The sequence below is a fragment of the Bradyrhizobium glycinis genome (assembly GCF_016031655.1).
GTDB classification, from domain to species: Bacteria; Pseudomonadota; Alphaproteobacteria; order Rhizobiales; family Xanthobacteraceae; genus Bradyrhizobium; species Bradyrhizobium glycinis.
In genome coordinates this window covers 1-57,671 of the sequence record NZ_JACCHQ010000027.1, presented here as the reverse complement: position 1 = coordinate 57,671, position 57,671 = coordinate 1, and the positions used below count along the sequence as shown (strand labels likewise).

The 57,671-nt window shown below is 58.0% G+C and carries 43 protein-coding genes and 2 pseudogenes (1 of these 45 running past the window's edge); 25 read left to right on the top strand and 20 right to left on the bottom strand.

Going from position 1 to position 57,671, the window contains the following annotated elements:
• On the bottom strand, positions 1-84 hold the 5' end (the start) of the coding sequence (locus tag HZZ16_RS29840) for a GNAT family N-acetyltransferase (RefSeq protein WP_197953474.1). It extends 480 nt beyond the left edge of the window; the window shows 84 of its 564 coding nt (coding positions 1-84); its start codon is at positions 82-84; its stop codon lies beyond the left edge, outside the window.
• Between the two features lie 1,994 nt (positions 85-2,078).
• Here HZZ16_RS29840 and HZZ16_RS29835 point away from each other — a divergent pair.
• Complete coding sequence (locus HZZ16_RS29835; protein WP_197953473.1) at positions 2,079-2,366, top strand: hypothetical protein; 288 nt, start codon at positions 2,079-2,081, stop codon at positions 2,364-2,366.
• Positions 2,350-3,072 carry a helix-turn-helix transcriptional regulator gene (locus HZZ16_RS29830; protein ID WP_197953472.1) on the top strand — a complete coding sequence of 241 codons (723 nt, stop codon included), beginning with the start codon at positions 2,350-2,352 and terminating at the stop codon, positions 3,070-3,072. Before HZZ16_RS29835 ends, HZZ16_RS29830 begins: the two co-directional genes overlap by 17 nt.
• 82 nt (positions 3,073-3,154) lie before the next feature.
• Here HZZ16_RS29830 and HZZ16_RS37635 read toward each other — a convergent pair whose 3' ends face one another.
• The 7 genes from HZZ16_RS37635 to nodD1 form a co-directional block, all read right to left on the bottom strand.
• Complete coding sequence (locus tag HZZ16_RS37635; RefSeq protein WP_246510528.1) at positions 3,155-3,757, bottom strand: outer membrane protein; 603 nt, start codon at positions 3,755-3,757, stop codon at positions 3,155-3,157.
• Positions 3,758-5,528: 1,771 nt separating this feature from the next.
• Positions 5,529-5,906, bottom strand: coding sequence for a NolY (locus tag HZZ16_RS29820; protein WP_197953470.1), 378 nt, complete (start codon positions 5,904-5,906; stop codon positions 5,529-5,531).
• Between the two features lie 2,245 nt (positions 5,907-8,151).
• Positions 8,152-9,033 (bottom strand): branched-chain amino acid ABC transporter substrate-binding protein, encoded by an 882-nt coding sequence (locus HZZ16_RS29815; RefSeq protein WP_246510526.1) that lies wholly within the window; start codon positions 9,031-9,033, stop codon positions 8,152-8,154.
• Positions 9,034-9,300: 267 nt separating this feature from the next.
• Positions 9,301-10,020: a MerR family transcriptional regulator gene (locus tag HZZ16_RS38630; protein WP_197953469.1), complete on the bottom strand. Its 720-nt coding sequence runs from the start codon at positions 10,018-10,020 to the stop codon at positions 9,301-9,303.
• Between the two features lie 121 nt (positions 10,021-10,141).
• Positions 10,142-10,351 carry a hypothetical protein gene (locus HZZ16_RS29805; RefSeq protein ID WP_197953468.1) on the bottom strand — a complete coding sequence of 70 codons (210 nt, stop codon included), beginning with the start codon at positions 10,349-10,351 and terminating at the stop codon, positions 10,142-10,144.
• Positions 10,352-10,908: 557 nt separating this feature from the next.
• A complete protein-coding gene (locus HZZ16_RS29800; protein WP_197953509.1) occupies positions 10,909-11,898 on the bottom strand; it encodes a LysR family transcriptional regulator in 990 nt (329 codons plus the stop codon).
• A gap of 620 nt (positions 11,899-12,518) precedes the next feature.
• Positions 12,519-13,463, bottom strand: coding sequence for a transcriptional regulator NodD1 (gene nodD1, locus HZZ16_RS29795; protein WP_197953466.1), 945 nt, complete (start codon positions 13,461-13,463; stop codon positions 12,519-12,521).
• A 439-nt stretch (positions 13,464-13,902) separates the two neighbouring features.
• Here nodD1 and HZZ16_RS29790 point away from each other — a divergent pair, with 439 nt between their 5' ends.
• The 15 genes from HZZ16_RS29790 (at position 13,903) to HZZ16_RS29720 (ending at position 32,774) form a co-directional block, all read left to right on the top strand.
• The gene (locus tag HZZ16_RS29790; RefSeq protein ID WP_197953465.1) at positions 13,903-14,229 is read left to right on the top strand and encodes a hypothetical protein; all 327 of its coding nucleotides are present in this window, start codon (positions 13,903-13,905) and stop codon (positions 14,227-14,229) included.
• Positions 14,230-14,283: 54 nt separating this feature from the next.
• On the top strand, positions 14,284-14,910 hold the full coding sequence (locus HZZ16_RS29785; RefSeq protein WP_197953464.1) for a NodA family N-acyltransferase: 627 nt from the start codon (positions 14,284-14,286) through the stop codon (positions 14,908-14,910).
• On the top strand, positions 14,907-15,566 hold the full coding sequence (gene nodB, locus HZZ16_RS29780; RefSeq protein WP_197953463.1) for a chitooligosaccharide deacetylase NodB: 660 nt from the start codon (positions 14,907-14,909) through the stop codon (positions 15,564-15,566). The genes HZZ16_RS29785 and nodB overlap by 4 nt, the downstream gene beginning before the upstream one ends.
• 18 nt (positions 15,567-15,584) lie before the next feature.
• Positions 15,585-16,952 (top strand): chitooligosaccharide synthase NodC, encoded by a 1,368-nt coding sequence (gene nodC / locus HZZ16_RS29775; protein ID WP_197953461.1) that lies wholly within the window; start codon positions 15,585-15,587, stop codon positions 16,950-16,952.
• Entirely contained in the window at positions 16,949-17,578 is a 630-nt protein-coding gene (gene nodS, locus HZZ16_RS29770) for a nodulation methyltransferase NodS (RefSeq protein ID WP_197953460.1), read from the top strand. The genes nodC and nodS overlap by 4 nt, the downstream gene beginning before the upstream one ends.
• 13 nt (positions 17,579-17,591) lie before the next feature.
• On the top strand, positions 17,592-19,301 hold the full coding sequence (gene nodU / locus HZZ16_RS29765; RefSeq protein ID WP_197953459.1) for a nodulation protein NodU: 1,710 nt from the start codon (positions 17,592-17,594) through the stop codon (positions 19,299-19,301).
• A gap of 7 nt (positions 19,302-19,308) precedes the next feature.
• Positions 19,309-20,223 carry a nodulation factor ABC transporter ATP-binding protein NodI gene (gene nodI / locus HZZ16_RS29760; protein WP_512699532.1) on the top strand — a complete coding sequence of 305 codons (915 nt, stop codon included), beginning with the start codon at positions 19,309-19,311 and terminating at the stop codon, positions 20,221-20,223.
• A gap of 3 nt (positions 20,224-20,226) precedes the next feature.
• A complete protein-coding gene (locus HZZ16_RS29755) occupies positions 20,227-21,015 on the top strand; it encodes a nodulation factor ABC transporter permease subunit NodJ (protein ID WP_197953457.1) in 789 nt (262 codons plus the stop codon).
• A 316-nt stretch (positions 21,016-21,331) separates the two neighbouring features.
• Positions 21,332-23,359 (top strand): carbamoyltransferase family protein, encoded by a 2,028-nt coding sequence (locus HZZ16_RS29750; protein WP_197953456.1) that lies wholly within the window; start codon positions 21,332-21,334, stop codon positions 23,357-23,359.
• Positions 23,360-23,522: 163 nt separating this feature from the next.
• Entirely contained in the window at positions 23,523-24,635 is a 1,113-nt protein-coding gene (locus HZZ16_RS29745; protein ID WP_197953455.1) for a nodulation protein NodZ, read from the top strand.
• Between the two features lie 816 nt (positions 24,636-25,451).
• Positions 25,452-26,288: an SDR family NAD(P)-dependent oxidoreductase gene (locus HZZ16_RS29740; protein WP_197953454.1), complete on the top strand. Its 837-nt coding sequence runs from the start codon at positions 25,452-25,454 to the stop codon at positions 26,286-26,288.
• 187 nt (positions 26,289-26,475) lie between these two features.
• Positions 26,476-28,296: a nif-specific transcriptional activator NifA gene (gene nifA, locus HZZ16_RS29735; protein ID WP_197953452.1), complete on the top strand. Its 1,821-nt coding sequence runs from the start codon at positions 26,476-26,478 to the stop codon at positions 28,294-28,296.
• A 578-nt stretch (positions 28,297-28,874) separates the two neighbouring features.
• Positions 28,875-29,717 (top strand): electron transfer flavoprotein subunit beta/FixA family protein, encoded by an 843-nt coding sequence (locus tag HZZ16_RS29730; protein ID WP_197953508.1) that lies wholly within the window; start codon positions 28,875-28,877, stop codon positions 29,715-29,717.
• Between the two features lie 1,229 nt (positions 29,718-30,946).
• Positions 30,947-32,119 (top strand): GFA family protein, encoded by a 1,173-nt coding sequence (locus tag HZZ16_RS29725; RefSeq protein ID WP_246510523.1) that lies wholly within the window; start codon positions 30,947-30,949, stop codon positions 32,117-32,119.
• Positions 32,100-32,774, top strand: coding sequence for a 2OG-Fe(II) oxygenase (locus HZZ16_RS29720; RefSeq protein ID WP_197953448.1), 675 nt, complete (start codon positions 32,100-32,102; stop codon positions 32,772-32,774). The genes HZZ16_RS29725 and HZZ16_RS29720 overlap by 20 nt, the downstream gene beginning before the upstream one ends.
• Before the next feature lie 796 nt (positions 32,775-33,570).
• Here the strand turns inward: HZZ16_RS29720 and HZZ16_RS29715 are convergent.
• From HZZ16_RS29715 to trpD, 5 genes are all read right to left on the bottom strand, one after another.
• Positions 33,571-34,869 (bottom strand): preATP grasp domain-containing protein, encoded by a 1,299-nt coding sequence (locus tag HZZ16_RS29715; protein ID WP_246510522.1) that lies wholly within the window; start codon positions 34,867-34,869, stop codon positions 33,571-33,573.
• A gap of 270 nt (positions 34,870-35,139) precedes the next feature.
• Positions 35,140-35,403, bottom strand: coding sequence for a hypothetical protein (locus HZZ16_RS29710; RefSeq protein ID WP_197953446.1), 264 nt, complete (start codon positions 35,401-35,403; stop codon positions 35,140-35,142).
• A gap of 956 nt (positions 35,404-36,359) precedes the next feature.
• Positions 36,360-37,484, bottom strand: coding sequence for a M20 family metallopeptidase (locus HZZ16_RS29705; protein ID WP_197953445.1), 1,125 nt, complete (start codon positions 37,482-37,484; stop codon positions 36,360-36,362).
• 740 nt (positions 37,485-38,224) lie between these two features.
• Positions 38,225-38,410 carry a hypothetical protein gene (locus HZZ16_RS29700; RefSeq protein ID WP_197953444.1) on the bottom strand — a complete coding sequence of 62 codons (186 nt, stop codon included), beginning with the start codon at positions 38,408-38,410 and terminating at the stop codon, positions 38,225-38,227.
• Between the two features lie 243 nt (positions 38,411-38,653).
• Positions 38,654-39,664 (bottom strand): anthranilate phosphoribosyltransferase, encoded by a 1,011-nt coding sequence (trpD, locus tag HZZ16_RS29695; RefSeq protein WP_197953443.1) that lies wholly within the window; start codon positions 39,662-39,664, stop codon positions 38,654-38,656.
• 3,233 nt (positions 39,665-42,897) lie between these two features.
• On the opposite strand from trpD, the gene HZZ16_RS29690 reads away from it, so the two are divergent.
• The 4 genes from HZZ16_RS29690 to HZZ16_RS29680 all read left to right on the top strand — a co-directional run bounded on the left by HZZ16_RS29690 (position 42,898) and on the right by HZZ16_RS29680 (position 46,361).
• Positions 42,898-43,059, top strand: coding sequence for a hypothetical protein (locus tag HZZ16_RS29690; RefSeq protein WP_197953442.1), 162 nt, complete (start codon positions 42,898-42,900; stop codon positions 43,057-43,059).
• Positions 43,041-43,460, top strand: a complete 420-nt coding sequence (locus HZZ16_RS38595) for a DUF7694 domain-containing protein (RefSeq protein ID WP_446479850.1) — start codon at positions 43,041-43,043, stop codon at positions 43,458-43,460. Before HZZ16_RS29690 ends, HZZ16_RS38595 begins: the two co-directional genes overlap by 19 nt.
• A 1,088-nt stretch (positions 43,461-44,548) precedes the next feature.
• Positions 44,549-44,935 (top strand): Arm DNA-binding domain-containing protein, encoded by a 387-nt coding sequence (locus HZZ16_RS38455; protein WP_197953507.1) that lies wholly within the window; start codon positions 44,549-44,551, stop codon positions 44,933-44,935.
• 859 nt (positions 44,936-45,794) lie between these two features.
• The gene (locus HZZ16_RS29680; protein WP_197953441.1) at positions 45,795-46,361 is read left to right on the top strand and encodes a hypothetical protein; all 567 of its coding nucleotides are present in this window, start codon (positions 45,795-45,797) and stop codon (positions 46,359-46,361) included.
• 559 nt (positions 46,362-46,920) lie between these two features.
• Here HZZ16_RS29680 and HZZ16_RS38000 read toward each other — a convergent pair.
• Positions 46,921-47,055: a hypothetical protein gene (locus tag HZZ16_RS38000; protein ID WP_283815878.1), complete on the bottom strand. Its 135-nt coding sequence runs from the start codon at positions 47,053-47,055 to the stop codon at positions 46,921-46,923.
• A gap of 61 nt (positions 47,056-47,116) precedes the next feature.
• On the opposite strand from HZZ16_RS38000, the gene HZZ16_RS29675 reads away from it, so the two are divergent.
• A complete protein-coding gene (locus HZZ16_RS29675) occupies positions 47,117-47,284 on the top strand; it encodes a hypothetical protein (RefSeq protein WP_197953440.1) in 168 nt (55 codons plus the stop codon).
• 2 nt (positions 47,285-47,286) lie between these two features.
• Here the strand turns inward: HZZ16_RS29675 and HZZ16_RS29670 are convergent, their stop codons facing one another.
• Positions 47,287-47,610 carry an ATP-dependent DNA ligase gene (locus HZZ16_RS29670; protein WP_197953438.1) on the bottom strand — a complete coding sequence of 108 codons (324 nt, stop codon included), beginning with the start codon at positions 47,608-47,610 and terminating at the stop codon, positions 47,287-47,289.
• Positions 47,611-47,731: 121 nt separating this feature from the next.
• Between HZZ16_RS29670 and HZZ16_RS29665 the strand changes: the two genes are divergently transcribed.
• Positions 47,732-47,959 (top strand): hypothetical protein, encoded by a 228-nt coding sequence (locus HZZ16_RS29665; RefSeq protein WP_197953437.1) that lies wholly within the window; start codon positions 47,732-47,734, stop codon positions 47,957-47,959.
• Positions 47,960-48,474: 515 nt separating this feature from the next.
• Here HZZ16_RS29665 and HZZ16_RS29660 read toward each other — a convergent pair.
• From HZZ16_RS29660 to HZZ16_RS29640, 5 genes and pseudogenes are all read right to left on the bottom strand, one after another.
• Complete coding sequence (locus tag HZZ16_RS29660) at positions 48,475-48,732, bottom strand: hypothetical protein (RefSeq protein WP_197953436.1); 258 nt, start codon at positions 48,730-48,732, stop codon at positions 48,475-48,477.
• A 270-nt stretch (positions 48,733-49,002) separates the two neighbouring features.
• Positions 49,003-49,302 (bottom strand): annotated as a pseudogene (locus HZZ16_RS29655) (transposase); the annotation flags it as partial.
• A gap of 1,620 nt (positions 49,303-50,922) precedes the next feature.
• Positions 50,923-52,467, bottom strand: coding sequence for an acyl-CoA dehydrogenase family protein (locus tag HZZ16_RS29650; RefSeq protein ID WP_197953435.1), 1,545 nt, complete (start codon positions 52,465-52,467; stop codon positions 50,923-50,925).
• A gap of 630 nt (positions 52,468-53,097) precedes the next feature.
• Positions 53,098-54,738 (bottom strand): chaperonin GroEL, encoded by a 1,641-nt coding sequence (gene groL, locus HZZ16_RS29645; RefSeq protein ID WP_197953434.1) that lies wholly within the window; start codon positions 54,736-54,738, stop codon positions 53,098-53,100.
• A 74-nt stretch (positions 54,739-54,812) separates the two neighbouring features.
• On the bottom strand, positions 54,813-55,127 hold the full coding sequence (locus tag HZZ16_RS29640; RefSeq protein ID WP_197953433.1) for a co-chaperone GroES: 315 nt from the start codon (positions 55,125-55,127) through the stop codon (positions 54,813-54,815).
• Positions 55,128-55,616: 489 nt separating this feature from the next.
• On the opposite strand from HZZ16_RS29640, the pseudogene tnpA reads away from it, so the two are divergent.
• Together tnpA and HZZ16_RS29630 are read left to right on the top strand one after the other, a co-directional pair.
• Positions 55,617-55,936 (top strand): annotated as a pseudogene (gene tnpA, locus HZZ16_RS29635) (IS200/IS605 family transposase).
• A gap of 954 nt (positions 55,937-56,890) precedes the next feature.
• On the top strand, positions 56,891-57,538 hold the full coding sequence (locus tag HZZ16_RS29630; protein WP_197953432.1) for an FkbM family methyltransferase: 648 nt from the start codon (positions 56,891-56,893) through the stop codon (positions 57,536-57,538).
• Positions 57,539-57,671: the final 133 nt, after the last annotated feature.

Below are 57,671 nucleotides of genomic sequence, written 5' to 3'. Positions count from 1 at the left end.
CGCGCGGGCGGCGCCGGCCAGCGCATCGCGCTGCTGGTCCAGACTTTGCTCGTCGGTAAGGTCGGCGTAGTAGTTGATTCTCATCGCAGCGGATTGCAGGTAGAAGCTGTCGGCAAGCTGACGTCGTGTAAGGTTTCCAATCAGGGCGCCAGCGCGCGGATTTTCGTCGTCCGCCCACCGCACAAACGGGCGACAGCATGTCTATGCTCCCCTTTTCGCGCTAACGGATCGGTTCGCCTCGATCTAGGCAGAGCCCATGGACAAAGTCACGCTGTCGTTCCCGCTGCGGGCGAGAGCTTCAAGAACAGCTGCCCATGGGGCGCTTGGCCCAGCGATTGATGCTCGTAGATCGTCGTGTGGGCGGGCACTCCGCCGCGCTGACGCACATGAAAACTACTGCTGATGATACGCCGATCGTCTTCGCGCGATGGGCCGGTCTGGTCCTTAGCAGATACGGTCAATCTTCACCCGGCGAATCATCCACCCGATGTGCGCCGCGACGACCTCGTGGCAACAGCGGCTCGATTCGCCTCCATTCCGCATCGCTCAGCCAATCGACCTGCTTCGCCATCCAAGCCTCCCTCCATCGGAAAGCTTGAATCACAATTCCCATTCGAGGGGAATCCTTATTGAGTACAGACCCTAGTGCGAGCCCGGCCACATACCTCGCATGTGACATTATCTGAGATGCGTTGCTATTCTGCTTCGGCATATCAAGGCAGCGAGATGTTTCCCGCCGAACAGTTTTACTAGGCTAGAAGCCGGGCACAGCACGCGATGTCATAATGGAACAGCTCGATTCGCCGGGCCAGCAGGTGACGACTACCCCGAAGACGGTTGGCGGCAACAATCAAGAAGCCACAGCGACGGCTACATACGTGGGGATCTGATCGATGGCCATCACGGCCTTCAGCTCGCTAATCAAACAATCAATGCTTACGCCTGCGAACCGCTTGAGTCTGTCCCCTGCTCGAGATCGTTAGCACGTTGAGCGATACCGCGTCAGATGGTCTCAGCGTGTTCTAGGCTCTAGACAAGGCCAAGGAATGGTAGGGTCGTCCCGCCATGCGCCAGCATACCCCTTCTGGAACGCAACGGAGGCGCCGAAGAACTCAAGAGACATGCGCGACATTTGGTGGCTTCGTGGCGGGGGGCGGTAATTACCGCGCGTCCGCGGACCATATTTCGCAAAAGGTCAGCCACATCATGATCCGAACGTAAGGTGCCGGCGCAATTGTCATTCCGCTAAGGCCGATTCCGCGCGCCTATTCGGGGATCCGGGCGATGCAAGGTATAGCCCGCTCAAGGTCTGGACTTCACGTGCCACGTCTTTCTCAGTTTCCAAGATGGTAGTTGAGTTGCGAGAGGGCTACGCTTGCGACGTCGACGGTTAGGAGCAAACACAGACTTGAGGCTGCCGCCGAGAGGAGCTCTACATTTCATACGCGCGGTCACTGGTGCCGCGACACCCGCGCAAATGGCCCTGTTGCATTTCCTCCCGATGTCATGATTGCTTCACGCATTTACCGGCGAACCACAAATCGGACTACAAACCGATATTCTGAGGGTTGATTTTCGCGAAATCACAGTTGGTACGACACTTGCTAGTCGTCCAGGACCCTCCTTCTGGAGATGCGCATGCAAAGTATCCTCTGCATCAAGCAAGCCTCGCGACTGTGCGTACCGCCCGTTGCGCCTTCGAGGTGGCCATTTTCTCCCCCTTCGATTCATTCGCGCCGGACCTGCCGGACGGCTTCGCTGAGACGCCGGGCGAGGATGCGAGGAGTACGGCTTCGGGTATTGCGCATTGCTCATCGATCGCATCCCCGACGCCGTCACAGGGAGGAAGTTCTGCCAACAATAGGCGATGGCAATTCGCAAGATGGGGAGGAAACATGACGCTCCTGTCGTCTTCATCGGCGAGCAAACAATGGATACCGAGCACGCGCGGGTCAAGTCCGTCACCGCGAGGGGCATCGGCGTCCTCTGCTTTCTCTGTATCGCTGAGTTCAGTGCCCAGGATCTCCTCGTGCGCGCCCTGCAGACAAAGAGAAGCGTTGTCCGGACAGAACCCCTCGATGGCACAGGCCATCAACACGGATGAGGGCGCGGTGATCCCCGATCTGGCCAGCCCGTCATCGACGAGCTGGACCGATTACTTTGCATTTGCAAGGGCGCTCCGATCACGGCGTGCCGCTCAGCTGGGACCAGGGATGGCCGCGGCATTTCGGCTGTTTGATGTGACGATCAAGCCGACGCATCCGGCGGCGGGGCAACGACTTGGCGAGCGGTCTGACGCACCGGGCGAGCGCTCAGAATTCACAAAGAACACACGCAAGAGTTCAGGCCATGGAACGGCTCTTTAGCTTCACGGAATGTGCGAACCAGACCCGTTCGCTCAAAGCGTTGTTCGAGCTCCTTGTAAGCTGTGCCACCGAAGAAGGATTTAGTGAGGTCGCTTACGGCGCTCTCAACTTCATCGAGCCCCTGGCGGAGTATCCACCTCCGACCGTGGCTGTGAAGTGGCCGGCAGACTGGTGCGATCGATACTTCAAACGCAAGTACCATACTATTGATCCAGTGGTGCGGCGGACGCCAATGCACAAGCGGCCGTTTTTGTGGGATCAACTTGCCGACCACTACCAACTACAACCAGACGAGAGACGCGTACTGGACGAAGCGAGAGAGGCGGGCCTGAAACATGGTATGAGCGTGCCATTGTTCGGCCCGTTGGGTCGGATATCTGTGGTATCGTTTGCATCTCCATCCGAAGACGCTGACCCTCAGGACCGCATCGGTCATCTTAACGCGCTGGCTTGCCTCTTTCATACCGCCTATGGCGAGATCGCTCCTCCCTCCAATAGTGAGTGCGACCGGAAAGTCGCACTATCGCAGCGGGAGCTCAGCTGCATGCGATGGGCGGCAGAGGGGAAATCGTCATGGGAAATTGGAAGGATACTCGGAGTCAGCGAGAATACTGTCAATTTTCACATGAAGAATGCGATGCGAAAGCTGGATGCGACCAGCCGGATTCAAGCGATCGTTACGGCTATTCGCCTCGATGTTCTTTGAATTCATCAGTCGAACGGAACGAGCACCAACGTCCCATTTTTGCAAGGACCCTCAACGACGTGGAATCGACTGATCTGGTCTGCTAACGTGGAGCGAGGCGTTTTCGCTCCATCCAGCTGGTGACCCGGCCTTTAGCGGAGCTCGCCTGCTGCTTCGGAAGTGCGACAGGAATGCGCGGCAGAGGAGCGTCTGAAGAAAGAGCCCCGACCCTGGTCGGGGCTCCAGATTGAAACAAGCGCGTGGAGATCACCATTTGGCAAACGCCGGACCAAACTTGTAATTGAGACGTGCCGTGATGAGATCGACGTCCTGGTGGACGCGATCGGTGCCAACAGGGGTTGGGGAGCTTGCGTTGCTGGGCTGCATGAACAGGTGGGCATCCTCGACGCCAGCTGACCGGTGCGGGTGTGATGCTGACTTCGGCACCGGCGCCCAGCGCACCGCCCCAACGCACGTCATTGCTTTTGGCAAGCTCAGTGCCAGTCGCCACCAAGTCGATGTGATAGGTTGCTGTCACCGCAGCACCACCCTTGGTGTAAAGCAGCACAGTATCGAACGCGTAGCCGATATGATCGGTGAGCAGACCGGATGCATGTGTCTTGGTGCCATTGGCGATTGCTGGGAAGGCGGTGCTGACGTTGGAGCCGCTGAAGTCAGCCCAGTTGCCCTCTATGCCATAGACCATTTTGAAGATGTACCAACGAAAGCCATCTGCTCGCCAATAGTGGCGCCAGCTGAATTATGGCAACCTCGGCAGTGACGCCATTGAAATCCCAGCAATTGTGGCTCGTGCCCCAGCCGCCATTGACAACGATATAGTAGCCGGACAGATCGAAATCGGGGCTGCGACCAAGAGCGGGGGTGCCTTGATCTTGACGTGCTGCTCGGAGAGGTCCGTGCCGAATGCGGGAGCTGCCGCACTGAGTGCGCCGATGCTTGCGGTCAGAACGAGAAAATTCTTCGTTCGGGTGTTGTTTCCCTACGCCCCGGCGGCGTACGTTCAACAATAAGGTCGCCAATTGCTGTAACCGGGGCACAACACGTCTTCGAAAGAAAGGGTGCAATCGCACGCCGCGTTAGATTGCGAAGCGCGCAACGTGCGATGCGCAGCCTCGAGGAATGGGTCGGCCTGAAGTGGCAACTTCGACGTTGCGCGAGCGCGTATCGAACCAAAGTCGGGCGGCATGCCTTTTCTCGGCGCCGGCGAATGGCGGCTGACCCGGCTCGTCGCTGATGCGCTTCGAGTTTCAGCTTAGTGGTGTGTGGGTTCGCCGAAGAGCCGCACTGACAACAGCGGTCGGGAATGTGCTCCTCTTCGGCGGGGCGGAACATGAGTGGAGGACGGTTAGCTCGAACACGCCTCTGACCCTGTTGTTTTCACCAGATCCCCAAGAGCCTTAACGAACCCAGCCATCTGCCAGTAGATGCAAGCTCCTTATCGCTGGGTCGGCGCCAGTTCAGCCCTCAAATTACGTATCGCCTCGTTTGCCAAATCTAGTGTATTCCGTTCGCCGTTCCTTATCGAACACTCAAGGACAGTTCGCAACCGGCTATGAAGGACCGTTTTGAGATTGTGCGCCAGCAACGGGTCTTTCTCGACAAATCGCCAAGCCTTATCAAATACGACGCTCACGGTAGCATCTGACACCCGCGTTTGCTCTGGTAAGAACTGACTCATCTCAACACTCCTCAACGCTCAGATACAAGAAAGCTCTTGCCGCTAACCGAGGGCTTGTGGCTTGTCCCCGCAAGGTAAGATGCGGGATCAGCAGCCCGCTTGCGTATCGATCTGCTCTCAGCGCTGCAATGACGTATATAGATGCTTGTTGAACTTCCGATGACCAAACTTGGTATTCCAAGGCAAGTTCGATAGATTATGAAACACCAGAAATGAGCGCGCGTAGTTCGCGCGCGTCGTTGCCACCGTGCTCTTTTTGCTTGGCATGGTCACATTTGCGGATCTTCTTCTTACGATCGGAAGAATTATTCGTTCTAGTCGTAAAAGTGCTTGAGTTGTCCTTTTTGGACCGATGTGGCGTATTCCGAACGCTGCTCGTTTGCTTGACATGATTCCGCGGCCCGTCATCCCGTTGGACCCTGCGCATCGCGTCCAGCTCTCCGTGAGGAGGTTTCTGCTCCAGGTGAGTCCGCGCGATGTCTGATGCGCATGGGCTGGGTTGCGCTTCCCAGCTGCTAGCTTTTGGAGTAGGCCGCAGGTCATTCAAGGCCTTGAGCAAACGTAGCGGTGTCATCTCCGGCGCGAGCCGGGTAATAAGGCGCACCTGCCACGAACTGTGGGGGGCGAGCAGTTGGGAAAAAACGGCGGAAAGGCGTCACTTACGGGGACGATGAGCCCTCGACCCCAAGCCGTCGATCGCAAGTGAGTACGGCTCGTCGCATGCATCTCGGCCAGCGATAATGCGCTCCGCCATCTGCCTGAAGAAGCCAGCGAAATGTCATTCCGCTGCTGCACGTGCCAGAATTAGCTTGGCGATTGTGATTTTGTTGGCGGGAGTTCGCAGCGCTATCGGTAATGCCGCCACTGCCTGGTCGAGAAGGCGTCCCAAAACTTGCAGGTCTTCTGGGTAGTAAACGCCAAGATCTTGCGACAGTCGCCCCACCCGCCGGCCGACGGCATGGCGACGGGTCCTGGTATCGCCGAGCTGACCAAGCTCTAGTTCCGCCGCAATCATCTGATCTGTGAGTGCGTTAAGGAGTCGGATAGCTTCGACCTCGTTGCCTTCCTCGCGTATGAGGGCGGCCACGATGTCGAGCTGCAGGTCGACGCGATCCTCGAGATCCTGTATGCGTGAATTGGAAGGGTCAAGTTCCACGGTATTGCTCCAAATTACTTAGGTTGATTAGCGGTTGTTCGTTCTTTCTGGTCGCGAGACGGCAGACGCGGCGAAAGGCTTCATCCCGTCTCTGCCGAGCCCTTTGGTTACAGCTGGTCCACCACGCTGCAAGCAATCCGGCCGCAGTTGCTGAAGATGGCTCGTTAGCGGCCCCAGAACCGGACTCCTCACCACACCGGAGAATGGTGCGCCAGCCCATGCGAGGCAACCCAACACCACCATGATCCGCTACATACGTTGCGCTTTCCCGTAGCGGTCCTTGGCTAGAGATGATGCCTGGCAAGCTGAACGCGCGGATCGACTTTTGGAAGCTGCGCGTGCTGAGATCGACAGGTAGATCGCGCGCGGCCGCCGCCCGTTCAAATGGTGATGTAGGAAGCGCTGACGAGGCATAACCGCGTAATACGATCGAGGAGAGTCGGCGCATAGCATGACATGGCGTGTGCGCACGGCACGCCGACGAAAACTGACCACGCGAGCGGGGTGAGAATCTGCGATCACAAGCTAGGGAGGTGGGTAAGATTGCGAGGCTGGTCTCATCACACGGATCGATATCAGTGCCTCGTCTTAGGCTGGAGGATATGTGTCTTGTACTCGGGCAGTCCCATAGCTGACTGCATTGCTTTGTCTGCAGGCCGGCGCAGCGGCGGATTGTCGACGCTGGCCGCTTGGTCAGGGCCACAAGTCCATCCCGCGCCGCTGCAGAGGGGAGTCTCCCTGCCCAAACCCTATGTCGCGCACGCATTTTCCCTGGCCGAGCAGTTTGCGTAAGAGCCGGCCTTCTTGCACAGCTTTAGCGTGATGGGAAAGAGGGAGGCGGCAGTGCGGTAGATTGGGCGGCCGCCGCTGCGATCGGCTATCCCACTGCATTTGCGCCACACCTGCGTCGACTTCAAAGATTGAGGAGTGTCGTTGCGGATGCAGCCACGAGAAGCGTCAAGTGGTCTGTGACTATGCTGAAAGCAAAGATGATACATTGTCACACAAGAGCCGTGAAATGTGCTTCCCGGAAACCGGCGATCGAGTTATGGGGTATTTGGCTGAAATTGGTAAAATCGAAAGTGTTGATAGCAATGCATTCAGTTCGTGGATAGCGCGCGCGACTAGTCTCATCCTCTAAACCGGTTAATTAGTGTTTGCCGCCGACTTGGTTTCAGTGACCTTAATGCTTTCAGCGAGCCTGCTGATTCGTTGATGGCCTGCTAAGATTTAAAATACAAGGTCGCGACGTTGACCGTGTGGCTGGCGCATTGAGCTTGCTCGGATGTAGGTGCTATCACAGCGGACGTTTGCACCGTCCATCCCGGCAATCTTGCCGTTGCCGACGTGGACGGCACCGCCGCCAATTCCGCCTGTGCCGACCAAACTCATTGCGTAAAAAACGCTCACTACGAGGAAATTCCCTTCGGAAGCAGAGTTTCATCCGCTGAAGTAAGAAGAAGTGCGGCCAAAAGATGAGGCGGACATCACTGCCGTTGAGGCTGACGATCGCCTTCGCCCAACGCTAACAAGCAGCCAAAATCGCAACCAGACTCGAAGAACCTCGTGCGCGGGGCTCCTTGCCAAGCATCACTGCCAAATGTAGACGGTCCGCCAAAGCGATCGAGGATTTCCGCTTTGATTGCGGTTGCCGTGTGCAGGGAAATCTCCAGCGGAAGGTTTCCAAATGCACTGAAAGAAAGTAGTTGGCACCTGCCCCTTCCATATGGCGAACGAAGAAGCAGAAACGTCCACGCCGACGCGACCTAGCTCAATCGTACAGGGACGCTTCAGAGATCCTGTGCCTGCGAGCTGGCTCAGCTCGGCACGGCGACTACTTGTCAATCATTGGATGCAGCGTCTCGTTCAGGTCGACATCGGGTAATTCTGCTAGAGCTGCAACGAACGCGACGAACGCTACGAAAGCAGCAAGTATAAGGGAGCTTGCGAGTATCGCTGCTCCAGCGTGCTGAGGGCATCTCATCATCTGTGTCACTTTGGGCTCGGGGAAGGGGCGTCGACGCCAATCAGTTCTATTCGAGAGTCTCAACACGGCCGTCGCGCCAGCGGCAAACCAGAAAACCAGGAACAGCATTGTGGTTCGTTGTGCCGATCCGAACTGGCCCAACCACGGTCTTGATCGCCAATGAACGAAGTGCGCTTGCGGCGCGCTCAGCATTGAGAGAGCCGGTCCGGTTCATCTCCCCTGGCCATGCTTTCACGGCGGCATAGGCGCGTCGTGCCTTCAGCGGACAGGCTGGACGCTTGAGTCCGGCCCTCGCCGGCGCATTGGCAGTCCTGGCGGGGCCGACATGAAGTCAAAGACTGTGCCATCTCCAGCGCTGCTTGTAATGTCGAAGAATTCAGAGGTCATCAAGGTATCGCTCACCGTGACGATGCGGCCGCCCTGCTTCGGATGGCCGGTGTATGAATAAGCGATTTCAGTATGACAGCCGGCGATATACACGGTGCGGACCCCATCCTTCTCCATTCTTGAGACCAGCGCTGTGAAGTCCGTTTCGCCGGCTACGTAGCTTTGCCGAATGACATGTTGCCCCAACATTTCAAGCTGTGACTCAACCAGGTCGGCGACAAACGTGCCCGTGGTGCCCCTGTCGCCGAGCACTGCGATCTTGTCGTTAGGGAAGTTTCTGTGAATGTACTCAGCGGCGGCGGCGCCATGTTGGCCGTGGCGGCTGCAGATCCGAAACACGATCTGAAGGCTGCGTTCTGTTAACCGAGGAATTGTCGAGTTAAATGACAGCTGAACGATGCCTGCTTCGACGTAGAGTCCGGAAACCGCGACCGACAAAGAGGAACAAGAATGGTCAATGACCATCCGTAGCCGCCCTGTTGCGAACCTATTCGCGATTGCGACAGCTTGGCTCGGGTCGCAGGCGGAGTAGGCGACGCTTGAGATCATCCTGAGATCGGGAAGTCGCCCCGAGGCGTTCAACACCTCGATCGCGGCAGCCGCAGAGTCGCGCGTTTGCAAGCCCAACACAGCGCTCTTTCCGTTCATTGGCCCAGTCATGGCAATATTGACCTCGGAGCCGCGCGCAGCCGAGGCAAGGGCCCAGAAGAGAAGCGCTGCACTCGCGGCAGAAGCATAATGCCTATTCAACATTGCTGAGCTCCCAATGCTCACATGAAGTGACACGCCAGCAGCTGTAACCAGGCGAGCCTATAGGTTGAAGTCACCGGTCACGCGAAGCGTGCGTTAGGGCGGCCAGATTGCGATCAGGGTAGAGTCTACAATGTGACGTTACGTGCGGTTCAAGGCCCGTTTGTAGGGAATCTCGATAAGGCGTCGTCGGGGAGACTCGGATTGTCGAGGTCCGTTAGATTTGTCCGGTCCAATCCGAGATCTGCCGGCCGGCATCAGAGCCGCCGATCAACCACAGTACGGCTGATCCTCCAACCCCCCAAGGGCACGATCGAGATATTGCATGAGGCGGGGATCCCAACCAGCCAGACTACGGGGGGCGCTCAATCGGGCAAGTACCTTCAAGATGATCGAAACGCGTGAATCAGCGCCGGAGATTTCGCTGATCAGCAGGCGCGCCGCAGTCGCGACAGCCTTTGCCCGCTCGCCGCAAGGGTGCTCGCCCCGATCCATGCAATCCCGCAAGTCGTCGCGGATCCGCCGCCACCGCTCCTCGCGATCTGCAGCAAGCTTGCAGGTGCATCGGGATGTCTGACTGCGCGTCTCGACCCGCGACATGGCATTCAGGGTGGCAGGCAGCTCGTCTACACTTACCTGGGTCTGACTGTCGATGGTCATGTTACGAAGACGATCTCGCAACAGAGTTGCTCGAGCGACTTGAAGTTCTATCCGCTCTAGATGTTTGCGCAGCAGGTCAGTGAGTGAGGTCGTTCCCTCCATAGCTTTGCGAATCTCGACAAGGGAGAAACCAAGCTCTCGTAGAGCCCGAATCTGGTGAACCCGTTGAACGCTTTCGCGATCGTACATCCGGTGGCCACCGTCAGTACGCTCTGAGGCGGCTAGGAGCCCCGTGTGTTCATAATGGTGCAGCGTGCGTACCGTTACTCCGGTCGCCTCTGCAAGTTCGCCAATGCGCCATCGACGCCTTCGTGGTGTAGCTTTGCTCATGGTGTTCAATTTCAAAGCCTACAACCTAACGTCACGTATGATTCAAGCGATTTCAAAGCTCTAGCCGCGTCGTCTTCCATTCCGGCGCGAGAGTGGTGACTATCCTCAGAATGGCGGGGGATCAACCCTGAGGGCGAATAGCGATCAACAAGTTCGTCAGGTATGCCAGTTGAGCGTCGCCAGAAGCTGTACGCTCCAGGATCAGCTTGGCGATAGCTGTGCGATTTTCCGGATTTCGCATCGATGGGGGTAGCGCGTTGACCGCGCCATCATAAAGGCGTCCCAGCGCGGAAAGCTCTTCCGGATCGTACACCCCAGTACATTTTTGCAACGTTGGGCTCCCTGTTTGTCGTGGCGTCAGGGCATCGCACGCCGTCAAGACGTTTGGCTGCGGTGGGGCTAAAAGAAGTCAGACCAGCGGTATGAAGCGATGAAGACGCGATGTACTCCAGAGCGATGCGACTGAGCAACATGCGAGCGCAACGATAGCTTTCGATAGCGCAAGAGTTGTCGCCATATGCATCGCCAATGCCCCCCACGCTCACCGCGCGTGGTGAGATCTCTTCCGAGGAAGCTGAACCGTCAGGCTTATCGTGAGCCACTACCGATTCTGAGGGGGTGACAACGACAGCCCCGTGGTTAATCCTGCTGTATCAAGGCAGTGCACCTGGCGGCCTGATTGCGGCCGTGCCTAGCTGTCTCTGACGCCAAACCACTAGTCCAGTTGCCGCCCGCATGTCGAGCCTAATGCCAACCTGCGGAAGAGTTACACAAGGTGGTCGTGACAGCGTTGCGCTGCGGCGATCCCATTGAGCACCGACGTGTTTGAGTGAGGCGTGCCTCGAACCGTTCGTTGGGGTATGACGTTCGCGGACCTTGCGTACGTCCTTACGACGACGGCGAGCCAGATCGCGCGAATACGTTGGCGGCATCCGCTGGTTCCAAACTGCGGATCATGGACGGCTCTTGTGCGGTAGCCATGCGGGTAGCCTCCTGCAATAGTATCTCTCGCATCCAGAGGCTTTCTGGGTCGCTGTCGTGAAGCACGGGCCATTGGACCGCCTCAGTGAAGGCGGGGAATAGCTGAGGAAGCTCGGCAATCCGAAGAGGCATCGTGTTTTGATAATGCTTTGCGAGCCTTAGTGGCATCGTTCCTATGCGGTTCGTGCCTAGCAGCAGCGGCGGAATCATGCTGAAGCTCTGCACGAGAACCTCGATACGCCGATTGAGGCCGAAATCCAGTAAAAAGGATTCGTCGACCGGCCTCTTGCGCGTACCTCCGAGGTTAACCGCAACGTGGCCCATCGACATATACCGATCGAATGTAAGCCGCCGTAGGAGCTCGTTGTTCGTGCAACAGCCTACGCAGACGAGTCTCTCCTCGAACAGAGCCGCTCTGGGGTGCGCGTTAGACAAGAAGAATTCCGGCAGGATAACAAAATCGACTTCGCCGCGGCGCAGAAGCTCATCGTGCTGAGTGGGCGGCACCAGTTCGAAGCTCACCGCGGGTGCCTCTCGCGCGGCGCGCTCCACGACACTTCGGAAGAGTACGATTGTTGTAAAATCAGAAAGGCCGATCCTGAAGCACCGCTTCGATTGAGCCGGATCGAACGCGGTTCGCGCGATGATTGAGAGCTCGATATGCATCATGGCCTCGCGGACAGGAGCTGCGAGTTCTTCCGCGCGTGACGTCGGGACCAGTTCCCGCCCCTTCATCGCAAACAGCTCATCACGAAAATAAGTGCGAAGCCGGGCAACGGCCGCGCTCATCGCCGGCTGACTTAGGTTAATCTTGCGTGCCGCTGCCGTGAGGTTGCGCTCAGTCATTAGAGCATCCAGCGCCACGAGAAGATTCAGATCCAAGCCTTTGAAACGCATGTCTTCATATCCAACAGAAACAAGCTTGCGTGCATCTAGCGAGCGGCTACGGCTGAGCCTGAAGCGGTTTTGTTGCTTCTCCCGAATCGGATCTACCGTGAGATCGCGCGAAAACGCTCGCGAAATGATCGCAAGAACGGCAAGCAGGCGGTAGCTGGACCACCAGCGGTCAGAAACCAACAGGAGTTCCGAAGCAGATCGATCTCGCCGCTTCCGTAGAGCTTCGCAACACCCCTGGTCAGTTCGTTAGTGTCAGGCCGGCGCCGTGAGCTCGCCAAAGCGCCCCGTCAACGGGATTCGTAGCGTACGTTAGTTGCGAGGGCGAACCTACAACCTGACGCAGTGTGGGGTTCAAGCGATTTTATTAGGTAGGAAAAGCACATTGCACTGGAATGTGCGTGCGCGATATCGCCGGGCGTCACCTGTTTGCAATCCAAGCGCGTCAAACCGCAACTCCGCCATCAGAACGCTCACACCAGGAAAGTCTTTGCAATCGATTGCCGCCCAGCTGCGGCCTCGAATAGCTCGCGCCTTAGAGGTCCAAACAAGTAAGCCGGCGAGCACACTGAAAGGACTTAGTAGCGTATTTAAAACGTCCCGAGAGCGGCTTTCTGGTGAGCCTAGCAACCGCTGCGAGGGGGAGGCTTCCGATGCCCAGACGCCATGTTTGATGCCTCCTCCAGCAATATCCGTCTCATCCAAATGCTTGCCGGGTCGGTATTGTGGGACGCAGGCCATTGCACCGCTTCGGTAAATTTGGGCAAGGCTACCGGAGGTTCGACGATCCGCAGTGGCATCAGCTTCTCGAAGTGTCTGGCGAGCCGTAATGGCATCGTGCCGATGCGGCTCGTGTCCAACAATATCGGCGGAATTAGGCTAAAGCCCTGCACCACGACCTCAATGCGTCTCTTCAGGCCGTGCTCAAGCAAAAACCATTCTTCCAGGTTTGGTCTCAGCGGCCGTCCGAACTGGGCCGTAACGTGCCCCATCGAACTGTATGTCTCGAACGTAAGCTGCCGCGATAGCTGCTTGTTCGTAGGACATGCCACGCATACCATGGTCTCGTCAAAAAGCGTCGCCTTAGGGTGCGCGCTCGACATGAACACTTCCGGCAGTATGAGGAAGTCCACCTCGCTCCGGCGGAGTAGCTCATCGGGTTCATCCGAGAATGGCAGCAATTCGAAGCGTACCGCAGGGGCTTCTTTTGCAATACGGTCCATGATTCTTCGGAAAAAAACGATTGTCATGAAATCGGAGAGAATAATCCTGAAGCGTCGGCTCGACTGGGTCGGATCGAACGCGTCCCGCGATATGATCGAGAGTTGGATGTGCAGCAGGGTCTCACGAACCGGACCTGCAAGCGCCTCCGCCCCAGGTGTCGGGACGAGTTCGCGACCTCTCATGGTAAACAGTTCATCGCGGAAATAGGTGCGCAGCCGCCCGATCGCGGCGCTCATAGCGGGCTGGCTCAGGTTAATCTTGCGCGCCGCCGCCGTGAGGTTGCGCTCCGTCATCAGAGCATCGAGCGCAACGAGAAGATTTAGATCAAGTCCCTTGAACCGCATGTCGTGAGTCTATCCATCGTGTGGATGTGTTCTATCAAAACAATCGATTTTACCAAATTGCGGGATGTTGGATAGCAAACATCAGTTTAGAAGATTAATCAGGCATACCAAGATGGCTGCTGGTCGCTCCAGGGCTCAGACTGAAACTCCTGGACGCGCGAGCATCCGCCATATTCGTTGCGAGGGCGGCATTACGCGTGCCGTGCGGGCCACGCTGGATCTTCTTGGTGTGAAGCGCGCTCGATCCGACGCCCGCCGCATAAACGTTCGTATGCGTATCTCATCCGTTTCCATATCGGTGGTTTACCGGCGTACACTTGAGAGCGCGTTCAACCTCATTCTACGTTCACGACATAGCGGCAGGCGCGGATTGCGGATGCCAAGTAATGCCGGCGACTCTCAGGGCTCGCCTCTCCACCGCATTTGGGGCGTGTCGAAGATGCATAAAAAACAGATTGATCTGATGCCACTCCGACGCGCCATTGAGGCTCCTCGCATCGATAGCCTGACCTCAGACGTCAAAGCGTCGACAGCGGCACGGGACGTGGTGGAAAAGTTCATGCCGGGGGACAGGTTCTGGGTCGTCCAATCACCTCGTCGGCATCTTTCGACATATCTCGGGCGGGGCATTGGCCGGATGACGATTTCGAATCGTGGGGTCGCTTCGTCTGAAACAAAGGCGCATCGCGCGGTGCAAGAGTGCGGTGCCGAGCTGCGAGCGGGCATGGCGCGGCATTTCAGCATTGGTCAGCGGGTCGCCGAGTAGCGAGTTCACGTGTCCATCTCCGCTCCTATTTTCGCTGGCGCAAGGAAGCCCGCCATGAACATCGTCGTATCCCCGACTGGCCCTTCTTCGCGCGCTAAAGTGCAGTGGACCCGTCGCTGGGAAAACGAACTGCAACTCGCCGATCATGCCGAGCTCGCCGAGTTCTTCCGCAACAGTTACGGGCCGACCGGAGCGTTCAATGCGCAGCCATTTGAGGGCAATCGGAGTTGGGCCGGTGCAAGACCTGAAGTCCGCGTCATCGGTTACGACGCGCGCGGGATAGCCGCTCACCTCGGGCTACTGCGCCGCTTCATCAAGGTTGGTGGGGTCGATCTCCTCGTGGCCGAACTCGGGCTGTATGCGGTGCGTCCGGATCTTGAAGGGCTGGGAATTAGCCACGCTATGCGCGTGACGTATCCCTTACTGCACGAGGTTGGGGTTCCATTCGGCTTTGGCACGGTTCGGCCCGCGCTTGAGAGACATATGACTCGGCTGGTCGGAAGGCAGGGGCTTGCTACCCTCATGTCTGGCATTCGCGTCCGCTCCACGCATGTGGATGTCTATCCCAATTTATCGCCGATCCGGATCGAAGACGTGATCGTGGTGGTGTTCCCGGTTGGACGCTCGATTAGCGAGTGGCCGACCGGGACGATCATCGATCGTAACGGGCCTGAGCTGTGAACAAGCTTGTCCCGCCATCCGCTGTGCGCTGCGACTACGCTGACGTGAGCGGCAGCCGCCCTATCTATTTGACCTTCGACGACGGGCCAAATCCATTTTGCACGCCAGAGGTGCTCGATGTGCTTTCGCGACATGGCGTTCCAGCGACATTCTTCGTGATTGGCACGTACGCAACCGAGCAACCTGAACTCATTCGACGAATGATCGCAGAAGGGCACGAGGTCGCGAACCACACGATGACGCATCCGGATCTATCCAGATGCGGACCTGCGGAGATACGCGACGAAGTGCTGAAGGCGAGCGAGGCGATCCGTTCCGTGTGCCCGCAGGCCTCTCCCAGGCACATGCGAGCACCTTACGGCATATGGACACGAGAGGTGCTCGCTATGTCAGCGAGCGCTGGTCTCACAGCGGTACACTGGTCGGTTGATCCGAGAGATTGGTCCCGCCCCGGGGTCGATGAAATCGTGAATTCAGTGCTGGCCAGCGTTCGGCCAGGTGCGATTGTGCTCCTGCACGACGGATATCCTCCTGATGAGGGGGGACTGTGCACTGAAGCCACGCTGCGTGATCAGACCACGATGGCCCTGTCATACCTGATACCGGCACTACAACGGCGCGGGTTTGTAATTCGTCCGCTCCCTCAACTTCACTGAAAAGAAAACTGAGTACCTATGGACGTTCTCGCCACAACCAGTGCTGTCGCCGTTTCGGCTTATGCGCTGCTCTCGACTATCTACAAGAGCGCGCAAGCGCTTTATGCCCAACCGGTGAATAACTCGTCGCTGCACGACAAACCTGAGGCGGTCCTTCCCAGTGTAGACGTCATCGTGCCGTGCTTCAATGAGGATCCAAACACGCTCGCCGAATGTCTCGAGTCGCTTGCTAATCAAGACTACGCCGGAAAGCTACGCGTTTATGTGGTCGACGACGGGTCAGCAAATCGCGGCCTTGTCGCACCTGTCCACGAAATTTACGCGAACGATCCTAGGTTCAGCGTCATCTTGCTGGCAAACAACGTTGGCAAGCGCAAAGCGCAGATCGCTGCGATACGCAGCTCATCCGGCGATCTCGTGCTCAACGTCGACTCGGATACTATACTTGCTGCTGACGTCGTCACGAAGCTTGCATTGAAGATGCGTGACCCGGAAATCGGCGCGGCCATGGGCCAGTTGATAGCGAGCAATCGCAGCAAAAGCTGGCTGACCAGGCTGATCGATATGGAATACTGGTTGGCGTGCAACGAAGAGCGCGCGGCACAGGCTCGCTTCGGTGCGGTCATGTGCTGCTGCGGCCCATGTGCCATGTATCGCCGCTCCGCGCTCGCTCTCCTGCTTGATCAATACGAAACGCAATTCTTTCGTGGGAAGCCGAGCGATTTCGGCGAGGATCGGCATTTAACGATCCTCATGCTCAAGGCGGGGTTCCGAACCGAATATGTCCCGGACGCGATAGCTGCAACAGTCGTCCCGGACAGCCTTGCGCCATATCTCCGTCAGCAACTCCGCTGGGCGCGCAGCACCTTTCGAGACACGTTTCTTGCATTACGTCTGCTGCCGGAGCTCGATGGCTATCTTACGCTAGACGTTATCGGGCAAAATCTCGGACCATTGCTTCTCGCCCTTTCAGCTTTGGCTGCGCTCGCGCAGCTCGTAATAGGCGGCTCGGTACCCTGGTGGACCGGATTGACGATCGCAGCAATGACGATGGTCCGGTGCAGTGTGGCAGCAGTCCGTGCGCGCGAAGTGCGATTTCTCGGCTTCTCGCTCCATACACCGATTAATATCTTTCTCCTCCTTCCTTTGAAGGCCTATGCGCTTTGTACGTTGGGCAACAGCGATTGGCTATCTCGTAAAGTCGCCAATGTACCGAGCCAAGGGGAAAAGCAGCCCGTCGTCCTGCACCCGAACGCAGGACGAGGTTCTGCAAACAATGCAGGACTGTGTAATACGTTCTCACACGGTCCATCGAGCCTGGTGACGACGGAGAGTGCTCGCGGCCGCGATCGTTTGACTGCCCGACAAAAAGTGGGTGGCTCATGACCTCGGACAAAAACCGTCAGCTGCTAGAGCGAGAGTTGGCCGTCGACGATCCATGGCGCTTCGACAGTAGTTCGTTCGAGCAGGAGCGATACGCGCAAATGCTCACGATGTCCCGTCGCAGCGGAGATGTTGCCTGCGCCCTCGAAGTAGGATGTGCAGCCGGTTCATTCACCGAGATGCTGGCGCCACTCTGCAAGCGACTCACCGTAGTCGATGTCATGCCGCAGGCGATCGAGCGAGCGCAACGACGCACCAGGAAGTGGTCACATATCAAGTGGGTAACCTGCGACATTCAACGATTCTCGACCACTGAGAAGTTCGATTTGATTGTAGTGGCCGAGGTTCTCTACTACCTGAAGGACGTTTTCGAGATGCACGCAGCCATTCGGAACCTGGTGGGCATGCTTGCGCCGAATGGAGCTCTGATTTTCGGGTCCGCACGTGATGCCACGTGTGAACGCTGGCAGCATGCTGCTGGCGCCGAGACGATGATCGCTCTCTTCAACGAGAGTCTATCCGAGGTCGAGCGTCTTCACTGCCACACCGAGTTGCCGAACGAAGATTGCCTGATCGTGAGGTTCCAAAAGCAGGGTCACTCGTCAGAACAATCAAACGTCGGTTGCTAGGTTAGGAGGGCGTATGCGTATCTGCGGCATCAAATTAACACATGACGGCGCGGTTGCGGTCGTCGAAGATGGGCGGCTTCTCTTTTGCACGGAGCAAGAGAAGCGCGACAACAGTCCACGCTATCAATCAGTCGAGAATCTTGATGCAGTCGTGCTCGCCTTGGCGGAGCACGGCCTCGATCCACGAGATATCGATCAGTTCGTCATCGACGGCTGGGATGGGGAGATTGAGTCGCAGTTCCAAGTCCTGAGTGGAGCTGTGCCGATCGGGCTGAAGGGGGCGCCATACGTCGAACGCGCTAATGAGGGGCTTCTTGATTCCGTCGACGGCTTTGGCCTGATCCTCGGCGGCAAGACGTTTCCATACAAGAGCTACCCTCACGTCACTGGCCACGTCGCGTCAGCATATTGCACCAGTCCTTTCGCCAGCGCGGGAAACCCGGCGTTCTGTCTGGTATGGGACGGAAGCATCTTCCCACGCCTTTACTATGTTGAACCTCGGGGCGCGCGGCTCATTGCATCGCTGTTTCCAATCATCGGCCACGCCTATGCCGCCGCGGGCCTCCACTTCGGGCCTTACAAGCAGCCGAACCGCGCCAGTTGGGACTTGGGCATCGCAGGCAAGCTGATGGCATACGTCGCCCTTGGCGCTGTCGACGAAAGCATCGTGGCGGTTTTTCAGGAGCTCTATGAAAAGCGCTTCGCGGCCGACACGGAGCAGGCTCGTCGCTACCGCGCGGACATTCATAATGCGGAATCGTCTCTTGCAGCTATCCACGAGTTCTTCGAGGCAAGCGCTTGGCGCCTGACAGACAAGCGAGCGGAGGACGTTCTCGCGTCGTTTCACGTGTTCCTGGAACGTCTCCTTGTCAAGGAAATGGCGATGGTTCTGCTGCGGCACTCGTCGCTTCCAGGAGCGCGAAATCTATGTATCGCCGGAGGTTGCGGCCTCAATATCAAGTGGAATAGCGCGCTTCGTGCGACGGGATTGTTCGATGATGTCTGGGTGCCGCCGTTTCCGAATGACAGCGGCTCGGCAATCGGCGCTGCTTGCAGCGCGATGGCGGCGCAAGATGGCTTCGGGCCGTTGGAATGGACAGTCTACAGTGGTCCGTCCCTGCAGGACAGCGAGCTTCCGTCGGATTGGGAAGCCGCGCCTTGCAGTCTGCGTGAACTAGCGGTGATTTTGGCTGGCAATAAGCCGATCATCTTCCTTTCCGGGCGCGCCGAACTTGGGCCGCGGGCGTTGGGCGGCAGAAGCATTCTTGCAGCCCCGACGTCCCCTGCAATGAAGGATCATCTCAACAACATCAAGCGTCGCGAGCACTTCCGACCGGTGGCGCCGATCTGTCTGGAGGATCGAGCACCGGAGATCTTCAGCCCTGGTACGCCAGATCCGTACATGCTGTTCGATCACCAAACCCGGACGGAATGGCGTGACAAGGTCCCCGCCGTGGTTCATCTTGACGGCTCGGCGCGGCTGCAGACAATCTCGCGCAACTCTGCGCACAAAATTGCCGCGCTGCTCGTGGAATTTGAGCAACTTACGGGCATTCCGCTGCTCTGCAACACCAGCGCTAACCTCCACGGACGGGGCTTTTTTCCGGATGCTGCGGCGGCCTGCCAATGGGGGCGTGTCGAGCACGTTTGGTGCGATGGCCTGCTCTGGACCAAAACAGCCGTTCAGAAGCCATCGTCCGCGGAACGACTTCTGCTAGCCTGAGATGCCCATGTCCACGGTAGCGATCGACCTTGCCGGCGTGAAGAAGTCTTTTGGCGACAAGGTCATCGTCAATGAACTGTCGTTCTCGGTTGCGCGCGGAGAGTGCTTCGGTCTGCTTGGGCCCAATGGAGCCGGTAAGAGTACGATTGCGCGTATGCTTCTCGGCATGATGTCGCCGGACGGAGGCAAGATTACGGTCCTTGATGAGCCTGTGCCTTCCCGCGCTCGTGTGGCGCGTGCGCGCATCGGCGTGGTGCCGCAGTTCGATAACCTCGAACTCGAGTTCACCGTGCGAGAGAACCTATTTGTTTTTGGCCGTTATTTTGGCATGAGCACAGGCGAGATCGAGGCGGTCGCGCCCTCGCTACTCGAGTTTGCGCGCCTCGAAAGCAAGGCGGACGTGCGCGTCTCCGAGTTGTCCGGTGGCATGAAGCGGCGGCTGACGCTGGCGCGCGCCCTGATTAATGATCCACATCTACTCGTGATGGACGAGCCTACAACTGGCCTGGACCCGCATGCGCGCCACCTGATTTGGGAGCGCCTGCGAGTGCTGCTCGCGCGTGGCAAGACGATCCTGTTGACCACTCACTTCATGGAAGAGGCCGAACGCCTGTGCGATCGGCTGTGCGTGCTCGAGAGCGGATGCAAGATCGCGGAAGGCAAACCCGACGCCTTGATCAACGAGCATATCGGCTGCAACGTGATTGAAATTTATGGCGGGGATCCTCATCAGCTCCGCGATCTGATCAGGCCTTATGCTCGACACATCGAAGTAAGTGGAGAGACGCTTTTCTGTTATGCGCCACGCCCAGAGCAGGTACGCGTGCACCTGCGCGGGCGGGCGGACCTTCGTATTTTGCAGCGCCCGCCCAATCTCGAAGACGTGTTTTTGCGGTTGACCGGGCGCGAGATGGAGAAATGAGCGATGGGCGAAAGTTATGCGGCGGTAATGCCGGCTAACGCGTACAACTGGATCGCGGTATGGCGTCGAAATTTCCTGGCATGGAGGAAAGGCGCGCTTGCGTCGATTCTCGGCAACCTCGCAGATCCATTAACCAATCTGTTTGGCCTCGGCTTTGGCCTTGGACTTTTGGTGGGGCGCGTTGAGGGAACGTCTTACATCGCGTTCCTCGCGGCAGGCATGGTCGCAACCAGCGCCATGACGTCCGCCACGTTTGAAACCATGTATGCAGCCTTTGCACGCATGGATACCAAGCGCACCTGGGAAGCAATCCTCTCTACTCAGCTCACGCTGGGTGATATCGTTCTGGGTGAACTGGTGTGGGCGGCCAGTAAGGCTGTTCTGGCCGGAACAGCGATCGGGATCGTCGCCGCCACGCTGGGTTATGCGTCATGGCCATCCATCCTGTATGCGATGCCAACAATAGCCCTTACTGGCCTTGTCTTCGCCAGCCTGGCGATGGTCGTCATATCTCTAGCGCCGAGTTACGATTACTTCGCGTTTTACCAGACACTCGTCATCACCCCTATGGTGTTCTTGTGTGGTGTTGTCTTTCCAACAAGCCAGCTGCCCGGCTCATTTCAGCACTTCGCCAGCTTGTTGCCGCTCGCACATTCGGTCGACCTTGTGCGCCTAGCCATGCTTGAGCGGGGCGCCGAAAGTACAGCCATGCACGTAGGTGCGCTCTGCCTCTACGCGATCTTGCCCTTTTTCGCATCGACAGCACTACTTCAGCGCCGTCTGCTACGTTGACGTAAGTTGAGCGAAATGGGGAAGTCAAATCGATGCAAGTCACGATGCTTTCTACCGTAACTCGGGATGACCTGGCGTGTTACCGCAGTTTCTGCAATGGCCTCGAGAGGGCGCGTCGAGCCAGTCTACGGCCGACTGTTCGGTCGATCGCGTCGGAAGCCTTGGCTGCTATTTCTGAGCGCCTGTTGCTAGGCGCCAAGGCGCACGTTGCAGTTGTGGTGTGCTGTCTGGCCTGCGCAGCCGGCGGAGCATGAAGGTACGGATTGGATCGGCGGGACGGCCGTTGGCCTTCTCGTCATAATGAATGGAGAACGGGATGTTGTGCCTGGGAGTAAGCGGTGGTCTTGACAGAATCTATGAAAGCTCTCCGGAGCTGCCGGGTACATTTCTTCACGATGGCGCGGCGGTTCTTGTGCAAGATGGCCGCGTAGTTGCGGCTATCGAAGAGGAACGCCTCAACCGCGTCAAGCACTCCAACAAATTCCCGGGCAATTCGATCCAATACTGCCTTTCTGCCGCAGGAGTTGAGCTTGGCGAGATTGACCGTATCGCGTTCTACGCGACTGAAGCCTACTGCAAAACCATGCTCGAGCGTCTTTCTGTTTCGCGCCCCCTTCCGTTGGACCCCAAATTGCTGCTGCGGCAGCTGCTGATACGGGAGTTCGGGACGGAGATCGATCCGTCCCGGGTTTCCTTCGTAAATCACCACGAAGCGCATGCCGTGAGCGCGTTTGCCATGTCCGGCTTCGAGCAAAGTCTTGTTCTTGCGATTGACGGCCGTGGCGACTTTCTCTCAGGCTTATTGGGCGTGGGGTCCGGCACCGAGATTGAGCCACTTGTAAGCTTCCCGGAACATAACTCCTTGGGGCTGTTCTATCTCGAGACGATCCGGTATCTCGGCTACGGGTTGTTTGACGAGTACAAGGTGATGGGGCTTGCACCGTATGGTGATCCCGCTCGCTATCGCGAGCTCTTCGCGCAATTCTACGAGTTGTTGGACAGCGGCGGATATCGCGTTCATTTGGATCGAATTGGTCCGGCCCTGGTCCGCAACATCGAAGTCCGGCGAAAAGGAATGCCATTCACCCAGCAGCATCGAGATGTCAGCGCTTCGCTGCAGGAGGCGCTGGAGCGAATCGTATTTCATATCCTGCGGTACCATCGCGAAACGACGGGCATGGCGCGCTTGTGCCTGGCTGGCGGGGTTGCCCATAATTGTACGCTGAACGGTAAGCTGCTTTATTCTGGGCTATTTGACGACATCTTTGTTCAACCCGCGGCGCACGACGCCGGTTGCGCACTCGGCGCTGCTTTGATTGCATCACGCGAGCTAGGGAGGCCAGCGCCGCGCGAGCGACTACCGGACGTTTATTGGGGGCCCGATCTCGGGAACGAGGAAGCCATAGAGCATGAGCTCAACGCATGGTCGGGCCACCTCGACATTCAACGAAGTGATGACATAGCATCCAGTGCGGCAGACTGGATGGCAAATGGCGCTGTTATCGGCTGGGTTCAGGGCCGCTCTGAGTTCGGCCCACGTGCGCTCGGTAACCGCAGCATTCTTGCGGACCCGCGGCCTGCGGCAAATAAGGACCGCATCAACGCGATGGTCAAGAAGCGCGAGGGCTATCGCCCCTTTGCGCCATCTGTACTGGAGGAGGATGCGAGCGAGTTCTTTGAGCTCCCGGACGGCACTCAGCAGCTCCCCTTTATGAACTTCGTGGTTCGTGTGCGTGAGGCCAAGTGTAACGTGCTCGGTGCCATCACGCACGTTGATGGGACTGCTCGGCTGCAGACTGTATCGCGCAAGACAAATCCCACCTATTGGGATCTAATTAATGCGTTCAAAAGGCGAACGGGCATCCCCATTCTTCTAAATACCTCATTCAACAACCATGCTGAGCCGATCGTGCAGTCCGTGTCGGATGCGATCACCACGTTCTTGACGACAAACCTGGACGGACTTGTTGTTGGGCCGTTCCTCGTCAAGAAGCGGTCAGCATCACTGCAGGACTGGAGTGCAATGGGCGTGTCATTGCCGCCATATGCATCGATTCATCGTGTTCGCTCCCACACAGCGCCAGATCGTCAGGAAACGGCCTGCGAGATCCGCACGGGACATTCCGCCCACTCTAGTATGCGTATCTCACATGAGCTCTTCGAGATCTTGATGCGAATCGAGGGCGTAGCGTCGCTCGGCTGGCTTTTCGACGCCACCATGCTGGACCAGGCCAAGCGGGAAGATCTCGTAGAGGAATTGCGGCTTGTATGGGAGCTGCGGTGCGTTCGCCTGCATCCCCCGCGAGCGGCGTGCGACCACAATAGGGTGCAAAGCGAAACATAGCCGGATCTCATGAGCATGCCCTGCCGATGCCTGCAAGTGAGGGGGCAAGGCCATCCGGCGCAGATGGGTCATCGGGCACCGACTCCGGGCACGTCGATGCAAAACCGCTGAGGAAGACACGGAAAGTGTTGAGAGAACGCCGCAGATCAGGGATAGCGCTGCTATGAAGTTCTACCGACGCAGCTCGCCGGCACCGAGATTTCAGACGGTGGCGTTGGACGAGAAGATGCGTGAGATGTCTCCAGTGACATCTCTTGTCCAACCAGGAGCCCGGGAAGAGGCAATGCAGATGCTTAGCGGTTCTAGAAGTAACCGGTTCGTGGTTTCCCGGCGACGTACAGGGTTTGGCGACTGCCTCTGGTCATTGGCCGCAGCCTGGCGCTTTGCAAAGCAGACAGGACGGACGCTAGCCATTGATTGGCGGGGATCGTGCTATCTCGATGAGCCATTCACGAATGCTTTTCCAGTCTTCTTCGAGCCGGTCCAAGACATTGCTGGCGTGCAGGTGATTTGCGACGACGCGATCAATGAGTGTTCGTTTCCGGGACCATTCTTCCCTACATGGTGGAACAAGCCATCCATCGATTGCGTCTATCGCCCGGACGAGCAGATCTTCCGGGAACGCGACGAACTTGATCAACTGTTCCAAAGTAAGAAAGATAGTGACGCTAACACGGTTGTATGTGACGCCTGCCTGATGTGGCGCTGCGATCAGCAGGCCGAACGAGAGATCTTTCGGAGCATCAAGCCGCGACCTGAAATTCAGGCTCGGATTGATGCTATTTACCGCGAGCACTTTGAGCCGCACAGCGTTATCGGCATCCACGTCCGGCATGGCAACGGCGAGGATATTATGGGGCATGCTCCCTACTGGACCGACCCGGAGGGCGCCTTGCGACAGGTCTGTAATGCCATTGACAAAGCCAGGAGGTTACCTCACGCAAAGCCCGTGATGGCTTTCCTGTGCACGGACAGTTCGCTCGTGCTTGAGAGGGTTTCGGCTGTATTTCCTGATGTTTTCACGATTCCAAAACGGTTCCAGGCGCCTCATGCCGGCCCATTGCACAGCGCCGGGCTCGGAGCCGAGGGCGGCTTTTCCGCCCTTATCGAAATGTATCTCCTTGCGCGGTGCAACACCGTGATCCGCTTTCCCCCAACAAGCGCGTTCACGCGCTATGCGCGTCTCTTTGCCCCACGCGTAATAGAATTCGATTTGAACGATCCGCGCCGATTGATCTTGATTGAAGAAACGTCGCAAGAGCTGGCTTTTTCATGAAGGTCGTAGCTCGCTTGATCGATCTGATTGTCGCTTTTTGCATCCAGCAGTACTGGTTTCGCGCAGGAAATTGCCGGCCAAAGATAGGGCCGATGGTCTCGGAAACGTCGATATCGGCTCTGCCCCGAACTTCCACGGAAGATCAGAACGGTGCGACAGCCGAATGCCACCTCCTAAAACGCGACCTCAATGGCCTTGACGTGTTGCCGCCGCGTTAAATAGGTGGAAACGTCTTCGTCTTCGCCTCGGCGGATCGAAAGTCGAGGCTGACCGATGGTCGATCGCTGATGAACAGTTAGCGAGTTCCGTCGTCGCTGTCGGGCACTTTCTGGTGCGGGCGGGCGCACTCGATATCCGCAATTGATGGTACACCAAACGGTGGCCGCTTGCACGGCCCGGAAAGTCGCCATTGTTGGACACAACAGGGCAGGGCGCGGTGAAGCAGCATCATGTGCCGAAGAATCTGACGTACGAAGCTGATGACGTCAGTTTTCAGTTGGCGCGGCGTACTGGCCGCCCCACTGTCCTGATCGGTCGTTGGTCCAACGAGAGGCGCTGGCCATCCGCGCGCTTTTTCGGTGGTGCGATCACCGCGAGAGCGAGGATCGTAGCCTAGTCTGGACACAGGGTGAGTGTGCTCGCGACATGACGTAGGTGATGCATCATCGCTGTCACAAAGCACACACACGTCGTCTTGAACCCGCCAAGCATTCTGTGTACGCGACATTAGGACGCAAAACTTAAGCGAATTTACGTGCATCACAGTGGCGCAAATCCTGCTACCCGTACGCCGGCGCAACAGGAGAGGAGGCGCGCGTGGGTCTCGATCTGCCAAATGATGATCTGATCAGAGGGCCGCTACCCGAAGCACAGTTCGGTTGCCTCTTCCAAGTCCATGAAGCCCGTGTTCATCCCGGGAAACGGAAGACCATGTTGCTGACCGGAGCATCGCGCGGAATTGGTCATGCCACTGCCAAATTGTTCTCGCAGGCGGGCTGGCGCGTCATTTCTTGCGCCCGCCAAACGTTCGACAGCGAGCGATGCCCCTGGGAGGCAGCAAACGAGGATCATGTCCAGGTCGATCTCAGCGACCATCGAATGCTGCCCGGCGTGATTGCCGAGGTCAAGAAACGCTTGGCCGGCGCGCCTTTGCACGCGCTGGTGAATAATGCCGGTGTCTCGCCGAAAACGTCTACTGGCGATCGGATGACCTCGTTGACGACATCAACCGAGACCTGGATGAGGGTATTCCATCTCAATCTGGTGGCGCCGATCCTGCTTGCGCAGGGTTTGTTTGAGGAGTTGAGAGCCGCGTCAGGATCGATCGTAAATGTGACTTCGATTGCGGGTTCGCGGGTGCACCCGTTTGCAGGAAGCGCCTATGCGACGTCGAAAGCTGCCCTTGCGAGCCTCACACGCGAAATGGCCCACGATTATGCGCCGCATGGCGTTCGCGTGAACGCGATCGCGCCCGGTGAAATCAAGACGGACATGTTGTCGCCGGACACAGAAGCGCGTCTCGTGCCAGCTATCCCGCTACGCAGAGTGGGAACGCCGGACGAAGTGGCCAAGGTCATCTTCTTCCTGTGCTCAGACGCGGCGAGCTATGTAACGGGGGCCGAGGTGCCGATCAATGGTGGGCAACATCTTTGAATCAGCCAGGCTCGGCGAAGCAGATGACTTGAGCTGCAGCAGCGGTGCTTATGTTCTCCGCTGATGACGCGCACCCAACTCGCAAAAAATGAAATAACGGCACACTGTAAGTTTACCGTGCTGCCCTGGAAATGTGTCACGGTTCGATGTCATCTCGATAATATTTGGCGCTACACCCGAGAAAGACATGCCCACCGAAGCTCGCCAGCCCAAAGAAGGTACCAGGGAGGATGATCAAGATAACGGAGACCGCCTGATGCTGGACATCCCTTCCTTACGCGAAGGACTTGCGTCAGAACCTGAGCAGGAGCGCAATCACTCGGGGCAGGCGTTGCCTGAGAGCGCGCTGACCGGCATCTTCGAAATATCGAAGATACTGACCGCCCCTCATCCGCTCGAAGCCACGTTGGCAAATGTTGTTGGTGTTCTGCAATCGTTTGTGCAGATGCGCCACGGCATCGTCTCGCTGTTCGGCGATGACGGCATGCCGGACATTACAGTGGGTGCCGGCCTGAGCGAAGGCAGCGACGAACGTTACCTGATGCGCCTGCCGCGGGCGCCAATCGACCGGATCGTCGCGACGGACAGGCCTCTTGTCGCCGAGGACGTGGCCGCCGAGCCGGCATTCAGCGCTGCCGACCGGGAAGTGTTCGGCGCCTCCGATGATGTCCCGGTGTCGTTTATCGGGGTTCCGATCCGCATTGATGCGAAGGTCGTGGGTACACTGACCATCGATCGCATCCGGGACGATAGCTCAAGCCTCCGACTCGATTACGATGCGCGGCTGCTCGACATGATCGCAAACCTGGTGGGACACACAGTGAAGTTACATCGCTGGTTTGCCGGCGATCACGAACGGTTGATGGCGGAGAAAAACCATCTACAAAAGCAGATTGTTGAGCTCAGGCCGCCCGCTCGGGAACGGAAGAAAGTAAATGTCCATGGGATCATTGGCAACAGCCCGGCGGTGCGCGGGCTCCTCGAGAAGATTGCCGTCATAGCTAAATCGAACAGCACGGTTCTGCTACGTGGCGAATCCGGCACTGGCAAGGAACTCGTAGCCAAGGCCATCCACGAATCGTCGCCCCGCGCCAAGCGGCCGTTCGTCAAGCTGAATTGCGCGGCGCTTCCTGAGACCGTCCTGGAATCGGAATTATTTGGCCATGAGAAAGGCGCCTTTACTGGTGCGTTCAGCTCACGCAAGGGACGTTTCGAACTTGCTGACAAAGGAACGCTATTTCTGGACGAGATCGGCGAGATCTCAGCTCCCTTCCAAGCAAAGTTGCTGCGCGTCCTGCAAGAGCAGGAGTTCGAGCGCGTCGGCAGTAACCAGACTATTAAGGTCGATGTTCGAGTCATAGCTGCGACCAACAAGAACCTTGAAGAGGCCGTGGCAAAAAGCGAGTTTCGCGCCGACCTTTACTATCGCATCAGCGTAGTTCCCCTGCTGTTACCAGCGCTGCGCGAAAGACGCAGTGATATTCCGCTACTCGCCGGCGAATTTCTCAGAAATTTCAACAACCAGAATGGCCGTACGCTGACCTTCGAGGCGAGTGCGATCGATGTACTGATGAACTGCGACTTTCCAGGAAATGTCCGCGAACTCGAAAATTGCATCGAGCGGACAGCGACGCTGTGCGCCGGATCGTCAATCGTGCGAAGCGATTTTGCTTGCTCACAGGGCCAGTGTCTTTCTGCGAGGCTAGGGAGAAGTACATCGGACCAGAGGAATCGCCCGGGACCCACTGCGCTGGTGCCCGCAAAGTCCATCACTCCGCTAGGTGAAGCAACCTCGCCGCTCGCGTCCATCGACGACGAACTGGCCCCACCGGTGCCCCCCGGCACTGCTCTCGTAAGTGGTCCGAAGCCGGCCGATCGCGAGCGGGTCATTGCGGCAATGGAAAAATCTGGCTGGGTGCAGGCAAAGGCAGCTCGCCTGCTCGGACTAACGCCGCGCCAGATCGGCTATGCCCTGAGGAAATATGGAATCGAGATAAAGCGGTTCTGAACGACCAAATCTGCCGGAACTGCACTATAGTTGAGCCATTAGCTAGTTGGTCCATCTCCGGTGAGAAATTCCATCGCAGTCTGAAGGGACTGAGTCCGCCCTCAGCGCACGACTTGGCCATGAGCGAAAGGCAGCCGCCTGCTTGCGGCCTTTCTGTCGCAGAGCTCACCCGGTTCGCTGACAGACGGACTTGCACGCAGTGACATACAGAATGTCACCTGCTCGCCATGCAAGCGCGAACCGCCAGTTGGTCGACATCTAACCAGCTATGTTGCTTATCCCTCAATCCGGCTCGGCCTGCGTGAGCGGCAATGCTCATTGACCACCCAACCGGTCCGCCGGCCGCTCGTGACAACGGCGGTAATCTGTCGCAAGCTGACCTGGTGCCGCTCAGCAGACGCCTTTCGGAACAGCGCTGTCGTAGCCCCGACGTGTGTCGGCATTCGCTCGTCATGAAGAGCCGGTTAGAGGGGAGCATCAACGGTCTAAGCCTCTGGGTGGCTAGACGATTCGAAAAGGGCGGCGATGGCACAAAGTTTGCTGTTGTCTTGGCAGTGTCGCCAATTTGGAGCAACACCGTGCACAATGTCGTCTGCATCAAACAGGTTCCGGATTCGGCCCAGATCCGCGTGCACCCCGTGACCAATACAATCATGCGTCAGGGAGTGCCGACTATCATCAACCCATATGACCTATTCGCACTCGAAGCCGCGCTGGAGCTACGCGATCGGTTCGGCGGCGAAATTACCGTGCTTACAATGGGACCGCCATCGGCGGAAGATTCCTTGCGAAAGGCACTGACCTATGGCGCCGATCGCGCCGTACTACTCACCGATCGCTGCTTTGCAGGCTCGGACACCCTGGCCACAACATACGCACTTGCAACAGCCATCCGCAAAATTGGCAAGGAATATGGCCCGACAAACCTCATCTTCACGGGAAAGCAGACCATCGACGGTGATACCGCGCAGGTTGGGCCCGGCATCGCAAAGCGGCTAGGCGTTCTGCAGCTAACCTACGTCGCCAAGGTCAGATCCTTAAATCTCGCCGCCCATACAATCGAAGCGGAACGACGCTCCGAAGGAGGCGTCCAGGTGCTGCGCACAAGGCTGCCGTGTCTCATCACCATGCTAGAGGCAACGAATCAAATTCGGCGGGGCGCGATGGCGGACGCCTTGCGTGCCGCGCGGGCCCAAATCGTGAAATGGAGTGCGCACGACGCCGGTGTCGAAGACATCACCAAATGCGGCCTCAAGGGCTCGCCGACAGTTGTCAAGCGAGTATTCGCTCCCTCTGCGCGGGCTGAGAAGGCGGTGCTGGTTGAGGCGGCCGAGCAACCGGCGCAGGCACTGATAGACGCGATTTTCAAGCATCAGCCGAAGCTCGAAGCTGATCTTGCCGCACTGGCCCGAGCCGGTTGATCTCCAGAGTCCTGGCAACGATGGATCCAAACGTCAAAGGATGTCGGAACGCCGGGAGGCACCGGCGTCCAGCGAGCTCGCAACGTATAGCTACGCATCTCAGCCGGCCGACCTGCGCATTCTGGTCCATTGACCTTCTTAGATTGCTTGCGATCACCTCGGCCCCATCCTTCCATCGGCTAAATTTTCCTCGATCGGAGCCCGGAGCCGACCGCGAGTGCCAAGCGCATCGATAAAGGGCTGCGCGTGCGTCCAGATCCTACTGTATGGTCGTGCTTGACAGCGGTGAAGCCGGGGGGCGCGCGTAGTTGTTGAATGAATACGGAATACGTCAGCGACAGCATCGCAATGCGAGTGCGCCGCGGGCGCGAAGGTCACCTACGTGGCAGCTTTGGAGCAATCTCCGTACTTCAAACAGCGCCCTAGCCGTGGCTGATTGCGCACTGTTTGGTTTTCGACGGCGGTGCAAGGCCTGTCAGGTTCAATACACCTTCCATGAGGGGGCGCGACACTTCTCAACGTATTCACAATATTTGAGAGACTGCACAGGTTGGCACGCTGATTGCTTGAAGCTTCCAAGAACACAGCCTCGTGGTGGTGCTCGCGAACGCGAAAGCTAGCGGCGCTCTCTTTACGGCGCTTGAGCCGGCCAGCAGCCGGCTCTTCGCGCAGCTTGCGGCCGAAGGCTTCAGTAGCCCGATAGATGCAGATTGGTTCTTGCAATGCTGTACCAAGCTCACAGCCATTCGATTAACCTGCAGGAGCAGCAACCGCGGGGCGTGGTCCATCATGACAGCTCGCGAAAGCTCGAAGCGCCGGGCGACCAGACGCGCCACTCGGCCACGTGACGTAACCTCCCGCTTACGCCATGAGTCTGCAAGTCAATGCTAGCCGTGCTGGACATTCGCGCTATCGGACTACTAGTGGACCTGAATCGGTTGGATCGCCGCCGCTCAAACTGATGAAAGCGTTCCCTGGATGCGCGTGAGCAGGAGTGAGACATGCCGCTGTCTGATGCCGCGGGATAACCATCAAGAGTTTCGCCTGGATGGTGAACGCGATCATAGGCCCATCGAACCAATGAACTTCTCGATCGCGGCGGCCAATGGTTGGCCGGGATCCGAGCTTGCTTCGTCAAGGGGGCTTCTCTCCTTATCGGCAGGGATCAAATGAGATCTCAAGCGTCTCGATTTACACACGATCAGCCTCCGCATATATGCTGCGAGTATTTGACTGAGCAGGCGCGGGCCCTGTTCGGCCCGCACCCCTTCGCCGCGGAGATGTCCGAAGAGCAGGTCGCGAGCCTATTGCCTGAATACCTGGCGATGTCACAAGCCTTTCCGTACCTTCAAGCCGGCTCGCAAAGGGATCTCATATTCGACGCAATGCATTACAACCGAGATCTTGCAAAGGACATTGAACTGACCAGCGTGGTTGCGAATTTCATCTGTTGGGATGAAACAGGTGGGTTTGGCCGCGTTCTCCAGGGCGGCAAGGCGGCGCTACCCGATATTCTGGCGACTGAGAACTTTCATTCAAACCTGCTTAGAAAGGATGCGTCGCGACTACTCGACAGAGCAATACGGCCCAACTACAGCGCAAGAACGAAGCGTTACCTACATTCTCTCTATGCCGGATTGTCATCGAATGATCCCTTAGTGCGTTGCGCCTACATGGTCGCATTTGAGCTACATGCTGCGGAGATGATCCAGTCGCTATGGACCAGTCTGGTTAAAACCTTCAACGCGCGGTCTGACGATCTTGAGTACTTCCGCTGCCACGTCGGCGGAGAAGATCCCGCGGAGAAGTATCACGGAGAAATGACAAGTCGTCTGATTAGCGAACTTGTCCCCGCGAACCGCAATGGTCGGTTTTTGGATGAGTTCGATCGAGCCTATCGGCTCAGCTTACAATGGTGCCGCGATCTGCTCCATATTGTCCCACTTGGGGGAGATGGTCACGCGGAGATTGAACACCATGGTCGTTGCCATTGTGGCTCTGTTAAGTTCTGCGTCCGAGCGCCGCGTGAGCTCTCTGCGATTCGATGCAATTGCTCAATCTGCCAAATGTCTGGATTTCTGCACTTGCTCGTACGTGGGGACAAGCTCGGCATTGAGTGCGGCGAGGAATTCCTCTCCACGTACCGATTCAACAAGAACATCGCTCGGCACACGTTTTGCCGGGTTTGTGGCGTAAAGCCGTTCTATAGGCCGCGATCGAATCCTTCTGGATTCAGCGTCAATATTCGATGCCTAGATAGAAGAACCATCGAAGGCATAAGAATAAACGAGTTCGATGGCGAGTATTGGGAGGAAGCCTTCCACTCGATGCACCAGGGTCTGGGGTTCTGCGTCGAAGATCAAAAGGTTGGAATGGAGTCGAATGGCACGTGCAATGAATGATAAATCCCGTCTGCTTTCAGAAGAAGCTTTGACAAAGTACCGCATAGAGCTGTTGGTGAAGGGGACGGTCGTGATCGGCCCGCAGATCTTGTTCACCCAAGCTGACCTGGCCAGGATCGATCAGCTGCAGGCTGACATTCACGAAGAAGAAGTGCGGGAGGGAGATGCCGGCGACTCGCACAATGTCTTCGTCAAACGGGTGAGGGTCGACCCGCCTGGCCGCGCTCCTCGCAACGTGAGTGGTGCAGCTCCCGGGCAGATTATGCAATTACTTGAACGGGGAGACCGTAGCTTCGCGCTAAAAAAGATCTTGGGAGCCACATCAGATCACGTAATCCGCAGATGTCAAATGCATCGGATGCCTCCCGGCTCCTTTGTTGGCATCCATCTGGATGCCGCGAGCGATCCTGATTTCGAGTACTCGGTAATCGTGCAGCTCGCGAGTGACTTTGAGGGCGGCGAGTTCGTGGTATATCCAACCAGGTACGAGCAGCAGGTATTCCGACCACCACTTGGCGCCGTGCTTGTCACCACATGTAAGCTTCGGCATGAGGTGAAGCCGGTGCTGACCGGGGAGCGCCGATCACTGGTCTATTTCTGTTCAAAGCGCAGCGGCCCGAACCGCCGGATCATCGAAAGCTCTAGCGGGGTTTGAGCTGGCTGAAATGGCTTTCTGATGACTTGGGTAAGGTGAGCTCTCAGGAGAGGTTGCTAAACGTGGCCCCTCCTGATCGGACTGTCCTTCCGCGAAGGCTGCCACAATGCTGGTCCGAGGCCACTTGCAGTGATTGAGGGCGGCAGGAGCCTCGTCTGAAGTCCCGGGTCGCGCGTCTTTATGTCGACGGTCCTTGCAGCCGATCCCAAGTATTCATTCCGGAGGTGAGAACGGATGGACTTTACCTCGACTCGGCGGGGGATTCAGCAGTCGGATAGGGCGGGCTCCGCGACAGAACTCGGAGGCTTCCCCGCCGCCCAGACTCTATTCGTTCAATCCGAGCAAGCAGCCTGCGCCGGAGCGAGCGCGCCCAAAGCTTCCGGCAGATCGTCAATAGTCCCAATAACAACATTACCGGCTAGTTCTCTTCGTGTCGGCGAACAACGGTTGGCGGCGGCGCCAATTGGTCGCTGCTGCTGGTTGATCGGCGTGTGCCGGCCCGTTGCTTTATCACCATGACTCTGCCGGGTCTCACAACAACACCGTCGCAGGACAGATCGCTGCACGTTTCGGCTCCTGCCTGCATGGCCCGGCAGCAGAACGGCCATGATTTGCGGAGCGAACGATTCTGGCGGGCGGCGCCCGATGATGAACCGCTGCTCATCGACACCTCATCGGCAGGCAGTTGAGGACCGACGGACCAAGGATTGTCAGCCCTTGGAGCTGACAAAGTGGGGCCAGACGAAGAAGTTCGGGTGAATTGAGCGGCCCACAGATATGGTCGACGGGATGTCAATCAGACTGTTCCCAGTAGCCGGTGCTCCAGATGGCGGGCTGCGGGCCTGTCGCGCGCAATCACGAGGCACTCCACCGTGCCTGCCTCTTCGTCGGCGGCAAGCGGGATCACCCCCTCTTTGCGTGTGCGGTCGAACAGAAATCCTTCCTTGCGGAAACGATCATGCGCGGTTTGGACGGACCGTGATCGAACGTCTCTGACTGACAAAATAACGTTACAGCCAGAATAGCCGAAGCCCAGCAGCCGAACGGCAATACTGTGTAACACCGAGCCGCCGCCCCAGCGGCCGTTCGCTTCATTAAACAGCAACCGTCCGTCTTTCGCGAGAATGGCGTCAATGTTGATCATCCCGCGATAACCCAGGTCTCGCGCGAGCGCCACAAATCGATAGGCGTGCGCCTGGGCAGCCAGCCATTGTTCGTTCCTCAAATTGCTTGGAAGCTCAAGTCCTGTCCAGATCAAAGCTCTTTCGGTTCGATCGGTGCTTTTACGCAGACGTATGTTTCCACTGTTGATATAAACGATTGAACCATCTTCCTCGATTTCATACTCAAGATAAAACAAAGATCGCGCCAGGTGGTACGATTCCACGACCAGCGTCCTACACGAGGCTGTTGTCATCTCAGACCAAAGCGCGTCAGGATCAAAAGATCGCCATGGAATTCGGCGGGTATCTCTTGCCCCAGGTAGTGGATCGCTTTCATTGCTCGTCAGGATGACATTTCCGACTCCGCCGGCTCCATTGTCCAGCTTTACGATGACTCTACCGGTTTCGGATCTGAGGGAAGTGATCGCTCTCAATAGTTCGTTTGAGTCTGTCGTAACAGATCCATTGGGCAGCGGAAGTGCGACGCTTGTTGCCAATTGACGGAAGTGGCTCTTGCGATTCAACAGATCAGGTCCTCGCTGCAGAGCGAAGCCGTCGCCGGTCTGCGGTATGCCCAGCATGGCCGCCAGGCGTGCGACGCCTTCAGTAAAGTAGCAGGGATACAATCGCCAGTTTGAGTTCTGACGAATATGTTTCTTGATCCGCTCAACGACAGCCTCAGAAAGCAGTGTGCAGTCATCAAGCACCGGCGATTGGCCGTCGCCTTCAGGTACAAGCAGAAAAACGGTCGATGCGTCGAAATCGAGTGTCGCTCCAATGGAGGCGAACACGTCGGCCGGGATCACTACCGGGGAGACTATTACGTCGCCGGGCTGAGCAAACCACGCTGAACGGTGTGCCGAGTGCGCGGCCAGCGAAAGTTGGGCTGGTGTCAGATCAGCGCCCGACATTTGAGCCGTACCGGCATTCATGATCAAGATTCGCGGCATGTGCGGCCTTCGGGCATCTAGGCGCGATCAGGCAGTGATCATCATGCCAACAATGATGCACTTGCTGCGCCGTGGTGAAGCGCCGCGCGAAGGTTGATTTCGCAACGTCTCGATGTCACCTACGATGTAGCAGGAGAGCACAAGCCGCCTCCATACGCCGATCTCAATTGACGCTCCTCTCAGGCTGAACGCGTCGCGAGTTCCTTCAGCAACATATAGACACAGCCTCTCAATCCGGTTGCTTGATGCATGTCATGGGTTGCGAACAATGAATGCTACTTGAGGGATTTCGGGCGAGTCATCACTCACTCTGTTCTGCTCGGCGGTGGTCGCGTGCATCTGTCGGTAGTGATAGGCACACCAGGACGACGGCTTCTTGTCGCGTTTTTGATATACAGGTTCACCGCACATATAGGGCTCTCTGGCGTCTCCATCTTTGAAGCCGATGATGCAACGGCATTGGCCTTCCATATGGTTGACTAACAGAACCTTTTTGACACCGTCGGGCTCTTTCAACTTGCTGCTCCGGAATGCCAAGCAATATCTGCGACCCCGCGTGTTGGGCAGAGCGGCACTTGCAGCTCAGGCACTTTCATAGCCTGCGCAGACCGGCAGTTTGTCGCCCCTTTGCGCGATGAAAAGTCACTGCAGCCTCGGGAAAGCGGTTTGAACAGAGCGGAAAGCCGATTCAGCCGACCAAGTTTGGCGCGCTGTCGAGCTGCAGGAGGCCTTTGGTTCAGATTCAGGAAGCAGCGTCCTCCGCAGGCTTCGCCTGGAGTTCTGGCCCGATCAATTCTGACCTCAACGGCTCTCCAAAGAGAGCCACATAGTCTCCGTTCTAGGCTGCCGACGGTTTCATAGCTATATGTGAGGGATAGCGCGGTAGCCGGCACTCGCTGCATAGCCCTTCGGAGCGATCCGCCATCGGAGGTAAGGATCATGACCAACCATCGGGGCGTGGATCTGATCAGCTGAGACATTCCCAATCCTTCACGATCTTGGCGGCAGACCAAGATAGGTGCCAACCTCAAGACCGTACAATTTAACGTTACGTCAGATTCAAGCTCTTTTTGATCGCCTGTGAGAACATGGCCAAGCTCTCAGGCTGCCGAAAAGGTCCGCCGGCTGGTCTGGCGTCGAAGCATCCAGCGCTGCGATTCGCGTCAAGAAGGTTCGTCTGCCGTGAGATCAGAGTCGCTGCCGATGAGTTATTGTCGAAAAGGCTGCCCTGCCGGGAGATCTCGTGCTCGCTGGCCTTACGGCCGATTGCGCGCCTGAAATCCGCGTCGTCGTCATTGGATAGCTTAGTCACTTCTATCGAGCGCCAACCGTGCGATGGCAAATGCTGCCGATCCGTAGCTTTGGATGAGCCGGCAGCCTCGGCGCAGCGTCGTTGAGAAACGACCCTGCAAACGTGCCGGGAGGCCGTCATCAACGGGGGTCGTTGCTACCGACTTCGATCGATGCCAGCACTATCGTAGCGTCTGATACAGGCGGTACAGAAGCCGCGTCCGAGGTTCGATCGACGAGATGTAGAGTTGCTCATAATGGGTGTGCGCTCCCTTGCCCTCGACGCCAAGACCGTCAAGGGTCGCGGTATACCGCGCGGTGAAATTGGCATCGGAGCCGCCGCCACTGAAGCTGTCGAGCAGCTCTAGTCCAAGCTCGGCGGCAAGCGTTTTGGCGTGTGCGAAAAGCGCAGCGCCGGCGCTAGTCTTCTCATATGGCGGACGGATCAATTCGCCTGATACCTTCACCCTGATGCCTTCGGTGCGCGAGCTGATGCCCAAAATCTTGGGCAACAGCTCGTCGGCATGCGACATGGTTGGGACACGCACGTCGACCTGCGCATGGGCCAGTTCCGCGATCACGTTCGGCCTGGTGCCGCCGCGGACGACGCCCACATTGACGGTGATACCGCGCGTAAGATCGTTCATTGACTCCAGAGTCTGGATTACATGGCCGAGTTCTCGGATCGCGCTGCGGCCGTCCTCAGGCCGCGTGCCGGCATGCGCGGGCGCACCCCTGATGAATACGTTGAAGCGCGCAACGCCTTTGCGCCCGGTGACGACCTCGCCGCCCTTGCGCGCCGGCTCGGTCACCAGCACGTACTTGGCCTGCCGGCCTTCGGCCTCGATCAGCGAGCGCGAAGTTGGACTGCCGATCTCCTCGTCCGAAACGTAGAGCTGGGTAATGCCGAGTGGCGGGCGTACGTCATCAGCGCAGATTTGCCGAAATGCCTGATAGGCGAGATAGGCGCCGCCCTTCATGTCGTAGATGCCGGGGCCGAAAGCACTGTTGCCTTCAATTTTGAATGGTAGCCGTTCGATAAATCCCATTGGATGAACGGTGTCGAGATGACTCAAGACCAAAATGCCCGGTACGCCCTGCCCCCAAGAAGAGCGGATGATCAAATGATCGCCGCAGCCGTCACGTCCCGCAACGCGCTCGACGCTGGCCGGCAGGCCGCGATAGCCTGCTGCGACGACATCAGCCAGTCTGTTGACCTGATCCGGCTGCTCCGTGGGAGATTCGATCATGACCCAGCGGCGAATACCGTCGAGAATTGGGACGATTTCGAATGAGTTGCTGGACATGCTTGTCTGACGCCTTTGAATTCGATTGTCCTCGCATCGGCAAGATCACATCGCCAATGTACTCACACCAGTGTCGAGTCCGAAGGATCTAAAGAGTCGCGAGCCGTTGCGACTGAAGGCCTGCCTCCGGATCTGATCTTGCTGCGCCAACTATCTATGAGACTGTCGAGTTTAACTGAGCTACCAAAGCTGGTAGTTTTCAGCACATTGCGGCCCGATGAGAAGGCAGTGCTGGTGGGGTGAATTATTCTTATCGGATCTTCCTACGACGTCCGCTCAAATGGCATTGCCCTCACTAAGTGACCCTACGAGTTTGGACACAGGTCGCTCGCTAACCAACGCTGACGTATCACGTTCATCGCCGGACGGAGCAGTCAGAGCAGGCATTGATGAACCAGGCAGGCCGCTCCTCGTCATAAAGCTTACCATCGGTCCACGTGCGGCTGCCGTTCCGGTCGTCACGATGGTGACACCGCTCGCGATAGTTCGCATGACCAGATGGATGCAGTATCTCGCCTTGTTACCGGGACCGGCGATTACAGCGGCAGAACTGGGAATTGGCACCGCAACGGGCTTCAGCAGAACGCGCCTCAACTAGGAAGCCGCATAGGACGGCGGCCGATGATGCAGTTTGGTCGCGATCCGACCAAATGGGCTGGAGCGTCGCTGGGCCGCGGGGATGCCTACTGCGGACCGGCGCGCGCCGCCAGAATGTCTCCGTCTGTAGACGGCACCCGTACCTAATGCACCTTTAGGAGAATACGCTTTTTGGCCTCAAGAAGATGCTTATCGAGCGTCGCGTGCAGCGCACCCCGTAGCTCCGGCGGAATCGAGCCATCTGTATCGATCAATTCCCGGAACTTCCGAATAATGTGTTCGATGACTGCGATAGATTCGAGCGTTTCAAGGTGCTGCGCGAACTTCATCCATTCTCTCCTTCGGCGTGCAGCGCTTCGTCACGGTCGTCAGCTCGGCGGGAACGGGAGCTGCAACAAGCTGTCTTCGATAAAGTCGGCCCTCAGGTCGGTTCTCGGCCCAACTTGCCTTGATTACCGCGAGCGCAGGCGGCGCACGCTCTTTGAAGTTCCGCACGAGTGACCCCGGTTCGCACTTTGGCGCTAGTGAGCAGCAGTCTTGGTCGAAATACCGCAACATCAGTTAGCTCCCTCTCACGGGTTCGAAACCGCGATCAGGCGCTTCAATCGAGCGGACGCCGCGCCGCCATCAAGTGATTCTTGTCCAAGCGCGACGCCTTCCCGTAGTGTCGAGGCCCGCCCGGCTACGACTAATGCCGCGGCCGCGTTCAAAAGCGCCGCGTCGCGAAATCGGCCTGGCGCGCCATCAAGCACATTTTTCAGAGCAACCGCATTCGCCTCGGCATCGCTGCTCTCAAGCCCGTCCCGGGTGCGGGGGAGCCCGGCGTCTTCAGGCGTTACTTCGAAAGTGCGGACTATACCTGCCTCAAGCACGGCAACATAGGTTGGACCTGTGAGGGTTAGCTCATCGAGCCCGTCCGAGCCATGAACAACCCATACCGACTCGGCACCAAGGTTTCTCAAAACGTACGCCAGAGGCTTCACCCATTCGGGAGAGAATACCCCAACAATCTGCCGCTTGAGCCGCGCCGGATTGCACAGAAGCTCGACCAGATTAAAGATCGTGTGGGTTCCAAGTGCGGTCCGGATCTGGCCGATACGCTGCATTGCCGGGTAGCGGGCTGACGCAAACAAGAAGCCAATGTCGGCTTCTTGCACACAACGTGCAATAGTCTCAGGCTTGAGATCGACCTTCACGCCCAGGCGCGTCAACACGTCTGCGGCGCTTGAGGCCGAAGACGCAGCGCAGTTGACATGCTTAGTGACAGGAATGCCGGCACCAGCAACGATGAAGGAAGCACACGTCGACACGTTGAGCGAATACGCAGCGGTGTCGCCGGTGCCAGTGATACCGACGGCGTCGCACGCCGCCTCGAGCCGCGGCATTCTACTCTGCACCGCGGACGCGGCGCCGGTGACTTCGTCGATCGTCTCGCCCCTGACGCGCATCCCCATCAACAAGCCACCAATTTGGGAGGGAGTCGCGTCACCCGACATCATGCTATCGAAGGCTGCCGCAGTTTCCTCTCGTGTCAGAGTGGCGCCGCTCGCAACTTTTCCGATGATCAATCTAAGCGCTTCCATCGAACTTAAAACGTTCCTTTTTCAAACCTCGGTCTCTGCCGTCTAACGAGGTATGGTCGAAGAGACTTGGCGCGGGCGCCTTTACACAGCTGCCCGACCCATCCGCACGTGGCATGGCCTTATTGAGGGTTGAGGCGGCAGTCATCGACTATGGGCACCCGCGGCGAGGGTACAACCTGACGCAACGTGAGGATCAAGCTCGACATTTCGTGGTGCCGTCGAAGGAGATCGCCGGCCAGTCAGAACATTGTGGCTTCTTGGTGCTCAGGACCGATGGAACTGTTGCGCCCGCTTGCCGCGTCGGCAGCGGTCTCTGTATTGCGGTGTTCCGGCCGGATCACCGCAAGCTTCATAGCCTTTTAGCTGTGCGCGCCGCCGCGTCTTGGATCATTGAAGCGGCTTCCTCTACCTGCTTCGGAGTATTGGCACTGGGTAGATCGAGCGCCCGCATGAGGCGGTGAGCGCCCCGTGTTCGATCCTGCCTTACAGTCGGAATACGCCGTACTCGGCCGCGGTTGGTAGAGGCGTCGGAACGCCCCTCGTGCCCGTGTCATCCGCGAGATCATTTCAGAAAAGCGCTGCGATGATCCAGCAGATGCCAACCCAAAGCAGCGCCTTTACGAGGAGTTCGGCCAGAAGTCCCACGTTCCACCTCCTCCGCGCGTGCCGGGAGTGACCATCGCGGCTTAAGTATATGACTGTTGAGTGCTTCGGTGCGCGCCAATGTGTCATTTCATCACGCGTCGCGCCGGTTCACGGAAAACGGCCAGAGTTTGCATGCCTGGTATCACTCATAGGATCACGGTCCTCTCTCAAAGCGCGAGGATCAGAAACCCGGTTTGTTGCGCGGCGAGCATCTAGTCGATGATATGCTCGCGCATCGTCGGTACGGGCAGATTGAGACATTCGCAATTCTCATGATCTGTCAGGAAGTTCGGAGGCGGTTTTCACCTGTCCAGGATCGTACAATCTAACGCTACGTGCGTTTCAAGCCCCTTGTGCGTCCGATCGTCTGAGGATGTCAGAGCTGCGCACTCTTCAGGAGCCTAAGCTGCAACGGACTTTCATGTTCTGAATGGCGACTGTCACCGTCGGCGACCGAGGCCGCTAGCGTTGCTGTTACGTGATTATACGGAGTGCCGGTGTCTCATTTCTTTGATCTAAAAACTCCATGCTCTCAGCATGAATCCGAAAAGCATACTCTTTCAATCCGACCACTGGCGAGGCCGTGCGGAGGCAACGCGTAGAAAAGCGGAAGCGCTTGCTGATGGCAAAGCAAAGGACAGGCTGCTTAAGATTGCCATGGAATACGACAAGCTGGCTCAGCGTGCCTACCTGTGGCGGGCGCGCAGAAAAGAGGACGATACGTGGCCTGAGGAAGAGCTGTAGAGCGCAGATTCGGGCCTGTTGATCGCTCCGCGGCCCAAAGAACTAGGCAAGCGGTGGCTCAACATGCATGTTGGTGGCGCTTGCACGGACCGTGAGGCGGACAGTCTGGCGAGGCATCCCGGCGGTCCTGTGTCGCGCTCTAGATCGCGACCCTACATCGAGGGCGAGAGGCCGCAGCGAAGGAGGCCGCCTGCCCACCGCTCGCTTCAGGTCTACTCGTGTTAGTCAGCTTCTCGAAAGGTAATTCTCTTATTAGAGGGCACGCAACCCTAGACCTCCATTGCGGTCAGGACTTCGCGCTGAAGATAGAGGCCGCCGCGCCATCCGCGGTGGGCGTGTTGATCCGTTACAGGTCCTTTGTTTGGCGCTTCGTCGCGTCTGCGGTCCAGGCCGGTGAGTTGGCAGCATATCGAACTCGAGACCATTGCCTCATGCCTCAATATTCGATTTGTGTCGGCCGGAGGTGTGGGTCTTACGACCAGGTAAGCGCCCCAAGTGAGGCCTTGAACCAAGTCTGTGAAAGAGGTCTTCCGATTGGTTGCGCGCATTCGTCGCGGCCGCGGCATGCGAGCGGCTCCGGAAAGCCCCTCGTACGCGTGTCATCCGCTAGATCATTTCAGAAGAGCGCTGCGAGGATCCAGCAGATGCCAACCCAAAGCAGCGCATTTACGAGTAGTGCAGCCAGAAGCCCCACGTTCCACCTCCTCCGCGCGTGCGGGGAGCGACAATCGGGTCTTAAGTATACGACCGTTGAGTGCTTTGGTGCGCGCCAATGTGTCATTTCATCACGCGTCACGCGGGTCCATGGAAAACGGCGAGAGTTTGCATGCCTGGTATCGCTCATACGATCGCGGTCCTCTCTCAAAGCGCGGGGATCAGATTCCCGGTTTGTTGCGCGGCGAGCATCTAGCAGATGATATGCTCGCGCATCATCGCCACGGGGAGGGCGCGTTCCATCACCACAGCAATCTACATGCCACGACGCGGAAGTGCTGGGACCGCTTTGATGGAAGGAAAGAAGGCGCGTTCGACGGCCTTGGGTGGCACGGAGCCGCGGCAGGTGGTCGGATTCACGACGTAGGCGTCTGAAAGAGAACACTTGCGTTAGCAGCGAAGGGCTGAGCGCGTCGCGAGCGTCGCACCAGAAACAATGCGTCAGGAGTTGCACGTGATGGCGCGGAATAATCGCCCGACGGTCAAAGTTGCATTCAATGAGAGCAGTCGGTGCGCTGGATGTTATCCGCTCGCAGACAGTTCATGCCAGTCGTCCACGGCTCTGGTGCGAGCCCGTTCGCTTTGGGCCCGATGCGAATCGATCGGGCTTACATAGATGCGCATTGACATTGTATCAGAGCCCGATAAAGCGGCATCGCCGCGAAGCTTAACTAGTGTCGCCACTGGTTAGGCGAGGTCATGCAACGTAAACTTCAAGGATCCACTACGGGGAGCCTGCCAGGATGACGATCGCTTGATCGAAGACTGTAACGCGCCATTACGGCGGACATCATGGGCTCAAGCAGGTTGCCACCAGACACATAAAATGGCGCGGCCACGAACGCTTGCTTAGCGCGATGGTAGATATTGGTGGTGATGACGCACTTGCTCTGTCTCAGTCGATGTACGTCCAGCACTAGCTGGTATCGATGAGCAAGATGCGCCGCATGAGAGCGGCTTGGACGGAGTGTGCCTGGCCCGTCGGCCCACTATGAGCTGGAATCTGCAGTCCCCGGACTGAGTCGCCTTCGGCGGATCGTGCACGGCTCGTGGTCAGGCAATAAGCGGGCCGTTGCAATGCTAAGCGGCGACAATGCGTGCGTTAGAATGGCTAACAGAAGAGAACGGCGATGATGGAGATCTACGGCTTTCTCGGATGGTTCGCTGAAGAGTGGTACAGGAACGGCGGCGGGAGGACCGAGCCGGTTGCTCAGTCGCGAGACAACGTCATCTATGTCGAGTTCAAGGCGATCCGAGAGGCAAAGGAGGCAGCGTGCGAGCACAGATCATAGAGAAGCTGGAGGCCGGCCGCGTGCAAAGCGGCCGGCTCGCGACCCTTCCTGGATCCGGTCCTTGCGGCCTGTTCTTTGTGCAGGGGCCTTGCGGGTGCGAACTCAAGATAACTGCATTTGTCCGGCCTGGCTGGGAGCACGTTGCTGTCTCGACGCCGCGGCGCTGTCCGAATTGGGACGAAATGTGCTTTGTCAAAGATCTGTTCTGGGATGAAGAGGAGTGCGTCATGCAATTGCACCCGCCACATTCGCGGTATGTGAATAACAGCCGATACTGCCTGCACTTGTGGAGACCCATCCATTGGGACATCCCAATGCCGCCGCCGAGCTTTGTAGGCGTCGTTGGGTTAGGGCCATCAGAAGCGGCAACGTTATTTGCCCGGATGGGCGCGGCGGAATGATGGGGCTCAAGCTAGCGATATCCCGCGCTGAGGCCGAGCAGTGCTGAAGCAGCGGTTGGCGCCGCCAGAATGAGGCGTCACAGGCGGATATATGTCAGGACTGGTCGCTTGTTGCACCGTGCGGCGGTGCCAAGCCTGAATCCGGCGCTTTCGAAGGAGCCGCTGACAGCGCACTGATCCGGTTCAAGAGATGTCTCGCATGCGCGTGAGACCAATATGCTTCGGAGGAACAAAGATTGGAATTGGAATCTTGGCGGCATTCAAACCGGAGTTTGTGTAACAGTGCTGAAGGTCGGTTTGGCCCAACAACGACGTCTCATCCGGCCGACGGCTTGCCACAAGGCAATCACTTGCGATCGGTCGGAGCGATTGCGCGCTCTCTGGAGCGAAACGCATGTGGCCGAACAGCATAACGTGAAATGCCGAAATCGAAGCCAAAGCGACCGCCGAACACAATTTGACGAAGGCGCTGTCCAGGAGCCAGGTCGGCCACGAGCCGGGGCCGCCGACAATCTAGCTTGCGTTTTGGCGCTCACATTCGCCGCGTCGGCATTGAATGGAATGACGACCTTCTTTGATCCTAACAGTGGAGAAGTTACTGTTCGGTCAGATCAGATGGTGATCTCCTCAAAAGCCGCAGACAGTAACAACAACCCAACGGACCTCATAGATCGAGGGTCGCCACACAAAGGGGACGTAGTGCAACGCGCCTTGTCGATCCCACAGACCGATCCTTTCGTGATCGACACCGGACAGCCGCACCAGCTCCGACGGTGCAAAACCACGGCCGGAAACACGGAGTGTTGCCGCCCCCAACGTACGCCCGACGTGATACCGGAGTTTACCGCGGCCCGTCAGATGTTGGAGCGGTACGCTCGACAGTAGCTCTCGGAAGCAGTGCAGAGAGGGCGAATGTTCAGAGATAGAAGCCGCCAATCACTCGGGTTGATATGCTATGGCGCGTCAGAGTCTGGGTGGTCTGCGCTTGCATTCAAGCAAGACTGACGCCTCGTTAGAGCTTGGCTGAAGAGGAGTTTCGGAGGCCCCTCAACCTGCAGTAAAGGAGATGGAATGTTGCTCATTGTGGGATATGCGGGATAGGGTTCGTTTCCCCTCGTTTCCCCGGAGCACGCGCGAATGGCCTGCCTACGTTTAAAGATCTTCTCCTCGAACAGCTGCGGTACGACCGCCGGGAGGCGGCGCCGAGCGGCGATATCGCCCACGAGGACGAACTCTGCCCTGGGCTATTCCTCCGAGTCCGGCCGAGCGGCCTGAAGTCCTACAGTCGTCTACAAGGTGCCAGGGAGGGCGGCATCTCGCCCAGCGGATGGCTGCTCACCGGTAAGGCGCACCGAATCACCTTGAGCACATGGCCGCACGTTGCATTGCGGGAGGCCCGGGACAAACCCCGGCAGGCGCTCCAGGCCGCGAGCGAAGGCCGCGACCCGCGCCAGCCCAGCGGGAAATCAACCTGACGACTTCGCTTGGGCCAGCGACCGCTTTTGCTCGACACGATGGTAGAGGAGGGCCGGCTCGGCATGGCCCCAGAGGTGTGGAAGAACCTGTCGCGCTTTTTCAACTAGTGCATCAACCGCGAGTTGGTGCACGCCAACCCGCTGGACGGCCTGCGGCGACGCGTCCTGAGCGCCAACTACGAGGCGGGTAGGGCGCTGACCGACGACGAACTCCGGCAGATTTTTGGCGCAGCGCGGCCGAGATGAGCTACCCCTTCGGGCCGACCTACTAGCTGCTCCTACTGACCTGCCAAGGGCGCGGCGATTGGGCCGCGGCGTAGCGTTCGGAGCAGGACCAGGGCAAGCGCCTGCTGGAGATACCTTCCGGTCGATACAAGTCCAAGCGCGACCACCTCGTGCCAATCTGCGATGCAACCATGGCAATCATTGACGCGCTCCCGGAGCGCAACGGCAACCTGTTCACCACCAGCGGGACGACGCCGGTGTCGGGCTTCAGCAAGGCCAAGACCCAGCTGGAGAGGCCTCGGGCGTGAAGGCGCCTTACCGCTCCACGACTTCCCAGTTAGTTGCGAAACAAGGCTCGCCTCGTTGGGCTTCCCGCAGGAGGTACGCGATGCCGTCCTCGGGCACATAGTCAGGGCTTACAGCGCAGGTATAACAAGCACCAATATGCAGACGAGAAGCGCGAGGCGCTGGGCGCATTTGCAAAGCATCTAAATGCGATCCTCGATAGCTAAAATCCATCCAAATGCGAAAGCAATTAGCTAAGCACGACTACTGCGCTCGTGTGTCGTTAACAGGCCAGTGACCGCGCGAATGTAATTGGTGCGGCAACCTTTGATATGGGGGGAGAGGATTCATGAATATCGCGATCAAGCTCGCTGCTGGCTGCGGAATTGGTGCGCTGCTCATTGGTATGATCGTTGGCAACGGAAAATCGGCTCCGCCGCCCCCATCTGTTCCGCTTCCATACGATCAAGTGGGCTTTGTTCGCTCTGTTGCTACAGCAAAGTCCGCCTATAAAGCTGCAAACAACCAGCTGGCTGCCGGGGGAGCTCGTAGCAGTCGGAAGCAAGCGATCTGCAACGCGCTGCAAGGTCAAAGCGCCACGGGATGGGTGGGAAAGATCGCACAGCTCACCTCGAACGGCGACGGAAAAGGTGTCGTCAGTATCGAATTGGCTCCTGACGTGCATGTCGCTACTTGGAACAACGCTCTCTCCGACATAGGTGCTCGCACGCTCATTGAGCCTACCTCTTCCCTATTCAAGAGTCTTGCTGGAATGAAGCGTGGCGATCTCGTCCGATTCTCTGGGAGCTTCACGTCGTCTGACGTCGATTGCGTGCGCGAGCAGAGTGTCACGCTAGATGGATCGATGACAGATCCTGTGTTCACGATGCGCTTTAGTTCCGTCGCCAAGCTCTAATCGACTACAGCAAGCGCTGGCACACAAGAAGGCGAGGCGCTAAACGCTTGCCCTTGATGACGAGTTTCCATCATCGCCCGAAGAAAAGGTGCGAATGTGCTTTGCTGCTTTATTGATGGAGCTGCGGTCAGCGGCGAACCGGATCACAAAAAATGGAAAACCGAGCGAAACTTCTGGGACGGCATTTGCTTCGGACTTACCGGTGAATTGGATGACCAGATTGCAAGGTGCCGAAAGCGCTTTTCTGAACTTGCGGAAGAGTTGAGTCAGCCACCGGCGATTAAATGACGACGCGCTTAGCGTAGAGGTCCGCACCGGATGGTTTAACCCGTACAGCCGCGACGCGGACCGCGCACCGGCAGCTTTCAGCGAGGCGCAAGCCGCATTCCGTTCAGAGCAGCTCCCTGCGGGTGAGCTTCGGCGAGTGCTGGATCATCTGGGACGATGAAGCCATGCCGCCACCAGCCTCCGTCGCGGAGCTTCAACGACTGGAACAAGAGTTGCCTGATGAGCTTCAGGGACGACGGGACAGCCAACCTGCTCTGTCGTTCTCCGTCGATCAGGGTGACCTTACTTTGATCGCGACCAGCTCCTGCCAGAGGAGCTTCGGCGGCTGCTTGATGACGAACCAGCAGAGGAGCTTCAGGAACGGCGAGATGATCACTCCGCTCCATCGGCTTTCAGCGAGGCGCAAGCCGCATTCCGTTCAGAGCAGCTCCCTGAGGGTGAGCTTCCGCGCATGATGGATCATCTTGATGAAGCCCAGCCCTGGCCAGCCCCTGACGCTTCAGATGAGCTTCAGCGGCTGGAACAACAGTTACTTGATGAGCTTCAGGGGCCACGTGACAATCAAGTACTCGTTGCGCCATCACAGCGTGCAGCAGATGATCGGCGCGACATTGTCGGACACGATCCCTCGATGACTTCAGCCCCAGCACAGTAATGCGGCACACTGATCCGTAGCAGCAGTGGCCTGCACGGCGTCGAAGTCGGCATCGCCAATATCCGTGAGGATGACGATCTCGCCGTCGAGCACGAAGTGCTGGGTCCGCAGCTTCAGGGCGGCTTCGACGATCAGTGGGTAGCGCCACGTCCAATCGAGACCCGCCTTGGACAACAGTCGGACGCGGTCGCCATCCCGCTGAAGGAGACCGCGATAACCGTCCATCTTGATTTCAAGAATCCAGTCGGGTCCGTCCGGTGCGGCTTTCACGGCCTTCGGCGTGCAATACTCGATACGCTTTTGCATGTGCGGGATGTAGTCACCATCTTACGGAAGTGGAGTCCGCTATTGACATTCGCGATTATGTCCGCATATTGCGGACAAGGCTGAGCGGAATTGTCCCCGGCCGATTGTGAGGGAAACCCCAATGACGGAAGCTACGACGATGGATCAGCAAGACCAGGTCGCGCGCATCGAGCGCATGCAAGAAGAGACCCGCAAGTTCGTCGCCGAGCAACACAACCTGATGGCCGAACGTGGCAAGCTGTCCCGCGACATGGTCCTCGCGCCTTGGCAGATCGCAGTCGCTGGAATGACGGCCGAGGCCGCTCTGTTCGGCGCTGGCGCGGCGTTTATGAAGTTGTTCGGGGCATGACCCCGAACCGCTTCGCCGAGTGTCTGGCCTCGCTGCGGTGGACGCAGCGGGGCCTCGCCGCGATCCTCGAATGCGACGACCGACTGGTCCGGCGCTGGGCATCGGGAGAGGCGGACATCCCGGCGAGCGTTGCGGCGTGGCTTGAGACTCTCGCGCAGGCTCATGACGCGATCCCACCCCCGCAGGGATGGAAGCGCCGCCAGAACGCTTAAAGCCCTCTGCGGTCAACCCGAGCGGGCTTTCGTTTTGGGGATTATATGCTTGACACCACACGGTACAGAACCTAGTTGGCGCGCTGTGGGCGGTGCTTCGGCGCTGCCCGCTGGCGCGCCCGATGTCGAGATAACTCCAGCCATGATCCAGGCTGGGCGTAACGAGCTTGCGGGGGTGGACTAACGAGACCGAGTTGGTTTCTCGGATTTTTTCTGAGATGCTTCGTTTGCGTGAGCGATGACGCCGCGTAGTTCTTCAAGGTAGTGGCACGCGGCGGAAATGCGTTCACTGATTTCCAGAATTCACTCAGGAGGGAAGCCTTCGCCATAGACCTTTGACGGTGGCGCGCCTTTTCGGCGCCTTCGAAGGGAATAGGCGGCGGCATGAGGAACGCCATCTACGCGCTGCCAAAGTCCGTGAACAATGAGATTGCGATCTTGTTCTAGGTCTTGAAGGTCGGAGGCGACGTTCTTCCACACTTCAGAAATCGGATGGTGCTGAGCTTGGATAAGTTTGCCCAGCATCTTGGAACGTTGCCGGAACTGAATATCTTCGGTCACGCATCTGCCCATGGCGTGATCGACGCGGAATCTGGAGTCTACTCCAGTTGTTAACTGACCCATTGGACCGCGATCGACCCCAGATGTCGGTTGCGGTATCGGAGGCCCGCCCCGGCAAGGGCGGGCTTTTCCGACTCAACGCACAAGTGTGGATGCGAATCGGTATGGAGTCCATACCTAGTCGTTAACAGCTATTTACTTTCGCGCTTTTTACTTTTGCGCTTTGCGCGCCGTCTCACGAATCGCCGGGCCAGCCGCGATAGATCGCGCTTAGTGAGATTGACGATACGGCAGACGCTTGCCAGCCGCGCCCTTGACGGCAAGGTCTGCACGTTCACCGTCCTCAACGCCGGTCGCGGAGCGGTTGGAATAGCGGAAGTCAAATTCGGCAAGGTAGCGATGCAGGTGCTTCTCGCTGCAATGCTGATAGACGCCCTTCATGCCGCGCTTGAAGATCGAATAGTAGGCCTCAACCATGTTGGTCGAGATCGCTTCGCCAGCTTCGTAGCGGACATACTCGTCACGCGAATGGACCACGGTCTTGTGGGTGGCAACGCTGTGAATGTCGGCAATGACGCGATAGTGGTGGTGGGTGGACCTCTCCCGTGTGAAGGTTAAGCTCCTCGTATGGTTTTTGATCCTCTATGCCCCTCCGGGCACCAGGCATCCACCATGGACGACACAAACTGTGGTTCGCCGGCTTCGAGCATCGCCGGCCTCTTTTCTACCGACGGCGCCAGCCAAACAGCGACCACGGCCGACAATGCATGCCGGTCGCCCCAGCGAACAGGACAGTCGACGCTCGCCACGCGCTCCGCAGCAACCGCCGCATTGTCTCGTTCCTGCACTTCAGCTGACGCTCGGCTCTGGTGAAGACCTCGAGACCCCGAACCGAGAGCGATAATAGTCTGCACCGTGTTCGTTCTAAGCCTCACGGTTCAAACAGACCGGGAGCGATGTCCTCAGCCGGATCCATAACTCTTTGGAACTGGTCGAGCGTTGCACCGAGCTAAACTACAAGGTCATTTGCCAATTTACTTCCCGAACAATGGGAGGTGGCATTCTAAACTTACGGCCCCTAACCCTCTCCGCGTAGCGCGCAAGTCGCTATTACGATTGTCGTCCCGTGGCTTCGATATAATCCCAGTCTCACACCGGAAGTAGCGCGGGCGCGACTCGGCGCCAATCGGGCTGGGATGGATCAGTCGCTGTCCCTGCCACGCCCGCACTACTGATCGAAGTTAGCAGAAACGTGACTCGGCGCCCAAACACCCCACGCATACACGGGGCAAGCGCTGTCCCTGCCACGCTCCGCTAACTTCAAAGGCATTGTACGTGGACCAGCTTTCCGAAAGCTGACGATCCCGACGCGATTTGCCAAAAGAAGGATAGCCGGAGTGGGGCGGTTCCGTCTGTCTAGAACCCACCCCTCTGGCCAGCCTTCGCCTGTTACGGTTATCAGGTCGATCAGCTTGCCTCCGAAGGTCTCGTTAAGGATCGTCAACGGAGGGCATCCGTGCTCTGAGCATAGTATGATTGGTGCATTGGCCGAGGACGTATTCCAGTTCCACGGCGCTAGGTAGACGAAAGGACCGTTCTCGGTAGGAAAGCTCAACCACAGCAGATTGCTCGCTGATTCGCGTTGAAGGCCTGCGCCAGCGTCCATGATTAGGCACGGGAGATCGGTAAATTCGGCCGCGATGTTCGGCTGATCCATCCCTACAAAGAGGCGTGGGACGCGGAAAGCAATAGCCGAAGCCGCGTCTCGACCAACAATGCCCATTGTGGGCGTCAACAGCGCCGAGAAGGCGTTCAACGAGTGATCTCCTGGTTCGACGGCGAACACAGGGGATCGATGCCTTGCGAGATCACCACGATGTAATCGGGACTGACGGCGTGACATGTCTCCCGATGGCAGTCCGCGCTCCATCAGCCGGGCTGGAGCCAGGCTGGTAGCACACCGTGGCGGCCCACCCCTGTCTCGTCGCTGTTGGTCGACGTGGCAGCACGGTCGCCCGCTGAACGCGTAAGCCTTGGCTGCGGCCAGCGCTGCCCCGGCCCGATCTCGGTTACGGCCTCATAGCTGAGGCTGCCGGATTCCGGCAGTGCTCAGGCACACCTTAGGCTTCCGAAGCTGTCTCATCGCGCGCGGCATTAGCACGCGGAAACACGTCCGGAATCCGCTACGCCTCAGACATACTGCACCAACTTGAGGTGATCATCTGTAAGGACAGGGGAGCGAATGGAACAAGAGATGTCTCGAAGGAAGGTGGCTAGAGTCCGGCTCGCGCGATTGCGATCCTCGAAAGATTGCGGTGCCGGTGCGCGTGTACGGAGCACTGCCAATTCGGACCTGACCAGGTCGGACGCTGCTTCTGTGCAATCGGAGATAGAAAACCGACCAGAAGACATCACAGCGTGGGCCAGCCCCAGCGTGGTGAGCCAACCCGCATAGATCAGCACGGCACCGTCTGTCTCATTCAACGCAGAGAGTTCCTCAATTGCAGCAGCATGGACTGATGACGCACCAAGTGACCGAAAGAGATCGCTTATCTCGTCACGTGTGGCTTTGGAGAGCAGGCAGCGGCCGAGATGTGATAGGAGCGCCTCAGTCGGACCTTCGAAGATGCGGAGGATGCGAGCGTCTCGGTATATTTTGGCTAGAGGCGTCCCCTCATCGTAACCACGGCCGCCTACCAGCTGGACGCATTGATCAGCGACAATGCCGCACCACTCCGAGGACAAAACCTTCGTTGCCGAAGCAAGGTGCACGTTGGGCGCGCCCTGCGCTGAAATTAGTCGGCAGGAAGCGGCCAGCATCGCCTTTACTACTTCCCGCCGCAGCACCATCTGCCCAAACAACTGCCAGATGTAGCTGTTCTCGATCATGCGAAGTTTACCAAGTCGGCGATGGCTTGCATAAGAGGCTGCGAGCTGGATAGCGCGCTCAAGCGCTCCAAGACCCATAGCAGCCACACCGATACGGCCGCGGTTCATACTAGACGCCGCCGCGCCCCAGCCGTCTTGATCGCGAGAGAGCACGTAAGCACGCGGCACCTCGACATCCTGAAACTCCAGAGTATTCTGAATAATGCCACGTAGACCGAGTGTGCGATGTTCGTGCGTGACCTTTAGGCCTGGGGCCTGCCTATCAACGAGTACACCAACGAGCCGACCTTTCGCATCGGGACCAGACGCGCGCGCAAAGCAAACGATCCAGCGAGCCCAGTCAGCCAGGCCGATCCAGATCTTGCGGCCCGAGATACGAACTCTATCTCCGTGCATGAGAGCGGAAGCCTCTATATGCCTCGGGGCGGAGCCAGCTCCAGGCTCGGTCAACGCGAAAGCGCAGAGATCGCCGCGTGTTGCACCACAAATGATATGTTTTTGTTCGGGGATGTGCGGTGCCGCTTCGATGCAGGGCAACGCCAAAAAGTTATGGATGACGAGGGTAGAGGCAGCGGAGACATCGAAGGATGCAGTGGCGGAGATGAGGTCGATGGCCTCCTGCAGGGAAAGGCCTAATCCGCCGTGCTCTCCTGGTGTGGTGAGCCCGAACAGTCCATGCTTTGCCAATGTGCTGTGCAGGGTTGGCGGGAATGCTCGGCGGTCATCCGCGTCCGCGAAGTTCAGCTGGCTGAGATCAGCGATCAAACTGGAGTATAGTGCAGCTGCACGGCCTTCAGCTGTGCGTTCTTGCGGCTCGCCGAAACGAGCGTAAACCTGAGTGTTCATAGCCATAAGCCCCACAATGATCCCGGCCGCGCTTCGTGCCAATTCATCCCGGTGGCTCGCTCGGTTAGACATTGGTATAGTATGGATGTGGGGGCAGTATAAGCACGCTGCCTGGGACTTGGATTGGTTGCGACCGCCCCGCGGGCTTTAAGATGCGTCTTGTCGCTATGACCTACCGGAGTGCACGCTCGTTTTCAGTCTCGTTCCATTCTCCTCAAGACACTCAGCGCGGTCGAGTGGTGTTTCGTAAAAAAGATGGCCTCCTGTGGAGACGTCCGTCGTGCCCTATCGCCAGCATAGGGAGGCGGCACGTGACTTATGGCATTTATCATGTTCACTGCCACTTCGAGATACCGAAGAAAGACGCGCCGCGCCAATTAAGCGAATGATCTCGAGCCTGCGAGCAGATCACTTTCATCGTGCTCACCGCCGCCGACCTTGATCTCTCGCCACAGGCACCCGTGACTTAGACCCTGTTGTTACCGAAGAAAAGCCGCAAGCAAATTAAGTCTGGCCCTACCCTCATATGGGTAGGCAGAGGGTTGTGCTTTGCATTGCAAGCTCGCCCGAAATAAAAACCCTGGCATTCCTGCCAGGGTCTGCATGTCATCGACACTTCGAGAGTGTGGATCAGAAGTCCATCCCGCCCATGCCGGCGCCCGGAGGCATTGCTGGACCAGCCGCGGCCTTCTTCGGCAGCTCGGCAACCATCGCTTCCGTCGTAATCAGCAGTGCCGCCACGGAGGAGGCGTTCTGGACCGCGGTACGAACGACCTTTGTCGGGTCAATTATGCCCTTGGAGACAAGGTCGCTGTACTCGCCTGTCTGGGCATCGAAGCCGTAAGAGTACTGCTCGTTGTCGAGGACTTTGCCGACCACGATCGAACCGTCTTCACCGGCGTTGATCGCGATCTGGCGGGCCGGCCAGGACAGCGCCTTGCGCACGATCTCGACGCCGGTCTTCTGGTCGTCGTTCTCGGTGTGCAGGCCCTTGAGCTGCTCGGAGGCACGGAGCAGGGCGACGCCGCCGCCCGGCAGGATGCCTTCCTCGACGGCGGCGCGGGTCGCATGCATCGCGTCATCAACGCGATCCTTGCGCTCCTTCACCTCGACCTCGGTCGCGCCGCCGACGCGGATCACCGCGACGCCGCCCGCGAGCTTGGCGAGACGCTCCTGGAGCTTCTCACGGTCGTAGTCCGAGGTGGTCTCCTCGATCTGCGCCTTGATCTGGGCGACGCGCGCCTCGATGTCGGCCTTCTTGCCGGCGCCGTTGACGATCGTGGTGTTCTCCTTGTCGATCATCACCTTCTTGGCGCGACCGAGCATGTTGAGCGTGACGTTCTCGAGCTTGATGCCGAGGTCTTCCGAGATCGCCTGGCCGCCGGTCAGGATCGCGATGTCCTGCAGCATGGCCTTGCGGCGATCGCCGAAGCCCGGAGCCTTGACGGCCGCGACCTTCAGGCCGCCACGCAGGCGGTTCACGACCAGGGTGGCGAGGGCTTCGCCTTCGACGTCCTCAGCAACGATGACCAGCGGCTTGCCACTCTGCACCACGGCCTCAAGCAGCGGCAGTAGCTCGTTCAGCGAAGAGAGCTTCTTCTCGTTGATGAGGATGTAGGCGTCGTCCATCTCAACGCGCATCTTCTCGGCGTTGGTGACGAAGTAGGGCGAGATATAGCCGCGGTCGAACTGCATGCCCTCGACGACGTCGAGCTCGGTCTCGAGCGACTTGGCCTCCTCGACGGTGATGACGCCCTCGTTGCCGACCTTCTTCACGGCGTCGGCAAGGAACTTGCCGATCTCGGCATCACCGTTGGCCGAGATGGTGCCGACCTGGGCGATCTCGTCATTGGACGTGACTTTCTTCGAGTTCTTCTCGAGGTCGGCCACGACAGCGTCGACCGCGAGGTCGATACCGCGCTTGAGGTCCATCGGGTTCATGCCGGCGGCAACCGACTTGGCCCCTTCACGGACGATCGCGGCGGCTAGGACGGTCGCGGTGGTGGTGCCGTCGCCGGCCGCGTCAGCGGACTTGGAGGCGACTTCGCGCACCATCTGCGCGCCCATGTTCTCGAACTTGTCGTCGAGCTCGATCTCCTTGGCGACGGCAACGCCGTCCTTCGTGATGCGGGGAGCACCGAACGACTTGTCGAGCACGACGTTGCGACCCTTCGGACCGAGCGTGACCTGCACTGCATTGGCGAGGATGTCGACACCGCGCAGCATGCGATCCCGCGCGTCTACTCCGAATTTGACTTCCTTGGCTGACATAAAGAATTCCTCAGTTCTTATTGTTGTTCCTTCAAGACGCCCGGTGGGCGCTCGTAGGAGGTGAGCTGTGCGAGTTAGGCGGCTTTCTTCTTGGGAATCTCGTCGGTGAGAACGCCCAGGATGTCGCTCTCCTTCATGATCAACAGGTCGCGCCCCTCGATCCTGACCTCCGTGCCGGACCATTTGCCGAACAGCACGCGGTCGCCGACCTCAATGTCGATCGGGATCAGCTTGCCAGCTTCGTCGCGGCCACCCGGGCCAACGGCGACGACTTCGCCCTGCGAGGGCTTTTCCTTGGCTGTGTCCGGAATGATAATGCCGCCAGCGGTCTTCTCATCGGCGTCGATGCGCTTGACCACGACGCGGTCGTGAAGCGGACGGAAATCCATGCAAGTCTCCTGAGCGTTCGAACAAGTTAGAGATAGTCACATAGTGACCAGCCCAAGTGTAGCAAAAGTCAGGCCAAATGAGCTGTACGCTGAAATTCCGATGAACAGTTGCCTGTGCTCCGTGTCTTTGTCTGAAATCAAACGCCCTCATGTACACAGCTCGTCAAGCTGTTGCGAAAATGACATCACGTTTCGCCGAAACACCCGGATTGAGACGAGCGTCTCTCAACATAGCACGGTCGCGCGTTATACCGATCGAAGCGCCGCGTGTTTCGAGGACGGTGGCCGGACCGCACATATTGCTAGCTCTGACGGCGGCATCTAGGTTACCCCCCGGCTCCGCCGGGAAGGCAGCAGAAGTTTGACATTTCAGGCGCGTCCATCGACGAAATTTGCGGCTGGTGAGCCACCACGGAAACGAGAAGGAACTTTTCGACCCACCATCACCACGAGAGCCTAAGCCAACGCAAATGCGAGTGCAAAGATCATGTGCTCTTCATTACCAAGTGTTGCAGGAACGCTGTAGACGAGTTGAGGCAGCAGCTCCGCGGTGTGTTCCGCAGATTGGCAGTGCAGAAGGAATTCGGATTCGAGGAGAGGCAGTTGATGCGCGCTCATGTTCACATGATGAGCGTTATCACAGCCGGATGTGCGGTGTCGCAAGTGGTAGGGTACATCTAGGACAAGAACGCTGTCCATCTGGCGCGGGTCTATGGAGAGAGGAAGCACAACTTCGTAGGCAGCACTTCTGGACCCGGGGATACGTCGTTTCCACCGCCGGTCGAGACGAAGCGGTGATCATGGAATAAACCCGTAAGCAGGAGGCCGAGGACGCCCGGCTCGACCAATGAACATGTGGCGCAAAGGTCGCCTTCGGGCGGCCAATAAAACCGGGGCGCGCCAGCGTCGCCCATGGCCGCTTCGAGCGTCTCAATTCGCAAGGCCCGGCTTTGCCGTTGATACTTACCAGCTGATGCCGGCGCAACCTACGGTGCACCAGACTCATCGAAGCGCGGCGCTCGATAAATTTGACTTAGCCTCGCATACAGCAAGTACCAACTATCTCGAAAAGATCAGCCTATGTTTCCCGTAAGAGGGCGTGCTTCAAGAGAGGACATGATCGATTTGTATCGAATTGTCGACGCCCAGCCGCGGCACTGTCGCTCAAAATCTGTTGAATTTCCCGATCGTTTGAAGACCGATAGCGGTCGAACAGATCTGCGCCAACGCCGCGGAGGCTTGCTTGCCCGCAGGATTTGGGCTTTGAGAGCGGCCGCGCTTCTCAGAAGAATAAAGTATTCCGAGGATGGGATCCCCCGCAGCTGCTTGCAAATTGCGTTAGCGAATCCGAGATGGCAAACTGCGGTCGGCAGAGCACATTCGCGCAACCGTGATCGAGCTGATTGGCTATTGCTGAGCACGAGAGATCACTCTGCCCGGAACGCTCCAAGAGAATAGCCGACAGGTGACATTCAAGCGAAGCCGATCTTTCGGCCATCGCGAGCCGCAGACAATGATCTGGCCCACGGAGAGCGCGTCTGCCGGCGTGGGTTCGAATTTGGATTGCGGGGGGGCGCCGTACCTCTCGGTGCGACAGGTTTCCCTTTTGATGTCGATGGCACGCGATAGCCGTCATGGATCAAGGGGACGGGCCGACATATGAATTGTATACCTTGATATGCGTTGTGCGGCCGCGTCTAGCGTGTGATTTCGGCTTCGGAGTCGAAATTCACCCGAGCCCCGCGCCCAATGGAACAAGCACCGTGTCATCTCTAGAAGTACACCAGCACATAGTCTCGCTACTTCAGAAGCCGAATCCCGTCATCCTGGACATTGGCTGCAATGACGGGACCGATACGCAACAGTTTCTCAACCTGTGCCCGCAAGCTCAGCTCTACTGCTTTGAACCAGACCCCAGAGCAATCGCGCGCTTCAAGAAGAAGTTGGGCGCATCTCTCAACAGGGTGAAGTTGCTTGAAATCGCCATCAGCGATCGGAACGGGATGATCGACTTCCATCCAAGCAATGCAGATGGTGAGGCGAAGGAATGGGACCTCTCCGGCTCAATACGCCGCCCGAAAAATCATCTGACCGAGTATGATTGGGTTCGGTTCGACCGCCCTATTTCGGTCGAAACGCGGAGATTGGACGACTGGTGCAGCGAAGCCAAGCTGAACACAGTCGATTTCATCTGGATGGATGTCCAGGGAGCCGAAGCTGATGTTATCGCCGGCGGCATGCAGACATTAAGCAACACGCGTTTCATCTACACGGAATATAGCGATCGCGAGCTCTACGAAGGGCAGTTGTCCATGCGAGCCATTCTGGACCTGTTACCTTCATTCGAGGTGGCTGCCCACTACCCACGCGCCGTGGAAGGTGATGTATTGCTCAAGAATGTGCGCTTCTAGTGTATACTCATAGGACGCCTCATTGATCGCTGGAAGATCTCACCAGGGCGTTCTATGTCACCAAAGCCACAGAACTGGGACGGGGAGTCCGGTCTTTGCCACTCAAGACCCCACGCAGGACATCCGCTTGGGC

What these genes read in the sequence shown, in the direction of transcription:
- HZZ16_RS29835 (WP_197953473.1), top strand. Translation starts at nt 2,079, where the DNA reads ATGGCACAGGCCATCAACACGGATGAGGGCGCGGTGATCCCCGATCTG.
- HZZ16_RS29830 (WP_197953472.1), top strand. Translation starts at nt 2,350, where the DNA reads ATGGAACGGCTCTTTAGCTTCACGGAATGTGCGAACCAGACCCGTTCG.
- HZZ16_RS37635 (WP_246510528.1), bottom strand. Translation starts at nt 3,757, where the DNA reads ATGGTCTATGGCATAGAGGGCAACTGGGCTGACTTCAGCGGCTCCAAC.
- HZZ16_RS29815 (WP_246510526.1), bottom strand. Translation starts at nt 9,033, where the DNA reads ATGTTGAATAGGCATTATGCTTCTGCCGCGAGTGCAGCGCTTCTCTTC.
- HZZ16_RS38630 (WP_197953469.1), bottom strand. Translation starts at nt 10,020, where the DNA reads ATGAGCAAAGCTACACCACGAAGGCGTCGATGGCGCATTGGCGAACTT.
- HZZ16_RS29800 (WP_197953509.1), bottom strand. Translation starts at nt 11,898, where the DNA reads ATGCGTTTCAAAGGCTTGGATCTGAATCTTCTCGTGGCGCTGGATGCT.
- nodD1 (WP_197953466.1), bottom strand. Translation starts at nt 13,463, where the DNA reads ATGCGGTTCAAGGGACTTGATCTAAATCTTCTCGTTGCGCTCGATGCT.
- HZZ16_RS29790 (WP_197953465.1), top strand. Translation starts at nt 13,903, where the DNA reads ATGCATAAAAAACAGATTGATCTGATGCCACTCCGACGCGCCATTGAG.
- HZZ16_RS29785 (WP_197953464.1), top strand. Translation starts at nt 14,284, where the DNA reads ATGAACATCGTCGTATCCCCGACTGGCCCTTCTTCGCGCGCTAAAGTG.
- nodC (WP_197953461.1), top strand. Translation starts at nt 15,585, where the DNA reads ATGGACGTTCTCGCCACAACCAGTGCTGTCGCCGTTTCGGCTTATGCG.
- nodS (WP_197953460.1), top strand. Translation starts at nt 16,949, where the DNA reads ATGACCTCGGACAAAAACCGTCAGCTGCTAGAGCGAGAGTTGGCCGTC.
- nodU (WP_197953459.1), top strand. Translation starts at nt 17,592, where the DNA reads ATGCGTATCTGCGGCATCAAATTAACACATGACGGCGCGGTTGCGGTC.
- nodI (WP_512699532.1), top strand. Translation starts at nt 19,309, where the DNA reads ATGTCCACGGTAGCGATCGACCTTGCCGGCGTGAAGAAGTCTTTTGGC.
- HZZ16_RS29755 (WP_197953457.1), top strand. Translation starts at nt 20,227, where the DNA reads ATGGGCGAAAGTTATGCGGCGGTAATGCCGGCTAACGCGTACAACTGG.
- HZZ16_RS29750 (WP_197953456.1), top strand. Translation starts at nt 21,332, where the DNA reads ATGTTGTGCCTGGGAGTAAGCGGTGGTCTTGACAGAATCTATGAAAGC.
- HZZ16_RS29745 (WP_197953455.1), top strand. Translation starts at nt 23,523, where the DNA reads ATGAAGTTCTACCGACGCAGCTCGCCGGCACCGAGATTTCAGACGGTG.
- nifA (WP_197953452.1), top strand. Translation starts at nt 26,476, where the DNA reads ATGCCCACCGAAGCTCGCCAGCCCAAAGAAGGTACCAGGGAGGATGAT.
- HZZ16_RS29720 (WP_197953448.1), top strand. Translation starts at nt 32,100, where the DNA reads ATGGCACGTGCAATGAATGATAAATCCCGTCTGCTTTCAGAAGAAGCT.
- HZZ16_RS29715 (WP_246510522.1), bottom strand. Translation starts at nt 34,869, where the DNA reads ATGAATGCCGGTACGGCTCAAATGTCGGGCGCTGATCTGACACCAGCC.
- HZZ16_RS29705 (WP_197953445.1), bottom strand. Translation starts at nt 37,484, where the DNA reads ATGTCCAGCAACTCATTCGAAATCGTCCCAATTCTCGACGGTATTCGC.
- HZZ16_RS29700 (WP_197953444.1), bottom strand. Translation starts at nt 38,410, where the DNA reads ATGAAGTTCGCGCAGCACCTTGAAACGCTCGAATCTATCGCAGTCATC.
- trpD (WP_197953443.1), bottom strand. Translation starts at nt 39,664, where the DNA reads ATGGAAGCGCTTAGATTGATCATCGGAAAAGTTGCGAGCGGCGCCACT.
- HZZ16_RS29690 (WP_197953442.1), top strand. Translation starts at nt 42,898, where the DNA reads ATGATGGAGATCTACGGCTTTCTCGGATGGTTCGCTGAAGAGTGGTAC.
- HZZ16_RS29680 (WP_197953441.1), top strand. Translation starts at nt 45,795, where the DNA reads ATGAATATCGCGATCAAGCTCGCTGCTGGCTGCGGAATTGGTGCGCTG.
- HZZ16_RS29675 (WP_197953440.1), top strand. Translation starts at nt 47,117, where the DNA reads ATGAAGCCCAGCCCTGGCCAGCCCCTGACGCTTCAGATGAGCTTCAGC.
- HZZ16_RS29670 (WP_197953438.1), bottom strand. Translation starts at nt 47,610, where the DNA reads ATGCAAAAGCGTATCGAGTATTGCACGCCGAAGGCCGTGAAAGCCGCA.
- HZZ16_RS29665 (WP_197953437.1), top strand. Translation starts at nt 47,732, where the DNA reads ATGACGGAAGCTACGACGATGGATCAGCAAGACCAGGTCGCGCGCATC.
- HZZ16_RS29650 (WP_197953435.1), bottom strand. Translation starts at nt 52,467, where the DNA reads ATGAACACTCAGGTTTACGCTCGTTTCGGCGAGCCGCAAGAACGCACA.
- groL (WP_197953434.1), bottom strand. Translation starts at nt 54,738, where the DNA reads ATGTCAGCCAAGGAAGTCAAATTCGGAGTAGACGCGCGGGATCGCATG.
- HZZ16_RS29640 (WP_197953433.1), bottom strand. Translation starts at nt 55,127, where the DNA reads ATGGATTTCCGTCCGCTTCACGACCGCGTCGTGGTCAAGCGCATCGAC.